A 55,799-nucleotide genomic window follows, 5' to 3' on the forward strand; every position below is an offset into this window, starting at 1 on the left:
TGTAGATACTCTGTTGGCGGTCAAGCTTTTCTAAGGTGTTCAGAGCTGAAAAGCTTGGCCGTATCAAATGGTTCATCGCCGCGCATGCATGCCCATATGCCTGTCAGGTACTTGCGCATGACAGCGGCGATCGCTTGCATTTTTTTCTTCCCCCTGCTGACCAGCGATTCATAAAAGGCCTTCGCGTAAGGATCGCAGCGCACCGCCGTCAGCGCCGGCATGTACATGGCCGCCCGTAAATAGGCATTCCCGCTTTTGCCGAGCCGACCAGGTTTATCAATGCTTGTCCCCGACTGTGTCTGTCGAACATCTAGACCAGCATGACGAGCGACCTGAGAGGACTTGAGCATTTGAGGAAGGGTGGTCAGCTCAGCCAAGGCAGCAAGTGCCGAGACTTCTCCCATTCCCGGGCCCGCTAGTAACTGCTTGTACTGCCGGTTAAGCGTCGGACACTGAGCGATCAACTCACGTCCGGCTTTGCGGAAACGCTCAATGCGATTGTCCAAAGTGGCAATCGCTTCCTCTTGATCTTCGATCAGCATCGACACGGTCGTAGCGGTCGCCTGCAATGCATGCAGCTCATTCTTCGCCCTGGTGCGGTGCCCGACCAGACGATTGATGTGCCGGCCAAGAGCCCTCAGCTCAAGCTGTACGGAGCTTGGCGGTGTCCACAAGCGCGGTGTCATACGTTCACCGTACTCGGACAGCAACTGAGCATCTATCGAGTCAGTTTTACTGTTCACCAGCATCAGCTTGGCGAAATTATGGAAGCTCTTGGGGTTGATCACCGAAACAGGAAGGTCCGCAGCATGCAGCTCAAGGGCCAGGTCCAGGTAATAGATTCCGGTCGCCTCCATCACGATCGACTTGGGCTTGAGCGCCTGCAGCTTTTTCACCGCTGCCTTACGACCAGCAGGGGTTTGAGCGATATCCCACTGTCCAGCGGGACGCCCATCTTTACGCACCCCAACGATCGACGTACGAGAACCAATATCCAGGCCCACACAGACATTCATTCTTCCCACTCCCAAGCGAGTTAGGTAACAATGGCCTCCGGTTCCCCGACCTCGAACTTCATGCCGCTGCAACCTTGTAATGCGAAGTCCGACTTGTCGGCTTCTCGATACTCTTCGTAGTGGGCAATGAGGCGGGGGGCCTCTCTACAGACAAGGTCAGGGGCAAACCCTGCCTTCAGGAGCGATCGGCCTCCCCGGAAGTGCTTCTATAGCCTGACGAGAATAACCTCTCTCATCAGGCTAGGCACAACATACAAGGAGCAGCCTTGCGTCGCGAAAGGGGCGCGAAGCGCCCCCAGAGGTCTTTCAGAACTGCGCCGCCTCCAGCCCATAAAGGCTGCCGCTGCCCGCCCTGATACTGGCTTCCAGCCCCAGACCACGCGGCAGCACACGCTGGAAGAAGAACGCCGCACATGCAAGCTTGGCCCCATGAAACGCGTCATCTTCCTCACGCCTGGCCAAGGCCACTGCCGCCATCCGCGCCCACATGTAGGCATATGCCGTCAGCCCGAACAGCTGCAGGTACTCCACCGCCACCGCACTGACCAGGTTGGCATCCTCGCCTGCCCGTGCCCGCAGCCAGGCGCTGGTAGCCTCCAGCCGCGCCAGGCTCGCCTGCAAGGCCTCGCGGTGCAGCGGTGCATCTACACTGAAAGCACGTACTTCGGCGGCGAAGCTGGCCAGTGCCTGGCCACCGTCCCCCAGTACCTTGCGCCCCAGCAGGTCGAGCGCCTGGATACCGTTGGTACCTTCATAGATTTGCGCAATGCGCACATCGCGCACCCGCTGCTCCTGTCCCCATTCGCGGATGTAACCATGGCCACCGTATACCTGCTGGCCGAGCACGCAGCTTTCCAGGCCGTTGTCGGTGAAGAAGGCCTTGGCCACTGGGGTCAATAGTGCCACCAGGCGCTGAGCGTGCTCACGTTCACCGGCGTCTTCGGCGTAACGCGCCAGGTCCAGTTGCTGGCCGACATAGGCGGCAAACGCCCTGCCACCTTCGGTTAGGGTGCGCATGGTCAGCAGCATGCGCCGTACATCACCGTGGTGGATGATCGGGTCAGCAGCCTTGTCCTGCGCCTGCGGGCCAGTGGCGGCGCGGCTTTGCAGGCGCTCGTTGGCGTACCGGGCGGCGCTCTGGTAGGACGCTTCGGCACAACCGATGCCCTGGATGCCGATGGACAGGCGCTCGTAGTTCATCATGGTGAACATGGCCGCCAGGCCCTTGTTCGGCTCGCCCACCAGGTAACCCTCGGCATCATCGAAGTTCATCACGCAGGTGGCCGAAGCCTTGATGCCCATCTTGTGCTCGATCGAACCGCAGTGGGCGGCATTGCGCGCGCCCAGTCGGCCATCGGCCTCGACCCGGTATTTCGGCACAAGGAACAGCGAGATGCCTTTGGCGCCGGCGGGCGCATCCGGCAGCTTTGCCAGCACCAGGTGGATGATGTTCTCGGTCAGGTCCTGCTCGCCGCCGGTGATGAAAATCTTGCTGCCGCTGATGCGATAGCTGCCGTCGGCCTGGGGTTCGGCGCGGCTGCGGATCAGCCCCAGGTCGGTGCCGGCGTGAGGCTCGGTCAGGCACATGGTGCCGGCCCAGCGGCCTTCGTACAGAGGCGGCAAGTAAGTTGCCTTGAGCGTTTCGCTGGCGTGGGCATCGATTGCCAGGCAACTGCCCGCGCTCAACGCCGAATACAGGCTGAAGCTGCAGTCGGCGGCGTAGAGCATTTCTTCGAACAGCACCCCTAGCATTTTCGGCATGCCCATGCCGCCAAATGCCGGGTTGCCGCCCAGGCCGACCCAGCCGCCTTCGCGGTAGGTCTGCCAGGCTTCGCGAAAACCGTCTGGCGTGGTGACCTGGCCGGCGTCGAAGCGCACACCTTGCTCGTCGCCGTTACGGCTGAGCGGGGCGATCAGCTGGCCAGTCACTTTGGCTGCTTCTTCCAGGATCGCGTCGGCGGTGTCGGCATCGATGCGCTCGGCCAGGGCGGGCAGGCGGGCCCACAGGGCCGGGGCGTTGAACACGTCATGCAGGACGAAGCGCATGTCGCGCAGGGGGGCGGAGTAAGTGGTCATCAGGGGCTCTTGAAGTGAAGAGGATATCTGTGAAGGTTGCGCCGTACCCGTGTAGGAGCAGCCTTGTGCTGCGAAGGGCCGGCAGGGCTGAAGGTCGTCTTCGCCGGTGAGGGCCTCTTCGCAGCACAAGGCTGCTCCTACAGAGAAACGTCGAGGCCGTTACGGCTTCAGAGGGCTTTGGCCCGGTCGCGCAGGACGTACTTCTGGATCTTGCCGGTGGAGGTCTTGGGCAACTCGCCAAACACCACGGTCTTCGGCACCTTGAAACCGGCCAGGTGCTCGCGGCACCAGCCGGTGATGTCGGCTTCGCGGGTGTCCTCCCGGCCTGGCTTCAGGGCAATGAACGCGCACGGGGTTTCTCCCCACTTTTCATCCGGGCGCGCCACCACGGCGGCTTCAAGCACTGCCGGGTGTTTGTACAGGGCGTCCTCGACTTCAATGGTGGAGATGTTCTCGCCACCGGAAATGATGATGTCCTTGAGGCGGTCCTTGATCTCGACATAGCCGTCGGCATGCCACACGGCCAGGTCACCGGTGTGGAACCAGCCGCCACGGAACGCTTCGGCGGTGGCTTCGGGGTTTTTCAGGTAGCCCTTCATCACGGTGTTGCCGCGCATGAAGATCTCGCCCAGCGTGTTGCCATCGCGTGCCACCGGCTCGAGTGTCTGCGGGTCGGCCACCATCAACCCGTCCAGGGTCGGGTAGCGCACGCCCTGACGTGACTTGATTCGCGCACGCTCTTCCAGCGACAGTTCGTTCCACTCGTCATGCCAGGCACACACGGTCACCGGGCCATAGACTTCGGTCAGGCCGTAGGTGTGGGTGACGTGGATGCCCATCTCTTCCACGGCGCCAATGACCTTGGCCGGTGGTGCGGCGCCGGCGACCATGGCCTGTACCGGGTGCTCGATGGCGGCTTTGGCTGCCTCGGGCATGTTGACCAGGGCGTTGAGCACAATCGGGGCGCCGCACAGGTGGGTGACCCGGTGTTCGCGGATCAGGGTCAGGATCTTCTGCGGGTCGACCCGGCGCAGGAACACGTGCGTGCCGGCCAGGGCGGTGATGGTCCAGGGGTAGCACCAGCCGTTGCAGTGGAACATGGGCAAGGTCCACAGGTACACCGGGCGGTGGCCCATGGCCCAGGTCATCTGGTTGCCCAGCGCGTTAAGGTAGGCGCCGCGGTGGTGGTAGACCACGCCCTTGGGGTTGCCGGTGGTGCCGGAGGTGTAGTTGAGCGAAATGGCCTGCCACTCGTCATCCGGCCATTCCCAGGCAAATTCCGGGTCGCCTTCGGCGAGCAGGGCTTCATAGTCCAGCGCGCTGACCGCACGGCCTTCGCCGTACTCCGGGTCATCCACATCCACCACCAGGGGCGGGTGCTCGAGCAACGCCAGGGCGGCCTCGATCACCGCATGGAACTCGCGGTCGGTAATCAGCACCTTGGCTTCACCATGCTGCAGCATGAAGGCGATGGCCTCGGCGTCCAGGCGCACGTTCAGGGTGTTGAGCACGGCGCCGGTCATGGGCACACCGAAGTGCGCTTCGAGCATCGCCGGGGTGTTGGGCAGCATCACCGCCACCGTGTCGCCACGCCCTATGCCACGGCCTGCAAGGGCGCTGGCCAGGCGCCTGCAGCGTTGGTAGGTTTCTTGCCAGTTGCGGCGGATGGCACCGTGGATCACCGCCGGGTAGTTGCCGTACACGGCGGCGGTGCGTTCGATGAAACTTAGCGGGGTGAGGGCGACATGGTTGACGGCAGCGGGCATCAGGCCCTGGGCATAGATCGACATGCGGTAATCCTGTAAGGGAGGCAGGCGCTGCTTATGCGCTTGGCCCCCGATGGCTGATTGTTAGCTCTGTTCAGGGTGCAGGGAGGCGGACGGTGGGTCGCTCCCTCTGTCGCAGTTTTACGCGAGTCGCTATGGTAGTAGGAATATCGACTATAGCAATATAGTAAAACTACTATAACAACGAGCCGCCTACCGTGGACGAGACTGCTTACCCCTTGCTTGCCAAAGACCCACAACCCAGCCTTATGCTGGCAGCCGACGCCAAGCCACTGGTACTCAACGCGGCGCTGCAAGCGTGGATTGACGAAGGCCCGGCGCTGACCAGCTGGCTGCCGGCCAACTGTGCCGCCCTGGTGCGTGCGTGCTTGCGCCAGAACCGGGCGATTGCCGACGTCGAGGTGCAAGTGGGGGAGCGCACCGTGCTGTGGTCTTTCATTCCGGATGACCAGGGCCAGCAGGTGCTCGGGCGCTGTCGCGACGCCAGCGAAGAACGCCGTGGTGCACGCGAGGCCAGCCGCGCCCGGCGCCTGTACCGGCTGATCATTGAAAACACCACCGACCTGATCTCCCGGCACAGCCCGGATGGCCGTTTCCTGGATGCCTCGCCAGCAGCGTTTCGCCTGCTCGGCCTGTGGCCCGAGCAATTGCGTGGCATAGCCGTGCATACCCTGCTGCACCCGCGTGAGCGCCGCCAGGTGCTGCGCCAGGCGGCCGCTGCCCTGGACCACGATGGCTATCACACAATGACCTGCCGGGTGCGCCAGGCCTGTGGCGGCTATCGCTGGTTTGAAATTGCCAGCCGGGCCATCCGCGAAACCTACACCGGCTCGGTGGTGGAGGTGGTCAGCGTGTCCCGCGACATCACCTTGCGCATCGAAGCCCAGGAAAGCCTGGCGCACAGTGCACGGTTGGCCACCCTCGGCGAGCTGGCTTCAGGCATTGCCCACGAGATCAACCAGCCACTGGCGGCGGTGGTCAACTACGCCAACGCCAGCCAGCGTTACCTGCAGGGCCTGGAGGGTGATCCCCAGGCCCGCGAGCGGGTAGGGCAGGGCCTGCTGCGTATCCGCGAGCAGGCCACCCACGCCGCTGAAGTGATCCGCCGCCTGCGCGCCTTCCTGCGCAAAGGGCCACGGCGGCTGCAGGCGCTGGACGTGGCCGAAGTGGCCGGCGAAGCCATGCGGCTGTGCGCCTGGGAGGCCGCGCGCGACCAGGTGCTGGTCGAGCTGCGCGTGAGTGCGCAGCTGCCTTCGGTGTATGCCGACCGGGTATTGCTGGAACAGGTGCTGCTTAACCTGTTGCGCAATGCCATCGATGCCAACCGTGAGCTGCACGGCGACCAGCCGTCACGTATCCTGCTCGGCGCCGCGCGGGACGGCGATGGTGTGCTGGTCGAGGTGGCCGACCAGGGCCCGGGTGTAGCGCCGGAGCGCCTGGATGAAATCTTCACGCCGTTCACCACCAGCAAGGCTGACGGCCTGGGCCTGGGTTTAAGCATGAGCCGCAGCCTGATCGAAGGCTTTGGCGGCAGCCTGTGGGCGCGCGCGGGTGATAACGGCGGTTTGGTACTGTGCTGCCGGCTGGCAGTCAGCAGGGCGTAAAGGGGGGCGGTGGTGCAAGCAAAAGTGTATGTGGTTGATGACGACCAGGGTATGCGCGATTCGACAGTCTGGCTGTTACAGTCGGTGGGCCTGCAAGCCTTGCCGTTCGCCAGCGGGCAAGCGTTTCTCGATGCCTGCGTCGACGATGGGCCCGCCTGTGTGCTGCTGGATGTGCGTATGCCGGGGCTGGGCGGGTTGGCCGTCCAGCAGGCGATGCGCGAGCGTGGCCTGGCGCTGCCGGTGATCTTCGTCAGCGGCCATGCCGATGTGCCGATCGTGGTGCGGGCATTCAAGGCTGGCGCCTGTGATTTCATCGAAAAGCCCTATAACGACCAGTTGCTGCTCGACAGCGTGCAGGCGGCGCTGGAGCACGCCGGGCGGGCGCGGCAGGGCGATCAGGCGCTGGCCTTGGTGCAAGTGCGCATCGACAGCCTGACGCCGCGTGAGCGCGACGTTTTCGTGCCGTTGGCCCAAGGGTTGAGCAACCGCGAGATTGCTGAGCAACTGGGCATCAGTGTGAAGACCGTCGACCTTTACCGCGGCCGGGTGATGAAGCGGCTGCAGGCGGGCAGCCTGGCAGAGCTGGTAGGCATGGCGATTGCCTGCGGAGCGGTTGAGGCGCTGGGCCTGCGGGCGCATTAACCGCCCTGACGCAGGCCCTTGTAGGAGCGGCCTTGTGCCGCGATGGGCGGCAAAGCGGCCCCAAAAATTGCTGCCCTGGCACAAAACTGGGGCCGCTTCGCGCCCCATCGCGGCACAAGGCCGCTCCTACAAGGGCCGTATTTCAGGCTCAAAGCATGAAATTTTCCATAGCTAGCTAATCAAGGCTTTGACATTCACTGCCTAGGCAGTAATATTTTCACACAATTGCCCGAGCAGCCTCCGATGGCCCACTTCTCCCCCGAAAACTTCCAGACCTGCGCCATCGGCATGCTGCTTGGCCGCGCGGCAATCCTGAAGGACCGCATTCTCGACTGGCACCTCGAATCAGAGGGCGTCACCGCAGCGCAGTTCAAGGTGCTGATCATCGTCACCCAGTACCAGGTGGATACCCCGGCCGAGCTGTGCCGCTACCTGGGCCTGGACAGCGGTTCGATGACCCGCATGCTGGACCGGCTAGAGCAGAAGGAGCTGATTGTGCGCAACCGCTGCGCCGACGACCGCCGCCTGGTGCGCCTGGCGCTCACCGCCGATGGCCAGCGCCTGGCCGACCGCCTCCCGGAAATTGGCGCTGCCGCCATGAACGAGTTGTGCGGCGTGCTGGCGCCCGATGAGCTCAAGGCCCTGGAAGGCCTGCTGGCCAAGGTCCTGCTCGGTGCTGGCGACCCGTTGACGATCCGCCGCTTTGGCGACCGTTGAACCCTGTCACGAATTATCCAAGGTATTGTCATGGCTACTCCCGCAGATACCCCGACTCCCTCCGCCGCGCCCGAGCCGTCGCGCAAGCGCAAGGCCTGGCTGCTTGGCCTGCTGCTGTTGCTGGTACTTGCCGGTGCATGCACCTGGGCCTGGTACAGCCTGGTGGGGCGCTGGCACGAAAGCACCGACGATGCCTACGTCAACGGCAACGTGGTGGAGATCACCCCGCTAGTCACCGGCACCGTCACCAGCATCGGTGCCGATGACGGCGACCTGGTCCATGCCGGCCAGGTGTTGCTGCAATTCGACCCGGCCGACAGCGAGGTGGCCCTGCAGTCTGCCGAAGCCAAGCTGGCACGCAGCGTGCGTCAGGTGCGCGGGCTGTACAGCAATGTCGACTCGCTCAAGGCCCAGCTGGAAACCCGCCAGGCCGAACTGCGCAAAGCCCAGCAGGACTTCAACCGGCGCAAGGTGCTGGCAGATAGCGGGGCGATTGCTGCAGAAGAGCTGTCCCACGCCCGCGACGACCTGAGTGTCGCCCAGGCCGCTGTCAACAGCGCACGTCAGCAGCTCAGCACCAGCAGCGCGCTGGTCGACGACACCGTGGTTTCCTCGCACCCCGAGGTAATGGCCGCCGCCGCCGACCTGCGCCAGGCTTACCTCGACCACGCTCGCACCACCCTGGTGGCACCGGTTACCGGTTACGTTGCCAAGCGTACTGTGCAACTGGGCCAGCGCCTGCAGCCAGGCACCGCGACCATGGCGGTGATCCCGCTGGACCAGGTGTGGATCGACGCCAACTTCAAGGAAACCCAGCTGCGTGAGATGCGCATCGGCCAGCCGGTGCAGATCAGCGCCGACCTCTACGGCAGCGAGGTCAAGTACAGCGGCACGGTCGACAGCCTTGGCGCCGGTACCGGCAGTGCCTTCGCCCTGTTGCCGGCACAGAACGCCACCGGCAACTGGATCAAGATTGTCCAGCGCGTCCCCGTGCGTATTCACCTGAGCCCCGATCAGCTCAAGGACCACCCACTGCGCATTGGCCTGTCCACCGTAGTAGAAGTCGACCTGCATGACCAAAGCGGCCCGGCCCTGGCCCAGCAGCCCCCACAGCAGGCCAGCTACACCACCCAGGTGTATGACCGTCAGTTGGTCGAAGCCGACAACCTGATCGCCCGGTTGATCCACGACAACAGCGCAACCGGCAAGACGGCCCAGCGATGAGCAACAACGCCGCTGCCCAGTTCACGCCGCCGAGCCTGCTGCTGACCACCATCGGGCTGTCGCTGGCGACGTTCATGCAGGTGCTCGACACCACCATCGCCAACGTGGCATTGCCGACCATTTCCGGCAACCTGGGGGTGAGTTACGAGCAGGGCACCTGGGTCATTACCTCGTTCGCGGTGAGCAATGCCATCGCCTTGCCGTTGACTGGCTGGCTCAGCCGGCGGTTTGGCGAAGTGAAACTGTTCATCTGGGCCACGTTGTTGTTCGTGCTGGCGTCGTTCCTGTGCGGTATCGCCCAGTCGATGCCCGAGCTGGTCGGTTTCCGCATATTGCAGGGCGTGGTCGCCGGGCCGTTGTACCCGATGACCCAGACCTTGCTGATTGCCGTCTACCCCCCGGCCAAGCGGGGGATGGCCCTGGCGCTGCTGGCGATGGTCACGGTGGTGGCGCCCATTGCCGGGCCGATCCTGGGGGGCTGGATCACCGACAGTTACAGCTGGCCGTGGATCTTCTTCATCAACGTGCCCATTGGCCTGTTTGCCGCCGCTGTGGTGCGCCAGCAGATGCGTGCCCGGCCTGTGGTCACCAGCCGCCAGCCGATGGACTACATCGGCTTGCTGACGCTGATTGTCGGTGTCGGGGCGTTGCAGGTCGTGCTCGACAAAGGCAACGACCTGGACTGGTTCGAGTCGTCGTTCATCATTATCGGTAGCCTGATTTCGGTGGTGTTCCTGGCGGTGTTCGTGATCTGGGAACTGACCGACCGCCACCCGGTGGTCAACCTGCGCCTGTTCGTGCACCGCAACTTCCGCGTCGGCACCATCGTGCTGGTCGGCGGTTATGCGGGGTTCTTCGGTATCAACCTCATCCTGCCGCAATGGTTGCAGACGCAGATGGGCTACACCGCCACCTGGGCGGGCTTGGCGGTGGCGCCGATCGGCTTGCTGCCGGTGATCATGTCGCCGTTCGTGGGCAAGTACGCGCACCGCTTCGATCTGCGTGTGCTGGCGGGGCTGGCGTTCCTGGCGATCGGCACCAGTTGCTACATGCGTGCCGGGTTCACCAGCGAGGTGGACTTCCAGCATGTGGCCTTGGTGCAGCTGTTCATGGGCATTGGCGTGGCGTTGTTCTTCATGCCGACCTTGAGCATCCTGCTATCCGACCTGCCGCCGCACCAGATTGCCGACGGTTCGGGGCTTGCGACCTTCCTGCGTACCTTGGGCGGGAGTTTTGCGGCGTCGTTGACGACGTGGATCTGGATTCGCCGGGCGGACCAGCATCATGCTTATCTCAGCGAAAACATCAGCCAGTTCGACCCGGCGACGCGGCATACGCTTGAGCAGTTGGGTGGGGCCAGCCCGCAGAGTTATGCGCAGCTGGAGCAGATACTCAACGGGCAGGCTTACATGATGTCGACAGTGGACTACTTCACCCTGATGACCTGGGTGTTTGCCGGGTTGATCCTGCTGGTGTGGTTCGCCAAGCCACCGTTCACTGCCAAGGCCGGGCCGGCATCGGCGGGGCATTGAGCTAAATCACACGGCCACGGTTGTGTGAGCTGACCTCGGTCATTCCCATCTGTAGCCTTTTCGCCTATTGTCGATCCTCCCTTTCCCAAGCGATTGGCATAATCATGGAGAACGTCATCGTCATCACCGGCGGCAGCCGCGGTATCGGTGCCGCCACGGCGCTGTTGGCGGCACGCCAGGGCTACCGCATCTGCATCAACTACCACGCCGACGACCAGGCCGCCGAAACCCTCCTCGGCCAGGTCCGCGCCCTGGGCGCCGAGGCTATCGCCGTGCGCGCCGACGTCAGCGTCGAGGATGAGATCATCCACCTGTTTCAGCGCGTCGACGAAGAGCTCGGCCCGGTCACCGCACTGGTCAACAACGCCGGCACCATCGGCCAGCAGAGCCGTGTCGAGGAAATGTCCGAGTTCCGCCTGCTGAAGATCATGAAAACCAACGTCGTCGGCCCCATGCTCTGCGCCAAGCACGCCTTGTTGCGCATGGCGCATCGGCATGGTGGGCACGGCGGGGCCATTGTCAACGTGTCATCGATGGCTGCGCGCCTGGGCTCGCCCAACGAATATGTCGACTATGCCGCCTCCAAGGGCGCGCTCGACACCTTCACCATCGGCCTGGCAAAAGAAGTGGCAGGCGAGGGCGTGCGGGTCAATGGCGTTCGCCCAGGCTACATCCACACAGGGTTCCATGCCTTGTCCGGCGACCCCGACCGGGTCAGCAAGCTTGAGCCCGGTTTGCCCATGGGGCGCGGCGGGCGCCCCGAGGAAGTGGCCGAAGCCATTCTCTGGCTGCTCTCGGACAAAGCGTCCTATTCCACCGGCAGTTTCATCGACCTGAGCGGCGGGCGCTGAGCGCGCCCGTCAATCCCCCAGCAGCTCGCGTACCCGCTCGGCGAGTGTGTCCAGCTCGAACGGCTTGGTCAGCACCGAGGTACCCTGCAACAGCTGGCCGTCGCTGAGCGCCGCGCTCTCATCGTAACCGGTGATGAACAGCACCTTGAGGTCTGGGTAGCGCACACGGCAGCGCTCGGCCACCTGGCGGCCATTTAGGCCACCCGGCAGCCCGATATCGCTCAGCAGCAGGTCTGGCCGTTCGCCGCTTTGCAGGTGGGCGAGGGCGGTCGGGCCATTCTCGAAGGCGTCCACCCGATAGCCCAGCTCTTCCAGCACTTCGCCCACCACCAGGCGCAAGGCGGTCTGGTCTTCGATCAACAGAATGCGCTTCGCAGCCGCGCTGCTTCTTTGCAAAGGCGTGCGCTGCGGTTTGCCGGCAGGGGCCTTGGGTTGCTCGTCGTGGCGGGGTAGCAGCAGCTCGATGCGGGTGCCTTCGCCAAGCACCGACAGCACGCGTAATTGCCCACCCGACTGACGCACGAAGCCGTAAGTCATGGACAGACCCAGCCCGGTTCCCTGGCCCATCGGTTTGGTGGTGAAGAACGGGTCGACTGCGCGCTCGGCCACTTCAGCCGACATGCCCTTGCCGTTGTCGAGGATACTCAGCCGCACATACTCGCCGCCTGGCAGCTCCACTGCCTGGGCCTGCTCGTCGTCAAGCATCAGGTTATCGCCAATGATCTCGATCACACCACCCGCAGGCATGGCATCGCGGGCGTTGATGCAGATGTTGAGCAGGGCGCTTTCCAGTTGAGGCGGGTCGATGAAGGTTGGCCACAGCTGGCTGGCGAAGCGGCTGCTCAGGCTAACGGCAGGGCCGATGGTGCGCCGCAGAAGGTCCTCCATGCCGGCAACCAACGTGGCCACTTGTGTGGAGCAGGGCTGCAGAGTCTGCTGGCGAGAGAACGCCAGCAGCCGGTGCACCAGCGAAGAGGCCCGCCGCGCCGAGCCGCTGGACAGCTCCAGCAAGGGCTCCAGGGCGTCGAAGCGTGACTGGTCCAGGCGTTGACGCATCAGTTCCTGGGCGCCAAGGATGCCACCCAGCAGATTATTGAAGTCGTGGGCAATGCCGCCACTGAGCTGGCCTACGGCCTCCATCTTCTGTGCCTGGCGCAGTGCTTCTTCGGCCTTGGCCAGGCGTTCCTGCTCTTGCACCCGTTCACTGATGTCATAAGCAAACAGGAACGCGCCTTGTATCTCGCCTTTTGGGTCGCGCAAGGCGTTGAAGCGCAATTCGTAATGGCGCAGCATGGGAGGCTTGCCGAAGGTGCCAATTTCGATGAACTGCTCGCCAGCCAGGGCGCGCTGCCACATTGGCAGAATAGGTGTCTGGCCAGCGCCTCCGTCTTCGAACAGCCCGGGCAGGTAGTCGCCGATTTCTGGTGTCCTTCCGTACAGCAGGTGGAAGTCATCCTTGGCCTGGCGGTTCACAGCCAGCCAGCGCAGGCCCTTGTCCACCACATGCACATTGACCACGCTGTGATCGACCAATTCGGCAAACAAGCGTCGCTCCGCCAGTGCGGCATTCACCCGCTGTTCCAGTTCTTCGTTGAGGCGCTGCAGGGCCTGCTCTGCACGCCGGCGTTCGGTGACATCCTTGAACAGCACGGCTACCTGGCGTCTCTCTGCAGGCTCTACGCGAAACGTGGTCACCGACAGCACATGGCCGGTGGCGACCAGCTCCTGCTCGAAGTGCAGCGGTTCGCCTGTGCGAAGCACTGCGCCATAGCGGGCCACCCAGTCATCGGCCTCATCAGGCACCATCTCGCGCAGTTTCTGCCCGACCACGTCGGGGATGCCGGCGTGCTTGGCATAGGCCGCATTGGCTAGCACATGCACATAGTCACTCAGCGGGCCATGTGGGCCGTCAAAGAACTCGATGATGCAAAAGCCTTCGTCCATGGTGTCGAACAACGACCGGTAAAAGTCCTGATCCTGGTCTTGAAAGCTGGCGAGCTGTGCTTCCAGCAGCGCGTTGCGCCGTTGCAGGGCTTCGACTTGTTGACGCAGTGTGAGCAGGTCACGGGATGGCATGCCGACGTCCGACGAAAAAGGATGCGCAGACTTTAACGCGTTCACCCGCAGGCGGATAGGCGGATAGGCGGTCAGCGTCGCGGCGTGGCAATCCCCAACAGGTGGTCAATTCGCTGGCCAAGGCTTTGCAGGTTGAACGGTTTGCACAGCACCTCGGTGCGCCTGTCCGGCCGGCTACTGATCGGGATCTCGGCAGGGTCATAGCCGGTAATCAGCAGAACGGGCGCTTTGGCTACAAGCGTTTGAAACGCTTCTGCCAGCTGATATCCGTCGATTCCACCGGGCAGGCCGACATCCGTGATCAGCAAGTCCGGAGGTACGCCCGCATGCATAGCCTCAAGCGCCGGGCGCCCACGGTCGAAAGCCTGTACTTCATGGCCTAGTTCAGTCAGTACTTCGACAAGCACCAGGCGCATGGCTGGCTGGTCTTCCACTAGCATGATTCGCTGCACGCGGGGGGCAGAAAGCTCGACGCCGGTGGTGAGTGGCACAGGCTGGCTGCAGGCAGCGATGCTTGCCTCCAGGGGGAAGTACAGATGAACGCAGGTGCTTTGCCCAGGCGCGCTTTCGATCTGCAACTGCCCGCCGGACTGGCGGACAAAGCCATAGACCATGGACAACCCCAAGCCGGTACCTTGACCGAGTGGCTTGGTGCTGAAGAAAGGGTCCAGGGCGCGCTGGCGCACCGTGCTGGACATACCCATGCCGTTATCGGCAACGCGAATGTGCAAGTAGCGCCCGGCAGGCAGGTCCAAGTGACCGGCCTCAGCCACGGCGAGGTCGCTGTTTGCACAAGCGATGCTGAGCGTACCGCCCAGGGGCATGGCATCGTGGGCATTGATGCACAGGTTCAGCAGAGCATTTTCCAGCTGCTGCGGATCGACGTGAATTGACCATTGCCCGGCCAGTGTTCGGTCGTGAAAGTCAATGTGCTGGCCAATAGCGCTGACGATCAGGTCTTGCATGCCCGCTACCAGGCATTGCACATCAACCGGTTGCGGCACCAGCGTCTGCTGCCGCGAGAAGGCCAGCAGACGCTTTACCAGCGCAGCGGCGCGCAAGGCAGTACTGCGGCAGAGTTCGAGCATGCGGGCGGTGTCGGCACGGCGTTGTTGGTCCAGGCGCCGTTCGGCCATTTCCACTGCGCCGAGCAGGCTGCCCAGCAGGTTGTTGAAGTCGTGGGCAATGCCGCCGGTCAACTGACCGACCGCTTCCATTTTCTGCGACTGGCGCAGAGCCTCCTCGGCCTGGCGCAGGCGTTGCTGTTCGGCGAAGCGCTCGGTGATGTCATAGGCAAACATGTATCCGCCCTGGATCCGCTGCTGCGCATCGCGCATCGGGTGGTAGCGGATTTCGTAATGGCGCGGCGCATCAGGTGGACCGAAGGTGACGGTATCGACAAACGCTTCGCCGGCCAGCACACGCGGCCAAACCGGGGCCAACCGATTCATGATATCGGGCTGATTGGTCAGGAACTGCGGCACGTAATCGCCGATCTGCGGCAAGAAGCCGCGGTGGCGCTGGAAGGTTTCGCGAGCCGTTCGGTTGATGGCCACCAGACGCATCGTACGATCGGCGGCAAACACGTTGGCCAGGCTGTTGTCGAGCAGTTCACCGAGCAGCTTGTTGTGTGCATGGGCGCTGTCTTCGCGTTCTGCCAAGCATGCTTCCAGTTCTGCGACACGCGCCTGCAGTTGGGTGATCGATGGAAGCGAATCTGGCTGCATGACCCAAGCCCCATGAACGGATCGGGCAACTATAGTCCCCCTTCAGGCTTGTAGCGATCAGAACGAGCGAATGATTCGCCCGAGCGTCTCCATGGCCCGTTCGGCACCGTCATGCCAGGGGCTGCCGTAGTTGAGGCGGATGCAGTTGCCGAAGCGGCGGGTGGGCGAAAAAATCGGCCCCGGGGCGATGCTGATGCCCTGGGCCAGGGCCATGTGGAACAGCTTGAGGGCATCCATCTGCTCGGGCAGTTCCAGCCACAGGAAGTAGCCACCCGAGGGCTGGCTGACCCGTGTCTGCGCCGGGAAGTGGCGGGCGATGGCGGCCAGCATGTTGGCCTGTTGGCCTTCAAGGGCGTAGCGTAGCTTGCGCAGGTGGCGGTCATAGCCACCGTGTTGCAGGTAGTCGGCTATCGCTGCCTGGGCCGGCATCGAGGCACACAGCGAAGTCATCAGTTTCAGCCGCTCGATCTTCTGCGCAAAGCGCCCGGCCGCCACCCAGCCAATGCGGTAACCGGGCGCCAGGCTTTTGGCGAACGAGCCGCAGTGCATGACCAGGCCTTGGGTGTCGAAGGCCTTGGCCGGTTTGGGCGCCTGCTGCGAGTAGTACAGCTCGGCGTACACGTCGTCTTCGATCAGCGGCACCTGGTGACGCGCCAGCAGTTCCACCAGCGCCTGCTTCTTGGCCTCCGGCATGCTGGCGCCTACCGGGTTCTGGAAGTTGGTCATGCACCACACGGCCTTTACCGGGTGCTTTTCCAGCGTCTGTGCCAGTACCCCCAGGTCCATGCCTTCGCGCGGGTGCACGGGGATTTCCACAGCCTTGAGCTTCAGCCGCTCCAGCACTTGCAGGCAGGCATAGAAGGCGGGGGCCTCGATGGCCACCAGGTCGCCCGGTTGGGTAACTGCCTGCAGGCACAGGTTCAACGCTTCCAGTGCACCGTTGGTGATCAGTAGCTCTTCCATCGGCAGCATCAGCCCACCGACCATGTAGCGCAGGGCAATCTGCCGGCGCAGCTGCGGGTTACCGGGCGACAGGTCGGTGACCACCATGCGAGGGTCCATGCTGCGGCTGGCGCTGGCCAGCGAGCGCGACAGGCGCTGCAGCGGAAACAGTTCGGGGCTGGGGAAGGCTGAGCCGAACGGTATGGTGTTGGGGTCCTTGATCGAGTCGAGGATCGAGAACACCAGGCCGCTGACGTCCACGTCCGTCGACTCGCTGACCGGCTGCAATGCCTGCGGCTCGCTGAACTGGCGCGGGGCGTGGGCGTTGACGAAATAACCCGAGCGCGGCCGGGCACGGATCAGCCCGCGCCGCTCCAGCAGGTAGTAGGCCTGGAACACGGTGGACGGGCTGACCCCGTGGGTCTGGCTGGCGTAGCGTACCGAAGGCACGCGTTGGCCGGGGCCCAGGACCCCGGAGCGGATCAGTTCGGCAATGTCGTCGGCGAAGCGTTCGTAGCGTTTCATTCTGGCCTTCTGTCGAAGCCTGGCAGGCAAGGTGGAGTCAGTGTAAGGGATCAGCGGTTCATCGGTGCGACGAAGCGGCTTTGGGCCACGCTGCGGATGGCAGGGTCGTCGCGCTCGCTGATTTCGAAGCTCAGCGTTTGCGAGCTGCTGGCCGGGCGCTCAGCCAGCATCGCCACCGATACCGGCAGTTCGCTCATTTCGCCAGCCGGGATCACCAATGCGGTGGTGCCCTGCAAGGTGAAACCGTCAGCGTCCAGCAGGCGCAGCGCATAGTGCTGGGTGCGCTCGGTCTTGTTGATGACCTTGAGCAGGTAAATGTTCTCGATCTGGCCCTGGGCGTTTTCCCGGAACAGGCCGCGGTCCTTGATCACGTCCAGCGAAACCATCGGGCGCATCTGCAAGGCCACCACCAGTGCTGCGATCATCACCCCGAGCGCAGCGACGTAGCCCAGCAGGCGCGGGCGCAGCCAGTGGGTGGTGCCGCCCTGCAAACTGTGTTCGGACTTGTAACCGATCAACCCGCGGGCGTAACCCATCTTGTCCATCACCCCGTCGCAGGCGTCGATGCACGCCGCGCATCCGATGCAGGCCATTTGCAAACCATCGCGGATATCGATGCCGGTAGGGCACACTTGCACGCATAGCGTGCAGTCGATGCAGTCGCCGAGGCCTTGTGCGCCAACGTCACTGCCTTTCTTGCGCGGGCCACGGGCTTCACCACGGCGCGGGTCGTAGGCAACCGCCAGGGTGTCCTTGTCGAACATCACCGCCTGGAAGCGCGCATACGGGCACATGTGCAGGCACACCGCTTCGCGCAGCAGGCCTGCGTTTATGTAGGTGGCAGCGGTAAAGAACAGCACCCAGAACAGCGCCACGCCGCCCAGTTGCAACGTGAACAGTTCTGCGGCCAGTGGGCGGATTGGGGTGAAGTAGCCGACGAAGGTCAGCCCGGTGACTACACCGATGGCCAGCCACAGGCTGTGTTTCAGGGTGCGGCGCGCCAGTTTGTTCAGGCTCCACGGCGCGGTGGCAAGCTTGATGCGCTGGTTGCGGTCACCTTCTATGACCTTTTCGCACCACATGAACAGCCAGGTCCAGGTGCTTTGTGGGCAGCTGTAGCCGCACCACACGCGGCCGGCGTACACGGTGATGGCGAACAGGCCGAATGCGCAGATGATCAGCAGCGCCGACAGCAGGATGAAATCCTGTGGCCAGAAGGTGGCGCCAAAGATGTGGAATTTGCTTTCACCCAAGTCCCACAGCACGGCTTGGCGGCCATTCCAGTTCAGCCAGGCAGTGCCAAAAAACAGCACGAACAAGGCCCCGGCAAAGCCGATGCGCAGGCTACGGTACAGCCCGGTAAAACTGCGGGTGTGAATGCCGCTGTCGATGCGTCGCGGTTGTTGGCTGGCTGGGGCGGCGGCGATCTCTGTAAAAGGGATTCTGTTATTCATGGTTCGGTGCTCATCAGGCCTCGATCAGGCATGAGCACTATGGCCCTGAGGCTGTTATCAGCACAGGCTCAGATTTTGCGATAAAAACCGTATCAGATTAACCGCTCGGCCCCGTCAGGCCTTAGATCACCGAGCCTGGCACGCTGGTCTTCAGATGCCTGCGGCTATCCACCGCACCCGCCACGGTCAGTGCATCGGCCTCGGATTCGGTGATGGGCACGCGTTGGCCTGCGAGCAAGGCCACAGACATGCGCAGTTGTTCGTCGGTGATGATTTCGATATCGGGGCCATCACCCTCGATGCGCAGGTCTTCGCCGATCAAGGTGCAGCGTTGGGTGGCTTCGTCGATTTCAATGGGCATGGTGACGTGCTCCTGCTGGTGGTTACAGGGTGGACCACAGTGAGGGGCTGGTTGCTGCATCGACAGGCTGAGCGGCACTTTGCCCTGTGTACAGAGGTCAACCCTTGCATAGGGCTGGCCGGCCGCTTCGCGGGCACGCCCGCTCCCACAGGTCACCACACATATCAAGAACTGTGCATTACTTGTGGCAGCGGGCATGCCCGCGAAAAGGCTGGACCTGGCCACACAATGCTCAGCATGGGGACAACTGTAATGGACGTCATCTGGCAAGCTATCCAGGCCGAATTCGCGGATGTCACCGATGAGCGCGAGGTCACTCGCATTCTCGTGCGCCTGCTGATGGCAGCCATACTTGGCGCGGTGCTGGGCTTCGAGCGCGAACACAAGGGCAAATCCGCCGGGGTACGCACCCACATGCTGGTCTCGCTGGGCGCCGCGCTGTTCGTGCTGGCACCCAGCATGGCCGGGGCTGATGAGCAGGCGCTAAGCCGGGTGATCCAGGGTATCGTCGCCGGTATCGGCTTTCTGGGTGCAGGCACCATCCTCAAGGGAAACGGCCAGGACACCAGCCATGTGAAAGGCCTGACTACCGCCGCAGGGCTATGGATGACCGCTGCCATCGGTACGGCTGCGGGCATGGGCCGCGAAGCCACGGCGTTGATCAGCACGGTACTGGCCCTGCTGGTACTGGGCACGATGCCGTTGCTGGTGGAGAAGGTCGAAGGACAGAACGAGGAGAAGCAGAAGGAGGAGGAGGGCAGGAAGCACTAAGGCAGGAAGCACTAAGGGGAGCCGAAGCTCCCCCCAAAGCGTTGCTGCTTGCTCTTTTTTTATTATTGAGACCGGCTTTTTGTTGTTTTTGTCAGCCTGCCTTGGTGTTGCGAGCGACCCCCATGCGGGGTCAAGAGCAAACGTATTTTTTTGAGCGCTGACCTGCTTTCATCATTGATCCGAACCTGGCTGTAGCTACCTTGAGGTAGTTTTATTGTTCTGTGCCAGACCGCGGGGCGTACCCCTGAAAAGCGTGTCGACTCCAAAAAGATCTGCTTGCTACGCCTCTGCCGTGTTGTTCTTGTTATGTCAGAGCCGTTACCTGTTGTTTTTATTGGGTGTCACATTTTTTTTGTTCTTGTACCAAAGATATAGCAGGGTGCGTGCCAACTTTTTAAAGTCCTTTAAAATCAAGCACCTAGCGATTTCGTCGAAATCGCCGGGCCTGAAATTTTGTCGATTTGTTTCCCTGTTACCCGATTTTTTGCTGTGGAGCGTGGGGCCGGTAACACTTCACCCACATGTATGTGACACCCGTGTGACTTACTGCGCGTTGCGCGCCCGCGCTACCCGCGACCCATTGCCGCGGCCGAGCACATCGCTGATGCGTTGGCCGGCGGCGATCAGCCGGTCCAGGTCGATACCGGTAGCAATGCCCAGCCCCTGCAGCAGGTACACCACATCTTCCGTGGCGATGTTGCCGGTAGCGCCTTTGGCATAAGGGCAGCCACCCAGCCCTGCCACCGAGCTGTCGAACACATTGATACCTTCGAGGAGGCTGGCATAGACGTTGGCCAATGCCTGGCCATAGGTATCATGGAAGTGCCCGGCCAGTTGCTCGCGCGGTACCAGGGCCGAAACCACCTCGAAGAGGCGCCGGGTATCGCCGGCGGTACCTGTGCCAATGGTGTCGCCCAGCGACACCTCGTAACAGCCCATGTCATGCAGGGCGCGGGCCACCGGGGCCACCTGTTCGGCGCTGACCTTGCCTTCATAGGGGCAGCCGAGTACGCACGACACATAGCCGCGCACGCGTACACCATGGCTGCGCGCGGCCTCCATGATCGGTTCGAAGCGCTTGAGGCTGTCGCTGATCGAGCAGTTGATGTTGCGCTGGGAGAACGCTTCAGAGGCCGCTGCGAACACCGCCACTTCCTTCACCCCTGCAGCCAGGGCGTCCTCGAAGCCGCGCAGGTTTGGCGCCAGCGCCGCATATGTCACACCGGGGCGCTGCTGGATACCGGCGAACACCTCGGCGGAACCGGCCATCTGTGGCACCCACTTGGGCGAGACGAAGCTGCCCACCTCGATATAGGCCAGGCCCGCTGCGGTGAGGTCGTCCACCAGGCGCACCTTGTCGGCAACGCTGATGGGCTGGGCTTCGTTCTGCAAACCGTCGCGGGGGCCTACTTCGACCAGACGGACTTCTTTGGGCAAGGACATGGCGGGTTTCCTGTGGCGTTCAGCGGTTGTCTTTGTTGTTCAGGGTGGCGGCCAGGGCTTGTTCACAGCGCTCCTGGGCGGTGTCCAGTTCCAGTTGCATCTGGTGGATGTCAAGCATCTGCTGTTCCAGCTGGGCGCGCCGTTCGGCGATTTTCGCCAGCATGCTGTTGAGCTGTTTGAGGTTGCCGCTGGTGGGGTCGTACAGCTCGATAAGCTCGCGGCACTCGGCCAGCGAAAAGCCGATGCGCTTGCCGCGCAGGATGAGCTTCAGGCTGACCTTGTCGCGCGCCGTGTAGATACGTTCCAGGCCTCGGCGTTCGGGGCTCAGCAGGCCCTGCTCCTCATAGAAACGGATGGCACGGGTGGTGATGTCCAGCTCGCGGGACAGGTCGGAGATGCTGTAGGTCTGGGTGCTCATGCTGGGGCTCGGCGTGGGGTATGCGGTTATCCTGACTGCAGGTTGACGTATACGTCAAGCAGGGCCTGAAGATGCGTGTTGCCTGCACCGGCCTCTTCGCGGGCCTGACGCAATCCCTGTGGGAGCGGGCAGGCCCGCGAAGAGGCCGATGCAGGTAACCACATTTCATTCCGGCTGCACCGACCGACGATAGCCATTGGGCGTCTGCCCACTCAAGCGCTTGAACCAGCGGGCAAAGTACGTCGGGTCGGTGAACCCCAGGCTGTCCGACAGCTGCCCGATGCTCATCCGCGTGTAAATCAGGTTGCGACGCGCCTCCAGCAACAAACGCTGGTGCAGCACCTGCAGCGCAGTCTGCCCACTCAGCGCCCGGCACAGCTGGTTCAGTTGCAGGCTCGGAATATTCAGTCGCGCGGCGAAGTCCTCCATCGACAGGTGCTCGCGGTAATGCGCTTCGACCAGTCGCAGGTACTGCCCCAACAACTGGCGGTCACGCTCATCCCGATTTCGCGGCGCTTGACCCAGCTGCTGGCGGCGGCTGATCCACACCATCAGCGCGGTGACCAGCGCTTCGAGCATGGCCGCCCGCGCGGGGGCATTGCCCTGGTATTCCTGCTGCAAGGTGCTGATCAGGCTGCGCAGGTGCACGCGGTCCTGGCCCAGCGGGTAACACGCCGGTTTCGCAAGCACCGTCAGGGGCGCGCCCAGGCGCTGTTCCAGGTTCGCCACCAGTGCCGTGCCAAAGGTCAGCACATACCCCTGGATATCGGCACTGAAGCGAAAGCCATGCACGGTCATCGGCGGCACCACCTGGATCGCCGCCTCGCCGATGGCACTGCGCACGCCTTCGACCTCAACCTGGGCCTGGCCGCGCTGTACGTAAAGCAGCTGGAACAGTTCGGCATGCTGATGCGGCTTGATTTCCCAGTGGTGCAAACGGCTACGTGCCGGGATGGACTCGCAGTGCAACAGGTCGGTGCCGGGCCAGGCCGTGTTTTCACCATACAGCTTGAACAACGGGACGCCGGGGAGGGTGGATTTCATGCGGGCAAGCCTGTCCGTTAATCGAACGATTTTTGTAAAAGTGCAGGTTATTCATGGAATAGCACACTTAATGGGCATTTTTTGCCAGTAAAAATGCAAGGGCAAACCCTAACAGCAGATGCCGCCCCACTGCCAGTCCAGGGCCGGCATCGTCCGAACAGAGACAACAACAATGAAAACTCAGGTTGCAATTATTGGCGCAGGCCCGTCTGGCCTGCTGCTAGGCCAACTGCTGCACAAGGCCGGTATCGATAACGTCATCGTAGAGCGCCAGACGCCCGAGTATGTACTTGGCCGCATCCGCGCTGGTGTGCTGGAGCAAGGCACGGTCGATCTGCTGCGCGAAGCCGGTGTGGCCGAGCGCATGGACCGTGAAGGCCTGGTGCACGAAGGTGTCGAGCTGCTGGTTGGCGGGCGCCGTCAACGCCTGGATCTCAAAGCCCTGACAGGTGGCAAGACGGTGATGGTGTACGGCCAGACCGAAGTCACCCGTGACCTGATGCAGGCCCGTGAAGCCACAGGTGCACCGATCATCTATGCCGCCAGCAATGTCCAGCCGCATGAGCTTAAGGGCGAGAAGCCATATCTGACCTTCGAAAAAGATGGCCGGGTGCACCGGGTGGACTGCGACTATATCGCTGGCTGTGACGGCTTCCATGGCGTTTCGCGACAGAGCATCCCCGAGGGCGTGCTGAAGCAGTACGAGCGGGTTTATCCATTTGGCTGGCTGGGCCTGCTGTCGGACACACCGCCGGTCAATCACGAGCTGATCTATGCGCACCACGAACGTGGCTTCGCGTTGTGCAGCCAACGTTCGCAGACACGCAGCCGCTACTACCTGCAGGTACCTTTGCAGGACCGTGTCGAGGCGTGGTCTGACGAGCGTTTCTGGGACGAACTCAAAGCCCGTTTGCCCGCCGACGTAGCAGCTGATCTGGTGACTGGCCCAGCGCTGGAAAAAAGCATCGCGCCGCTGCGCAGCCTGGTAGTCGAACCCATGCAGTATGGCCACCTGTTCCTGGTAGGTGACGCCGCGCACATCGTCCCACCCACCGGTGCCAAAGGCCTGAACCTGGCAGCCTCGGACGTCAACTACCTCTACCGCATTTTGGTCAAGGTATACCGCGAAGGTCGTACCGACCTGCTTGAGCAGTATTCGCCGCTGGCCCTGCGCCGGGTATGGAAAGGCGAGCGTTTCAGCTGGTTCATGACCCAGCTGCTGCATGACTTCGGCAGCCACAAGGATGCCTGGGACCAGAAGATGCAGGAGGCTGACCGCGAGTACTTCCTGAACTCCCCGGCGGGCTTGCTGAACATTGCCGAGAACTATGTGGGGCTGCCGTACGAAGAAGTAGTCTGAGGTTCTGTGCTGCCTGTGCTGGCCCCATCGCCGGCAAGCCAGCTCCCACAGGTACTGCACATGACTTGAATACGATGCGGTCAACGTGGGAGCTGGCTTGCCGGCGATCACGGGCGAAGCCCGTGCCATGCAAACCTTGCCTACTGGGCCAGCAACGCCTCCATCTCCCGGTACCCTCGCTGGCGCGCATGCTCCAGCGCGGTGACCCCATCCTTGTCGGCAATCTGCCGGTCCGCCCCCGCCGCCAGCAGCCGGCGCACGATCTCCACATGCCGCGGTCCGCCATCCCCCAGGATCACTGCCTCCATAAGCGCGGTCCAGTGCAGGCGGTTCAGGTGGTTCACGTCCACCCCGGCATCGATCAGCATCTGCACCGTCTCGACATGGCCGCGCTCGGCCGCAGGGATCAACGCAGTCCCCCCGTAGCGGTTGGTACTCTTGAGGTTGGCACCGTGGCTCAGGGTCAGCCGCAGGATATCGTTCAGGCCTCGGGCGCCGGCATACAGATAAGGGCTGTCATTGATGTTGTCTTTGGCGTTCACGTCGGCACCGGCCTGGATCAGTGCTTGCGCCGCCGCCACCTGGTTGCCGTGGGTGGCCACCAGCAGGGCAGTGCGCCCCTGCTCATCACGGCTTTCCAGCCGGGCACCTTCTGTCAGCAACTGTTGCAGGGTGCGCACGTCGTCCTGGCGGGCGGCGTTGTGCAGGCGGTTGTCCATGGTGGTGTTCTCGGCGTGGGCGGCAAGGCTGGTGAGCAGGGCGAACAGCATGGTTGTGAGTGATCTACGCATGGAGTGGCTCCTGATTGACCTGCCTGCATCCTAGAAAAATCGCACAAAGTCTTGAAGTTAAGTTTGCGCATGACCGACAGTGGTCTGCTGAATAGACAAAGCAGGAAGCAAAACGATGAAGTTCTCCTCACCGCTGATGAGCGCGCTGTGCCTGGCGATCGCGAGTGGGTGGGCCTGTGCCGAGCAAGTGTTGCCCGCGCCACCCGAACTGGCCTCCGGCTACCGCACTGGCTTGCAGCCGGTGCACGCCAGCCGGCATATGGCCGCCGCTGCCAACCCGCTGGCCACCGAAGCGGGGCGGGCGATGCTGCGTGCCGGTGGCAGCGCCATCGACGCGGCCATCGCCATGCAGATGGTGTTGACCTTGGTCGAGCCGCAATCCAGCGGCATTGGCGGTGGAGCCTTTATCCTCTACTGGGACGGCACGCGCGTGCAGGCTTTCGACGGCCGCGAGGCAGCCCCGTCGCAGGTCACGGAAAAGCTGTTCTTGCAAGCCGATGGTTCACCGATGCCGTTCCGGTCGGCACAGATCGGCGGGCGTTCAGTGGGTGTGCCTGGGGTTCTGCGCGCGCTGAAGCTGGCCCACGAGCAGCACGGCAAGCTGCCTTGGCAGCAGCTCTTTGCCCCGGCCATTGCGTTGGCACGTAACGGCTTCGCGGTTTCCGAACGCCTTCACACACTGGTGGCGGGCGACCCGTATATTGCCCGTTCACCGGCCATGGCTCGCTACTTCCTGGATAAAAACGGCAAGCCGCTGGCGGTGGGCACGACGTTGCGCAACCCCGAACTTGCGCAAACGTTCGAGCAGATTGCCGCGCACGGTCCGCAGGCGTTCTACACGGGTGAGATCGCCCGGGCCATCGTGGCCAAGGTGCGCAGCCATGCCAATGCCGGGTACCTGTCGTTGCAGGACCTTGAGCAGTACACCGCCAAAGAGCGCGAGCCGGTGTGCGGCACCTACAAGGCCTGGCGCGTCTGCGGCATGCCGCCGCCATCGTCGGGTGGGGTAACTGTGTTGCAGACGCTGGGTATGCTTGAAGCCGTGCAGCGCGCCACGCCAGAGCGCGATCTCGCGGATTTGCGGCCCCTGACGAACACGTCCCCGTCAGGCCTGGAGGCCTCGCCGCTGGCCGTGCACCTGATCGCCGAGGCAGAGCGCCTGGCCTACGCCGACCGCGCTCAGTACCTGGCCGACAGTGATTACGTGCCGGTCCCGGTCAAGGCCCTGACCGACCCCACCTACCTGGCCAGCCGAGCAGCGCAGATCGGCGAGCACAGCATGAAGCGTGCTCGGCCGGGCCAACCGCAAGGCGCCGACCTGGCCCTGGCTCCCGACCGCTCGCCATTGCGCATTTCTACTTCGCACCTCAGCGCAGTGGATGACAGTGGTCAGGCACTGGCCATGACCACCTCGGTGGAGGCCGCGTTCGGTTCGCACCTGATGGTCAAGGGCTTCCTGCTCAACAATCATCTGACGGACTTCTCGTTCATCCCCCGGGAACACGGCAAGCCCGTGGCCAATCGGGTGCAGCCGGGCAAGCGGCCACTGTCAGCGATGGCGCCGACGCTGGTGTTTTCGCGGGCCTCTGGCGAGCTTGTGGCCAGCCTTGGTTCGCCAGGGGGCTCGCAGATCATTGGCTACGTGAACAAGGCGCTGATCGGCTTGCTGGATTGGCAGCTCGACCCGCAGCAGGCGGCCGGCCTGCCCAACTTCGGCAGCCGCAATGCCGGCACTGAAGTGGAAGCCGGGCTGGCCAGCCAATCGCTGATCCGCCAATTGGCAGCCTGGGGCCATGAGGTCACGCCGATGACCATGACCAGCGGCATGCAGATCATCCAGCGCAGCGGCGATGGCTGGTCCGGTGGCGCCGACCCTCGGCGGGAAGGTGTGGCCCTTGGCGACTAGCCGTGATAGAACGCAGTCTTGCCATTCAGCAGTTGAATACCAAGATGTCTATCAGCGTGAAATCGAATAGAGCCCTGTTCGACCTCGACCTGCTACGCGCCATTGTGGTGGTGGCCGATTGCGGTAGCTTCACCACGGCGGCGGCGCGCCTGCACTCGACCCAATCGACCATCAGCCAGAAGGTGCGCCGCCTGGAAGACATGGTCGGCCATCGCCTGTTGGTGCGGGGTAACCGCGATGTGCTACCAACCGACGCCGGGCAGACCTTGCTGGGCTACGCGCGGCACATGCTGGCGCTGAATGACCAGATGCTCGAAGCCCTGGCCGGGGCGATGGTCGGCACCACCGTACGCCTGGGCGTGCCCGAGGACTTCGTTGGCGGGCGCACCACCAATGCGCTGTCGGCCTTCAGCCGGCTGCACCCGCAAGTGAAACTGGAAGTGACCAGCGGCCTGTGCCGCGACCTCAGCCAGGCCTACGACAACGGTGAACTCGACCTGGTGCTGCTCAAGCAGCGGCGCAACACCCGGGAGGGCGTGGCTTGCTGGCCCGAGCGCCTGCAATGGATCGACAGTGCGCGCACCCCCGCCTTCGAGCTGGACCCGATCCCGCTGGTTACCTTCCCGCCGCGCGGCTTGTACCGCGAGGACATGATCAACGCTATCGAAAGCATGGGCCGGCGCTGGCGCATCAGTTTCACCAGTTCCAGCCTCAGCGGTATCCAGGCGGCAGTTGCCGATGGCATGGGCATCAGCCTGCTGCCACCAAGGGCAGCCACGGGTGAGCACCGGGTGCTGGGAGCAGGGCAGGGGCTACCGGAGGTCGACAGCTATGAAATCGTCATCGTCCACCGGCCGACAGCGGATGTGATGGTCAAGGCGTTGGCCGAGGTCATGACGCAACTGCTGGCGGGCGGCGGGATCTGACACGGCCTTACGAACTGACGCGTTCTTTGTGGGGGCGCCCCGGCAGGGCCGCTCCCACAGGAGATCGAGTCGGCCGAGGGTGGATGGGTCAGGCGCAAGCCGCCGCCAGGCGTGGCGACAGGTGAATGCCGGCAATCATGCAGCGCACCGAGCCGCCGGCCATCTCAATGGTCGGCACGTCCAGTGGCACCAGCCGCGCCGAGCGCTCGATGCGCCGGCGTTGCTCGCTGGTCAGGCTGTCGAAGGCCTTGCGTGACAGCGCCAGAATACGCCCGTCACGCCCGGACAGTTCGATGGCATTGCCGGCAAACTGGCCGATCTGCTGGTTGCTCAAGTCAATCACATCGCGGCCCGATTCGATCAGCCGCATGCGCACTTCCTCGGCCCGCGCCTTGTTGGTGAACGTGCCAAAACCCACCAGTGCAAACTCGGTCGCCACGCACATCAGTACGTTGGTGTGGTAGATCGGCGTGCCTTGCTCGTCGGCAGTGTCGAATACCATCGGCTCGAAGTTGAAGTGCGTGCTGAAGCGCTCCAGGGCAATCGGGTCGGCACGGTTGGAGCGTGCGGTGTAAGCCACCCGCGACAGGTGGTCGAATACCATGGCGCCGGTCCCTTCGAGGAACAGCTCGTCCTGCTCCAGCCCTGAATAATCGATTACATCCTGCACGCGGTACTCATGCTTGAGCATCTCGATCACATCGGCGCGCCGCTCGCGGCGGCGGTTGCGCGAGTACATCGAGTAGATCGCGATATGTCCACCGGGGTGGGTCGAGAACCAGTTGTTGGGGAACACCGAGTCCGGGGTGTTGTGCTCGCCAAAATCGTCGAACAGGTGTACGCGAACGCCTTCGGCCTCGAGGCGGCCGACGGCCTGGGTGACTTCATCACGGGCAACCTCGGCGAGCGCCTGTGCGGCGAGGCTGGGGTTGCTGCGCTGGAATGAGTTGTCGGCTGCGGTTTCCGGGTTGGGGGTGAACGCATGTGGCCTGACCATGACCACTGCTGCAGGTGCTTGAATCGAACGCGTCGGGAATGCCATCTGGAAGTACCGGGTAGGAAGCGGGGTTAGGCAACGCGTCGGATGCGGCTTTTGGCAGCGCGGCCGCGGGTGTGGCTGAACAGGTCTTTCGGGTCGTCTTCCACCCATGGCACCAGGTCGATCTTCGTGCCCATGCCGCGCTTTTCGGCCTGCTGTAGTACGTAACGTAGTACGGTGTAGTCCTCCAGGGCGAAGCCCACCGAGTCGAATACGGTGACCTGGCTGTCGCTCTGGCGCCCCTCGGTCTCGCCGCGCAGCACACGCCACAGGTCAACCACCGGGAAGTCAGCGGGCAGCTGCTGGATGTCACCTTCGATACGGGTTTGCGGCTCGTACTCGACGAACACCCGGGCGTTGCGCAGCACATCGGCGTGCAGTTCGGTCTTGCCCGGGCAGTCTCCCCCCACGGCATTCAGGTGCATGCCGGGTTCGAGCATGTCAGGGGTGATGATGGTGGCGTAGGCCTTGTCGGCAGTGACCGTGGTGATGATGTCCACGCCTTTCACCGCCTCGGCCACCGAGCCGGCCCGGCGAATGGTGAGGCCGCTGTATTCCTTGAGGTTGGCAATCAGCTTGGCGGTGGCCAGCGGGTCGGTGTCGTAGGCGACGATTTCTTCGATGCCCAGGTGCTTGTGGAAGGCCAGCGCCTGGAATTCGCTTTGCGCGCCGTTGCCGATCAGCGCCATCTTGCGCGAGTTCGGTCGGGCCAGTGCCTGGGCTGCCATCAGCGAGGTAGCCGCAGTGCGCAGGGCGGTGGCAATGGTCAGTTCGGACAGCAACACCGGGTAGCCGGTTTCGACATCGGCCAATACGCCGAAGGCCATCACGGTATGCAGGTCACGCGCGGTGTTGGCCGGGTGGCCGTTGACGTATTTGAAGGCGTAGCGGCTGTTGTCGGCGACCGGCATCAGTTCGATCACACCCACTTCCGAATGGCTGGCAACCCGTGCGGATTTATCAAACTCCTGCCAGCGTTTGAAGTCTTTACGAATGGCCGCAGCCAGCTCGCCTATGAACGGCGCTACGCCAATGTCGTGCACCAAGTCCGACATGGTTGGAACATCAATGAAATACGTCATGCTCTTGCACCTTGTTATTGTGCGCTGCCCTCTGGATATTGCAGGGTGAGCGCTTAGGGTTATCGAAGTGTCGCCGGCTCGAATATTTTGATGAAAGGTTGCGTCAACAGGAAGAATGCAGGTTGCCAGTTTCGCCAACTTTCTAGACAATCTGCCACCCCAAAGTAGCAATATGATTATTTGGCAGGCATATGGACACTATCGATCGGGAACTGATTGCGCTGTTGCGGGACAATGCACGTACCCCCGTGCTGACCTTGGCAAAAAAACTCAAGGTGGCCAGGGCAACGGTGCAAAACCGCATCACCCGCCTCGAAGAGCAGGGCGTGATCATCGGCTACACGGTACGCTTGCGCTCCGATGCGCTGGACCAGGGCGTGCGGGCGATCACCAGCATCGGCATCAGCGGCCACCACGCCGCAGAGGTCAAGCACGCGCTGCGTGGGCACCCCAACGTGGTGGCCATTCACACCACCAATGGCCGCTGGGACCTTATGGCAGAGCTGCGCGCAGACACCCTTGAAGCGTTCGACCGGGCGCTGAACACCATTCGCTCCATCCCGCACATCGAGAATACCGAGACCAGCATCCTGCTCTCCACCTACAAGATGTGACCGCTGGGTTAGGCCATTTGACAGGCACATTGCGCAAACTGTCACCCAGGCTTCCCACAGTGCAAAAAATCCCTTTGGCTGTGTGCATTCTGTAGCGTTCCGCTTGGCCCGGGCCACTGGCAGAATGAAACTGTTTTCGTGCAACGGTACAAGGCGCACCACCCAGGGTGCGTTTCAAACAATAAAAAAGCCCGCAGCGAAGTTGCGTCGGGCGTGAGTGTACGTTTTCGTTATTACCTGCGCTTTTATCATTTTCAATGACAGTGAACTTGCACCTTGGTGCCAATTAAATGGTGCGGCGCGGGGCGCTGAAGTTTTACCAAAAAAGAATAAGAGGTCGACTATGCATCAAACGTGCAATGCGCAAAGCGCAGCTCCGCAAGAGGGCCGAGTGCTCAAGCGACGGCTGGAAAACCGACACATACAGCTTATTTCGATCAGTGGCGCCATTGGTACCGGTTTGTTCATGGGCTCGGGCAAGATCATTGCGCTGTCTGGCACTTCAATCATCCTCGTCTACGCCATCATCGGTTTTTTTGTGTTCTGCATCATGCGCGCCATGGGCGAGATGCTGCTGGCCAACCTGCAGATGGAATCGTTCGCCGACCTAGTGCACAACTACCTGGGGCCACGGGCCGGTTACATTCTCAGCTGGTCGTACTGGCTCAGCTGGGTGGTGGCGGCGGTGGGCGACGTGGTGGTGGTCGCAGGGTTCGTGCAGTACTGGTACCCCGATGTGCCTACCTGGCTACCGGCTTTTGGCACCATGTTCCTGTTGCTGGGCCTGAACATGCTGGCGGTGAAGGCCTTTGGTGAAGTGGAGTTCTGGTTCGGCCTGATCAAGATCGTCGCCATCGTGCTGCTGGTGGTAACCGGCCTGGTGATGGTCGCCACCTCCTATACCTCGCCGGGCGGGGTGACGGCGTCGTTCAGCCACCTGGTGGCGCCTGGCGTGGTCATGCCGCATGGCATCCTTGGCTTCCTCGCCGGGTTCCAGATCGCTATCTTCTCTTTCGTCGGCACCGAGCTTATCGGCACCGCAGCGGCCGAGGCTAAAGACCCCGAGAAGACCCTGCCGAAGGCAATCAATACCATCCCCGTACGTATCCTGCTTTTCTACATCTGTTCGCTGGTGTGCATCATCAGTGTGGTGTCCTGGGCCAATGTGCCGGCCAACCGCAGCCCGTTCGTTGAATTGTTCCTGCTTGGCGGGTTGCCCGCTGCTGCTGGCATCATCAACTTCGTGGTGCTGACCTCTGCGGCCTCGTCGGCCAACAGTGGCGTCTACTCGGGCTCGCGCATGCTCTACGGCCTGTCGCACCAACAACAGGCGCCGACGGCGTTCGGGCGCCTGTCCGGCTCGGGTACGCCGGTGCGGGCGCTGGTGTTTTCCGGGGTGTGCATGGCGATTGCGCTGACGCTGCTGTTCGTGATCCCGGAAGTGATGACCGTGTTTACCCTGGTGTCGACCATTTCCGCGGTGATGATCATCGTTACCTGGTCGCTGATCCTGCTGTCCTATTTCGCTTACCGCCGACAGAATCCGCAGGCGCATGAGCAGTCCAGGTTCAAGCTGCCCGGCGGCAAGGTCACCGCCGCGCTGGCGCAGCTGTTCTTGATTTTCGTGCTGTGCCTGCTGGCGCTGGAGCCGGACACCCGCACGGCGTTGTACGTGATGCCGTTGTGGTATGCGGGCCTGTTGCTGGCCTATCGACGCAGGACCAAGGCCTCTGCGCAACCGCAGACAGCGACTGCTACATAGCACCATGGGGCTGTTGCGCAGCCCATCGTTGGCAAGCCAGCTCCCACCTGAACTGCGCGAGTCGCAAGATTCGCGCTGTACCTGTGGGCGCTGGCTTGCCGGCGAGACACCTCAAGGCTGGCGTTCAGCAACCGCCCGCAACGTCCGCAACGTCACCACCGGTGCATCCACCACGAACCGGTTGGCCAGCCAGCCGGGCACATCGCCGGCAGGGTCGGCCTGCAACTGGTAGGTCACCTCCGTCTCGCGCTCGCCCAGTGGTTTCATCCGCCACTCACCGCTCAGATGCTGCACCCGGATCAGGCCATCCACCTCGGGGATCCTGTCGGGCTCGGCACTCAGGCGCCGCAGCAGGGTGCCGTCATCCAGGCGTTCGCTGGTCACTTTCAGCACAATGTCCCGCGGCATCGTCGGCCACGGCAGGTTGGTGGTCAGGTACACCCAGGTATTGGCGCCCTCTACTTCCAGCAAACGCATCTGGTCACAGGCGTATAGCCATTTGCAGGCTACCCGCAGGTTCTCTTGTAGGTCGGTGAGGGTGCGCACGCTGGCTTTCATGGTGCTCACACCACGAAACTGCTGGTAGGACGAGTCAGCCGCCCCACTGAGGTAAACGCGGATGCCTTCGCGGTCGTAGGCCAGGTTCCAGTCATCGGCGGCCGGGGCAGGGGTACACAGCATCAGTGCAGTGAGCAGCAGGCAGCGGTTCATGGCCGGTACCGCGCGGGGGGTGGGTGTTTGAGTATGCGCGGCAAACAGAAAGCCCGCCAGGTTGGCGGGCTTGCGGGCATCAGCCTGGGCTTAGCGCTTAGGGTTCAGCGTCAGGTGCACGTGACGGTTCACGTCTTTGTACAGCAGGTAGCTGAAGTTGCCTGGGCCGCCGGCGTAGCAGGCTTGCGGGCAGAAGGCGCGCAGCCACATGAAGTCGCCGGCTTCCACTTCGACCCAGTCCTGGTTCAGGCGGTACACCGCCTTGCCTTCCAGTACGTACAGGCCGTGTTCCATCACGTGGGTTTCAGCGAACGGGATCACGCCGCCCGGCTGGAAGGTGACGATGTTCACGTGCATGTCGTGGCGCATGTCGGCCATGTCGACGAAACGGGTGGTTTTCCAGCGGCCTTCGGTGCCCGGCATCTCGATGACGGTGGCGTTGTCGCGGTGGGTGACGAACGACTCCGGTACGTCCAGGCCTTCAACTTTCTGGTAGTGCTTGCGCAGCCAGTGGAAGGTGACGTTGGACTTGCTGTTGTTGCGCAGGCTCCACTCGGCGCCCGGGGCCAGGAAGGCGTAGCCGCCTGGTACCAGGGTGTGGTGTTTGCCTTCAACGGTGATGTCCAGCTCGCCTTCGACAATGAACACCACGGCTTCGGCGTTAGGGTCCAGCTCAGGGCGCTCGCTGCCGCCTTCCGGGGCCAGCTCGACGATGTACTGGGAGAAGGTTTCGGCAAAACCGGTCAGCGGGCGGGCGATGACCCACATGCGCATCTTGTCCCAGAACGGCAGGTGGCTGGTGACGATGTCACGCATCACGCCCTTGGGGATGACCGCATAGGCTTCGGTGAACATGGCACGGTCAGTCAGCAGCTCGGTTTGAGCCGGGTGCCCACCGTGGGGGGCGAAGTACGAATGGTTCGACATGGACAATCTCGACTTGTTGTTCTCTCCCCGTGCCGTGAACCGCACCGGCCGGTGCGGCGCAGGGGATGTGGCAACAGAATAGGGTCGAGCGCGCGCCATCCACAAATTAAATGTTGGAATACCCGGTATTTGATCGCTGAATGTCGACCTGGCGTCCGGCGTGCTGTTCCGGCAGCCGATCGCCTTGGCCGAACAGTTTGTGGCGCAGGGTGCCTTCGGCGTAGTTCGACGGGTAGCGGCCGCGGCGTTGCAGCTCGGGCACCAGCAACTCGACCACGTTGGCCAGGTCGTCAGGCTGCACGGCGTAGGTCAGGTTGAAACCGTCGATGCCGGTCTGGTCCAGCCAGCTTTCCAGCTGGTCGGCGACTTCGCTGGCGGCGCCTGTCAGTACCGGGCCGCGACCACCCAGGCCAACGAACTCGGCGGCCTCGCGTACGGTCCAGCGGCGGTTCGGGTCGGCGGCGGTAAACGCGGCCAGGGCGGCGCGGCCGGCGTCGTTTTCGACGTATTCGATCGGCGCATCGGGGTCGAGGCCGGCAAAGTCGATGCCGGTCCAGCCCGACAGCAGCGCCAGGGCGGCATCCAGGTCGACATAGCGACGGTATTCGGCGAAGCGGGCCTCGGCCTCTTCCTTTGTAGGGGCGACGATCAACAACGCCTGGGCATAGATCAACACCTCATCACGACCCCGCCCCGCGGCCTCGCTGGCCTGGCGAATGCCGTCGGCGTAGCGGCGCAACACGGTGGGGGTCGGGCCGCTGATGAACACGCATTCGGCGTGGCGTGCGGCAAACTGCTGGCCGCGTGCCGAAGCACCGGCCTGGAACAGCACCGGCGTGCGCTGCGGCGACGGTTGGCACAGGTGCATGCCGGGTACCTGGAAGTGCTCGCCCACATGGTTGATAGGGTGCACCCGGGTTGGCTCGATGTAGCGCCCGCTGTCACGCTCCAGCAGCACCGCGTCATCGTCCCAGCTCTTCTCCCACAGCTTGTACAGCACCTGCAGGTATTCCTCGGCCAGGTCGTAGCGCTGGTCGTGGCCCAGCTGGCGCGCCAGGCCGAGGTTGCGCGCGGCGCTGTCGAGGTAGCCGGTGACGATGTTCCAGCCGACCCGGCCATTGCTCAGGTGGTCGAGTGTGGACATGCGCCGGGCGAACGGGTAGGGGTGCTCGTAGGTGAGCGAAAAGGTGACGCCAAACCCCAGGTGCTCAGTGACGCCGGCCATGGCTGGCACCAGCAGCAGCGGGTCGTTGACCGGTACCTGCACGCCACCGCGCAGGGCGGCTTCAGGGCCGCCCTGGTAGACGTCGTAGATGCCCAGCACATCGGCAATGAACAGAGCGTCAAACAGGCCGCGTTCCAGCAGGCGGGCCAGGTCGGTCCAGTAGCTCAGGCGGTTGAAGGCCACACTGGTATTGCGTGGGTGGCGCCACAGGCCGGGGGACTGATGGCTGGCGGCGTTCATGCTGAACGCGTTGAAGCGGATCGGGCGGGGCATGTCAGGTGCGCTCCGCTCAAGGCAACACGGAAGCCGGGTAGACCGCGTCGGCCACCTGCAACTTGTGGGGAATCAGGCCCAGGCCCTGGAAGGTGTCAGCCAGTTTCTGTTGTTCGGCGACGATCTGCGGGGTGATGGCCACGGCGTTGTAGTTACGGCGTTCGCTGGCCACTTCAAGCACGTTGGCGTTGATGCCCAGCTGCGGGGCCAGCAGTGCGGCGACCTCTGCAGGCTTGGCGTTGGCCCACTGGCTGACTTTGCCCAGTTCGGTAAAGAAGGTTTTCAGCAGCGCACGGTGCTGGTCGGCATAGCTGGCGGTGGACAGGTAGAAGGTGCGGTTGTTGGACAGGCCGCTGCCGTCACGCAGGTTTTTCAGGCCTGGCTGGCTTTCTGCTGCGGCGAGGAACGGGTCCCACAGGGTCACGGCCTGCACGCTACCCGACTGCAAGGCGGCCACGGCATCGGCGGCATTGTTCACGTAGGCGGGGGTGATGTCCTGGTAACTCAGGCCGGCCTGTTCCAGCGCGACGGCCAGCAGGTACTGGGCATTCCAGCCGCGACCGGTGGCGACGCGTTTGCCTTTCAGGTCCTGCACGCCGGCCACACGGTCCTGCTCGCGTACCACCAGGCCGATGCCGCGTGGATAAGGCTGCTCGGCGGCCAGGTACACCACCGGTTTGCCGGCCGCCTGGGCGAACACCGAAGGTGCGTCGGCGGCGTGGCCGAGGTCGATGGCGCCGGTGCTCAGGGCTTCGAGCAACTGCGGGCCGGCGGCAAATTCGTGCCAGCTGACCTTCACGCCTTGCGGGGCCAGGGCCTTTTCCAGCGCGCCGCTGCCTTTGAGGATGTTGATGCTGTTGAACTTCTGGTAACCGATGCGCAGGGTCTTGGCGTCGTTGGCCAAGGCTTCGGACCAGGGCAGCAGGGCACTGGCGACACTGGCCAGCAGGCCGCCGATCAGCAGGCGACGAAGCGGGGAGAAGGCACGGATTGGCATGGGTTTGCTCCTTGAAACCGGGTGGGAAGCGATGCGCCCAGACTAAGGAGATGGCGTTTGGCTTTCAATTTTTATATTCCGTTTCGTTAGATTGTTTTGTTATTTTTATATCCTTTTGTTTTGTAACGCTTTGCATTCTTCGACATTTTTTTCACATTCGCTTGCTAGCATCGCCGGCATTCCCAAGGAGCCCTACATGCCGCAATTCCTGCGCAAGCGCAGCACCCGCATCGCCCTGACCGCCACTACCGGCGTGCTCACCGCCACCTTGGGTTTCTTTGCATGGCAGAGCTTCTACCCGGTCCAGGCCGCCTCCGGCTGGGATGTCGAGGTGCTGCATCGTGATGTGGCCAAGGCCGCATCGCTTTTGCCGCAAGCGGATGGCAGCCTGCTGGTCAGCCGCGAGCTGGATGATGGCCGCGGCAGCATCCTCAAGATCACCGCGACCGGCGACCGTGTCGTGGTGGTCGACAATCTTTCCAAGCCCGATGGCATGGTCGCGGCACAAGGCGGATGGGTGTTCAGCCAGGAAGGCGGTCAGGCGCCTGTGAGCCTGGCCCGCGATGGCCAGGTTACCCACCTGTTCGACGGTGAAAGCGTGCAGGGCCTGTGGAATGACGGCAACCACCTGTATGCCATCGAAGACCGCAAGGGCAATGGCCGCCTGATGCGTTATGACTGGGCCAGCGGCCAGCTTGATGTGCTGCGTTCCGGCCTGACCGAAACCGAAGGCCTCACCCGCTGCAACGATGGCCGCTTGCTGTACACCGAAAAAGCCAATGGCAAGGTTCGCGCCCTGTCTGACGATGGCAAGGACCCGGTGGTGGTCGATGGGCTGCGCAACCCCACCTTCCTGTTCTGTGACCAGCGTGGCCTGTGGGTCAGCGAAGACAACACCCACCGCGCACGCTTGTTGCTCATCGACGCTGACGGCGTCCAGCACGCCATGCTGACCTTCCTGAAGGCGCCGCAGTCGATCGTGGCGGACGGCAAGGGCGGCTACCTGTTGGCCGAAGGCGGGCGTAACCGCGTGCTGCACCTGACCCCGCCACCCGCGCACGACACCGCCCAGCGTTAGCTGGGCAGGCGCCGCTTGCGCGCCGGCAGCAGGCCCAGCACCAGCATGCAGCCGAGCAGAATCACCAGGCCACCCGCCGCCTGTAACAGGCTGAGCGCTTCATTGAGAAACAAGGCGCCCACCAGTACCGCTACCAGCGTGACCACGAATTCCACGCTAATGGCGCGGGTGGCGCCGATCCGTGCCACCAGGCCGAAGTACAACACGTAGGTGGTGGCGCTCATCACTGCGCCGCTAATCAACAGGTAAAGCCAGTCGCCTGCTTGTGGCATGCTGGGCACCGGTACTACCAGCAATAGCGGCAGGGTCAGCAGCCCGCCAGCCAGGAACGCGCCGCAGGTGACCGTCCACGGGTCCTGGCCGCGCAGGTGCAGGCTGGCGTAGTTGCTGCCATAGGCGGCGCTGATGGCGCCAAGCAGCGAGGCGATGCAGCCGTGGATGAAGTTGTCATCGACCGCGCGGGCCGGAAAACCGACCAACATAGCGATGCCGGCAATGCCCAGCAGCAGCCCGGCCAGGCCTTGCGGGGTTATTTTCTCCAGCCCCCAGACCCGCCCGATCAGCATCGAGAACAGCGGAATGGTGGCGACAAAAATCGCCGCCATCGCCGTACCGATGCGTGGGGTGGCGTACGACATGCCGATCAGTTGCCCGGCCACCGTGGTCGCGCCTACCACCAGCAAGGGCAACAGCAGCGGGCGCAGGCGCAGCGGGTGGCCCAGCAGGGCTGCGAGGGCCGCCAGGGTGCCGCTGGCAATCAGTGCCCGCAGGCTGACCGCGCCCACCCAGCCAAAGGCATGCACCACCTTGAGCAACACCAGGAACGAAAAGCCCCAGGCGATGGCCAGGAACATATAGGCGGCGAGGTCGCGCGGTTGCATGAGGCAGGGTCCATCCAGGGCAGGGGCAGGGGCAGGGGCAGGGGCAGGGGCAGGGGCAGGGGCAGGCTAGCGGGTTGCACGGCGCGATAGCAAGGCCGGCCACCCGCAATGCATTATGGCTACCCGACCAACAGCGTGCTTCCCTGCATGGCTGCGCTCGCGGATAATCCCCCGTATTCCAATAAATAGCCTGTGAGTGGGTATGAGTGATTCCGTAGTCAGCCTTGGCCAGCCTGAAACTGAAGGGGGGCGCAAAACGCGCAAGAACAACCCCGAGAAAACACGCGAGGACATCCTCCAGGCAGCCATCAACGAGTTCGTCCAGCAAGGGCTGGCCGGCGCGCGCGTCGACGCGATCGCCGAGCGCACCGCTACCTCCAAGCGCATGATCTACTACTACTTCGGCAGCAAGGAGCAGCTGTACTGCGAATGCCTGGTGAAGTTGTACGGCGATATCCGCAAGACCGAGCAAAGCCTGGACCTGGAGTCGTTACCGGCTGAACAGGCGATCCGCCGGCTGGTCGAGTTCACCTTCGATCACCATGACCGCAACGTCGATTTCGTGCGGATCATCTGTACCGAAAACATCCATTATGGCGAGTACGTCAAGCAGTCGCCGGCGATCCGCGAAATGAGCAGCCTGGTGCTCGAAGCCCTGGGCAACACCCTGCGCCGTGGCGTGCAGGAAGGCGTGTTCCGCGCCGGCATCGAGGTGATCGACCTGCACATGCTGATGAGCTCGTTCTGCTTCTACCGGGTGTCGAACCGCCACACCTTTGGCGAGATCTTCCAGATCGACCTGTCTGATGACCAGGTCAAACTGCGCCACAAAGCCATGATCTGTGACGCCGTATTGCGCTATATCTGCGCCTGAACCCCGCTTACTCGCCCAGCCGTTGCTCGCGTGACGGCGGGTAGCCGAAGTACGCCGCATAGCACTTGCTGAAGTGCGACACCGAAACAAACCCGCAGGCCACTGCCACTTCCATCACTGACAAGTCCGAATACTGCAGCAGCCGGCGGCTTTTGGTGATGCGCAGCTCCATGTAGTAGCGCCGTGGCGAGGTGCCCAGCTGAGCCTGGAACAGGCGGTCGATCTGCCGGCGCGAGCGCCCGCTGTAGGCGGCCAGCTGGTCGAGGCTGAGGGTTTCCTCCAGGTTGTTCTCCATCAGCTCGACGATGGTGCGCAGGTGCAGGCTCATGGACTTCTTCGCCCCTGGGCCAACCTGGCGGTAGCGGGCCCCGGAGAACGACAGGATTTCCTCCACGCCTTCGGCCAGCCCGTCGCCATACAGCCGGCGTACCAGGCCCAGCATCAGCTCCATGGCACCATTGGGGCTGGCGGCGCTGAGGCGGTCGCGGTCGAGGGTGAAGCTGGCCGGGGTGATGCGGGTTTGCGGGCTGCGCTCGGACAGGCTGGCGCGCTGCTCGGGGTGGATACTGCAGCCATAGTCGTCCAGCACCCCGGCGCGGCCAAGGAACCAGGCACCGTTCCACAGGCCGCCCAAGGCCATGCCGTGGGCGGCGCAGTCGTCCAGCAGGCGGTCGAGTTCAGGGTACTTCAGTGGGGTGCGCAAGCCGCCGCAGATCACCAGCAGGTCCAGTTCTTTCAGCGCCCCGGCGGACAGCTCGGTGGCCACCAGTTCCAAACCCAGGTCGCTGGTCACCCGGTCGCCATCCATCGACAGCGGGGTGAACTGGAAACTGTCGGCGCGCAGCAGGTTGGCCGTGACCAGCACGTCCATGGCCACGGTGAAGCTGGCCATCGAGAAATGTTCGAGCAGGACGAAATCAACCCGATAGGGGGCCTGGGCATTGGCGCTGGTGGATTTCAGCCGCAGCATGTTGCTGGTGCTGGTCTTCTTGCTGAACTGACGTGGCGTGGGCACTCTGGACTCCGCTTCCTGGCTGGCTCGCAGAGTGTGGCGGGTGGCCGGGCGAAAGACAATGTTCCGGGTGGGTGTGTCGTATTTCAGGTCGTGTTCAGGCAACCTGTCTGGCTTGGCCTATTGCCGCCATGTTCCCCCCTGTCACTGAGGACGCCCTTGATGAAGTACGCCATTGCCCTGTTGTTCAGCCTGCTGCCGCTGCTGGCCAATGCCCTGGAACCGGGTGAGAAGCTGGCCCCGTGGACGCTGCTCGACCAGCACGACCAGGCCTACAGCCTCGATACCCGCACGCACATCCTGCTGGTAGCCCGCGACATGGACGGTGCCAAGCTGGTCAAAGCTGCGCTGGGCGAGCAGCCCCGGGGCTACCTTGAAGCGCGTGATGCGGTGTTCGTTGCCGACATCCAGCGCATGCCGGCGCTGATCAGCAAGCTATTCGCCATTCCGGCCATGCGCGATTACAACTACCGGGTGCTGCTCGACCGCGAAGGGCGCGTGGCCAGCCGTTATTCCGGGCAGGATGGCCAGGTGCAGTGGTTGCAACTGCGGGAGGGTGTACTGGTGGGCCAGCATTCTTTTGCCGATGCCGCGGCGTTGAAGGCGGCGCTGGAGAACGCGCCGCAGCATTGAGGCCGCTCCTACAACTGTTCGCAGTGCCATACTGGTAGCCAAATCAATCTGAACCCTCAACGCTGTCGGTAACCCAATGCATTACATGCCAAACGGGAGAGCGCTCATGGAAATAGGAACGATCTGGATCATCATCGCAGCCTTGGTCATCCTGCTGGAAATCTGGGCCATCTGGCACATCATCGGCAGTGACCGGCGCGCCGAGCGCAAGATGCTGTGGATTGTGTTTGTCGTCTACGCACCATTCCCGGGGCTGTTATTCTGGGCCTGGCGCGGGCCGCGGGCGGTGAAGGGCAGGGCGGTCCTGCAGGAGAAATGAGGGCTTCCGGCATCAGGCGTGGGGGCGCCTGATGCCGTCGATGTTCACTTGGGCAGGATCTGGAAGCGAATGGCTGGGCCCAGCCCATCAACCATCAGGCAGCCGTAGAACTTCACGGTCGACAATACCTGCAGCTGTTTGAGCGCTTCGTGGATGTAATCGTGCAGCAGTTTTTCAGCTTCGCGCTTGCGGTCTGCGAGGGTGGTGCTTTTAAGCGTGATCATGCCGAGCAGGGTGGTTTCGATTTGCTCGACGGTGTCCAGGCCGAGCTTCTCGCGCAGGTGCAGGCGTGCCTGCGCGGCATCGGCTTCATCGTGGGCAGGGTGGTGCGGCTTGAGGGTATAGGCCAGCTGAAAATCATATTTGCTCATACGCTTTTCCTTGTGACGTACAGGCCTCCATGCCGGGTCTTGCAATCTACTGCCTGACGGCCGCGGCGCAAACATACGCGTGGTTCAAGCATCGCAATGGACTGTGCGAAATGTCCTACCCCGCGCTTGACCTCGAGTTAACTTAAGGTCCGATACTGCGCCACTCTTCCAACCGAGTGAGGGCTTGTCGTGACCCAATCAACCGCATTCCAGTTGAGCAACCCTGAAGGCCTGTACGACCCCAGTGGCAATGCCTATTCCCATGTCGCCGAAGTGCGCGCGGACAGCCGCTTGCTGTTCATCGCCGGCCAGGGCGGGGAAGACAGCAACGGCCAGTTGCCCCCACTGTTCGCCGAACAGGCCCGCCAGGCGCTGGGCAACCTTGAACTGGCACTGGCGTCCAAAGGCGCCAGCCTGGCCCAGGTGTTCAAGCTGACACTGCTGGTTGTCGAGCACTCCGAAACGCGCCTGCGCCAATGGGTGGCTGAGGCCGACAGGGCCTGGGGCCCGCACACGAAACCGGCCTGCACGCTGATCCCGGTACCCCGGCTGGCGCTGGATGGCATGCTGGTGGAAATCGAAGCGGTGGCAGCGCTTTAGCGCTGAGTGATGCGGTGGTGGCGCCTTGGAAACACTTTGTTGTATATCGGTACACGCATGGCCGCTATACCAACAATGTTGCCTCGGAGGTGACCACACCATGAGCACCGGCACCACCACACTGACCGACCGTAAGGCCAAGGCCTGGTTCTGGGCGGCGCTCTTCAGCCTCATGGCCTTCGCCGCCAACTCGGTGTTCTGCCGGCTGGCGCTGAAGGACGGGGCCATCGACCCGGCTTTGTTTACCGTGGTGCGCCTGGCCAGTGGGGCGTTGTTTCTGCTGCTGTTGATCCGCCTGCGTAAACCTGCGCTGAGCATTGGCGGCAGTTGGCGCGGTGGCTTGGCCCTGTTCCTCTATGCCTTTCTTTTTTCTGCGGCATACCTGCAGCTGGGTGCAGGTGCGGGGGCATTGCTGCTGTTCGGCGCAGTGCAGATCACCATGTTCGGCTTTGCCTGGTTCAAAGGTGAGCGCATCACCGCACGTATGCTGCTGGGCATGTTGATTGCTTTTGCCGGCCTGTTGGTGCTGTTGTTGCCCGGTGCAGCGGCGCCACCCTTGTCCAGTGCCTTGCTGATGGCCCTGTCTGGTATGGCCTGGGGCGTATACACGTTGCTGGGCAGGGGCTCGCCCAGGCCGCTGGCCGATACTGCAGGCAATTTTGCCCGCAGCCTGCCTTGCCTGGCGCTGCTGCTACCGGTGCTGTTGCTGGGCGCCGGCCCGCACCTCACGCCGCCGGGTTTGTTGTATGCCTTGGGCTCCGGCGTGCTGGCCTCAGGTGCGGGCTACGCCGTGTGGTACGGCGTGGTCAGGCAGGTGAGTGCGCAGCAAGCAGCGACCATGCAGCTTAGTGTGCCTGTGATTGCCGCACTGGGCGGTGTTGTCCTGATTGGCGAAACGCTGTCGTTGCGCTTGCTGATCGCGTGTGTGGTGGTGCTGGGCGGTATAGCCCTGGCGCTGGCACCACGGCGTTAGAAGAAACTGCGCTGCGCCTTGAGCGTGACCACACTGTCGCAATAAGTGTTGATGCCCGAATAGGCATCGCAACCGCCGCCACTGAGATTGGAGTTGCTGTAGATCAGGTTAAGGTCGATGCCCAGCCAGGGCCGCGACAGCTCCAGCGACCAGTCGGAAAAGGCATTTACCTGGCTGCCGTCGCCAATGGTGAACGGCGTGCCCAGGCGATGATGGGCCAGCTTGACGGTGAGGTCGACATCGAACAGGGGCAGTTGGCCGAAGTCGGCGAACAGGGTGCCGGTGCGGTTATCCGGGTTGTCGCGCAGCGCGCCACCGAAGCGATTGCCCAACAGCGAGATGCCACCGTACAGGGCATAGCTGTCGGGGCCTGCGATAGTCGGCTGGCTGTAATGGATCAACCCCACTTCATAGCCCAGGCTGCTGTCGAATTGGTGCTTGTAGCCCAGGTAGCTGTCCAGTCGCAGGGTCGAGTTGGGGGTGACGCCCATGCTCGGGGCGTACTGGCCCAGGTACCAGCCACTGGGGTGGCTGAAGTCGAGACCACCGTGGAATGCGCCGACGGCACTGGGTGAGATAAGGCCTTGGGCCATGCTGCGCGAGGGTGTGGTGCCGAGTGTGAAGTCGAAGTCGCCCAGTTCGCGTTTTATCTGCTGGGCCATCAACACTGGGCTGATCAGCAGTGCAGCACTCAGCAACAGAAAGGGCCTGGTCATGGTCTCCGTCCTGGAAGGCTTGCGGTTGAGCGGTAGAGGATACCTGCGCAGGTGAAAGGAGGGAACCTTTGCCTGGCCCGCTCAGCCTTTGGTCGAAGGGGCTGCGTCGGCGGCTTCGGTCACCACGGGCAGGTTGTCGGCACGTTGTATCACCCGGCGTTGCTGCTCGTAGTCGTCCAGGGACAGGCCGCGGCGCTGCAACGCTTCCAGTTGCAATTGGCGGGTTTCTTCGGCGCTGTACGCACGCAGTTCAGGGTGGCTGGCGCAACCGGCCAGTACAGCAATGCTGGCAGCGGCCAGGGCAGTGAGGAGGAGGCGGGCCTTGGTGTTCATCGAGCAGCTCCGGAATGCAGGGGATTAGCCAGGTTCGAATCGATGGAGCTAGGTTATTAAGCCGGGCCGCTCAGTAGAAATTGCCTTGTTCGATAGTCACTATTGACGCAAGCATCAGTGCTAAAAGTTTGCGCCCCCGCATCTGGCCAAACGCATCGCCATTGCTACCCTTAACCCACGCAATCTGACCTGTTGGGGATAAGCGATGCGCATGCCATTGTTTGCTTTGCTGTCGGCGCTGATGTGCCTGAACGCGGCGCCCGGCCTGGTGCTGGCGCAAGACGTACCAGCCCCCGACCCAGCCCCGCAAGCCGACACGGTCGCGGCCAAGACCCCGGTATTCACGCAAGAGCAACTCGACCAGATGCTCGCGCCGGTTGCGTTATACCCCGATCCGCTGCTGGCCCAGGTATTGATGGCGGCCACTTACCCGGGGCAGGTGAGCGAAGCGGTGGCCTGGTCCAAGGCCAACCCCAAGGCGTCGGGCGATGCTGCAGTCAAACAGGTAGCGAAGCAGCCGTGGGACCCCAGCGTGCAAGCGCTGGTGGCCTTCCCGCAGTTGCTGGCGACCCTGGGCCAGGACCCGGTGTGGGTGCAGCGACTGGGTGATGCGTTCCTGGCGCAGCCCGACGATGTCATGGGCGCGGTGCAGCGCTTGCGTCACCAGGCACAGGCGGCCGGCAACCTGCAAAGCAACCAGTACCAGAACGTGACCGTGCAAGCCGCACCGGCGACACAGGCTGCCAGCAGCCCGCCCTCCACCATCATCATCCAGCCGGCCGACCCGCAAGTGGTGTACGTGCCCAGCTACAACCCGACCACCACCTATGGTACCTGGGCTTACCCGGCTTCACCGCCCGTGTACTACCCGCCGCCGCCCATGTACTACCCCGGTTCCGCGCTGGTGGCGGGCCTGGCCTTTGGTACCGGCGTGGCGGTTGTCGCCTCGTTGTGGGGCGACTGCGACTGGGGCCACAACGACATAGACATCGACGTCAACCGTTACAACAACATCAACGCCAACAACCGCATCACCAACAATCAGAACAAATGGCAGCACAATGCCGTCAACCGTGAAGGCGTGCCTTACCGCGATGCCCGCAGCCGCCAGCAGTATGGCCGCCAACTGGACGGCGCCACCCAACGCACTGCTTTCCGCGGCGACGACGCGCAGCGGGCGCAGGCGCGGGACAAGGCCCGGGCCTCGATGGACCGCGCGGGGATGGAACGGCCGGCCACCGACAACCGCCAGGCACGCCAGCAAATGCGCGAGGCGCAGGCGGGTAATTCGGTGGGCAACCGCATGCAATCCCGTGGCGACACTGCCAGAGCAACCGACCGTCGCCAGGAAACACGCAATAGCCAAGCCCGGCAGGTGGCACAGAACCGGCCGGCCAACAGCGCCGGCCGGGCGCGTAACAATGCCTTTGATGGCGTGCGTTCGCCGTCACGCACCAATCTGCAGGCCAACCGCGGTCGTACCAGCCAGTCGTTTGCCCAGCGGCCCAATGCATCCCGTGCTGCCGGCCACCAGATCTCCCGGCCCAGTGCGCCAGTGCGTCGTGGCGGAGGAGGCCGTCGATGAACCGTCCAGTATTTGCAGCAATGCTGCTTGCGACAGGCTTGGCATGGGCTTCCCTGGCGGCGGCACAGGAGGCATTCCCGACGCCGGAGAAGGCCGTGGAGTCCTTCATTACGGCGCTGGGCACGGAAAAGGCCGATGAAGCCCGCCTGGCCGAGTTGCTGGGTGATGACTGGCGCACCTACATACCGCGTGGTGGTGTGCAGCGCAGCGACGTGGACACCTTTCTGAAGCAGTATCGCGCGCAGCACAGTATCGACATGGCAGGCGAGGGCAAGGCCATCCTGGCGGTGGGCAGTGATCACTGGACGTTGCCCATACCGTTGACCAGAAGCAGCCAGGGCTGGCGCTTCGACCTCAAGGCCGGTAGCACGGAAATCCGCGCCCGGCGCATCGGCCGCAACGAACTGGGTGCCATGCAGGCGTTGCTGGCTTACCACGACGCGCAGATGGACTATGCCAGCCAGGACCGCAACGGCAACGGTGCGCTGGAGTACGCGCAGAAGATTTTCAGCGAACCCGGCAAGCATGACGGGCTGTATTGGGATGACGACGGCGATGGCCAGGTCAGCCCGCTGGGGCCGCTATTTGGCCAGGATGTGGTGGGTGATGACTGGTATGGCTACCACTTCCGCATCCTCGACGCACAAGGCCCGTCCGCGCCCGGTGGCGCCTACAGCTACCTGATCGGCAACCAGATGAGCCGTGGCTTCGCCATGGTGGCCTGGCCGGCCAGGTACGACGACACCGGGGTGATGAGCTTCATGATCAGCCATGACGGCCAGGTGTTCGAAAAAGACCTCGGGCCGCACGGCGACAGGCTGGCCAAGGAGATGAAGCGCTTCGACCCGGATGACAGCTGGAAGGTGGTGGAGGTGGCAGCGGGGGATTGAGCCCGCAAATCACTGCAATCGCGCAGCCCTGACTTCTCGCGCCGTGCACCCGTAGTGCTGGCGAAACGCCCGGGTGAATTGCGCCTGGTCGGTAAAACCCCAACGGAATGCCAACTCGCCGATGGCCAGGTGGCAATGCGGGTCGCACAGTTGGCGGTGCACGGCTTCCAGCCGCTGTTGGCGCACCCACTCGCCAAGGGTGTAGGGCGTGATCGCGAAAAGCTTGTGCAGGTAGCGCAACGACAGCCCGCAGGCACTGGCGATGGTTTTTGGCGACAGTTCGGGGTCGCCCAGATGTTGCTGCACATACTGCTCGACCCGTGTCAGGTGCAGGGTGCTGAGGTTATTGCCTTCACTGCCCAGTACTCGCTCATCCTGCTGCAGGGCCAGCAGCAGCGTGGCCGAAGCCTGTTCCAGCAGTAAATGCCGGGCAGCGGCCGGGCTGGCGTCGAAATGGCGGGCACACAGGTCCAGTTGCTCTACAAAGATGCGCCCCAGGCCCTGGCTGGCATCGAAGCAATGCCGGGTGTAGCGCTTGTGCCCGAGCAGGTTGGCCTTGAGTGCCCGCTCGGGCAGCTTGAGCACCCACAGGTCGTTCTGCGTGCCGTAATGGAAGCGGTAAGGCGCATCGCCGCGCTCGACGATGAACCCGCCTGGGCTGCAACTGAGCGGGTGGCCTTCCTGTTCGAAGTGCACTTCGCTGCTGCGCGGCACGGTCACCAGGTAGAACGCCTCATGGTCCTGGCCAACGTGCGCCTTGCTGCGCGAGTAGCCCAGCGGGCTGGAGCGCAGGCGGGAAAGGCTGAGTGGCGTGCTGGGCGTGCTCCAGCGCTGCAGGTGGCCATCGAATGGCTGCTCGCTGGCAAACTCCAGGCTCAACGGGAAATAGGTTTCACTGATGGCTTCGGCCCAGCGCGCCTGGCGTTCCGGCTGTGCCCAGCCGTGGGTCGAGATTTCTGTGGGCATGGTGGGTCCTTTTTCAAAGAGGGCAGCATTGAAAAAAGGAACTGCAGGCAAGCTACTCAAGCAGCTCTTGTTGTTGTGCAAACCGCCCGGCAGCGCAAGGCTGCCGGGCGGCTTCAGGCCCATGATCGGCGCACGCCGACGGTTTGATCAAGCCCCGCGTGTCACCCGGTAGGTGGCCGAAGGCTCCAGGCGCGCCTGCCAGCCGGGGGGCAGGACGATGTTGGTGGTGTCTTCTTCGATGACGCACGGGCCATGCACGGTCTGCCCCGGCAGCAGGCGGTTGCCGTTAAACACCGGCGTCGGCTGCCATTCGCCCTCGGCACTGAACAGCATCGGGCGGACACCTTCCGGGGCAGGCGCGGGTGGTTGGGCCGGGCCCTGCAACTCGGGCTGTGGCGGACGCGGCAGGTGACCAATTACCGAACACTCCAGGTTCACCAGCTCCACCGGGCTGTCGGGCTCGCTGTACGAGTACAGGGTCTGGTGGCGGCTGTGGAAGCGGCTGATCAGTGCGGCCAGGCCCGCGTCATCCAGTGCATGATGCTGCAGCTCCACACTGCATTCATGGATCTGCCCCAGATAGCGCATTTCCAGGGTGTAGTGGCAGCTGCTGGCCTGGTCGCCAAAACCGTCTTCGCGCAAGTTTGCCAGGCCTTGTTGACGCAGCTCGGCAAGGGCCTGGTTGAGCTGCGCCAGGTTCACGTGCCCGGCGTCCAGCCGCATCGACAGGCTGGTGAGCTGGTCGTAGCGCACGTCGGACAGGATCTGGCCGAACGCGCACAGGCCTGAGGCCACCTTGGGGATCAACACGGTCTGCATGCCGATTTCCTCGGCCAGGCGCACCACGTGCATGCCCGCTGCGCCACCAGCGCCGATCAGGGCGAAGTCGCGCGGGTCGTGGCCGCGTTCGATGGACACGCGGCGAATGCCGTTGACCATGTTCAGGTTGACCAGGGTGGTGATGCCGAATGCTGCGCGTTCCACGCTGATACCTAACGGTTCGGCGATCTTGCTGCGGATAGCGTCCAGTGCGGCCTGGCGGTTCAGGCGGATGCTGCCGCCCAGTAGTGCGCCGTCGGGCAGGTAGCCCAGGGCCAGGTTGGCGTCGGTTACCGTGGGTTCGCTACCGCCTTTGCCATAGCACACCGGGCCAGGCATGGCACCGGCGCTGCGTGGGCCGACTTGAAGCATGCCGAACTCGTCCAGGTGGGCGATAGACCCGCCGCCAGCACCCAGGGTTTCCACCTGGATCATCGGCACGCCGATGCGTTGGCGCAGGAAGTCAACGTCCTTGCTGAAGTTGGTACGGCCGGCGTTGGTCAGGGTGATATCGAACGAGGTGCCGCCCATGTCCACGGTGATGACGTTATCGATACCGAACGGTCTCGCCACCGCCAGGCCCGCCTGTGGCGCCGAGGCGGGGCCGGAGTTGATCGCATTGACGGCGCGCTCGCGCATCAGGTGCCCGGGCGCCAGGCCACCGTTGGACTGGAAATAGCGCACTGGCTGCTGCGCGCCAAGCTCCTGGAACAGGCTGTCGATGCGCGCCACATAGCGCGCCATCACGGGGCTGAGGTAGGCGTTGACCACGGTGGTGGAGGTGCGGGTGTACTCGCGAATCTGTGGGAACACCTCGCAGCCGGTGCAGACGAACACCCCGGGCAGGCCGGCCCGTACCAGCTCGGCGGCCCGCTGCTCGTGGCTGGGGTTGCGCACCGACCACAGGAAGGAAATGGCCACGGCTTGCACGCCTTCGGCACGGAAGTAGTCGATGGCGTCATGAATGGCGCGCTCGTCCAGCGGGCTGTGCTCACGTCCATCTCCGAGGATGCGGCCACCTACCGGGCGGCGCAGATGGCGCGGGGCAAGCATGTGTGCCGGCGGATAATGAGCGTCGTAGCGGTGGCCTTCCTCCTTGTGACCCAGGCGGATTTCCAGGCTGTCCTCGTGCCCCTCGGTGCACAGCAGGCCCACTTTGACCCCGGTGCGCTCGATCAGCGCGTTGAGGGCTACCGTGGTGCCGTTGATGCACAGGTCGCAGTTGGCGATCAGCTCGGCCGGGCTGCGCCCGGTGGCGTCGGCGATCTGCGCCAGGCCGGCGCGAATGGCCAAGGTGCCATCCTGGGGCGTGGACGGGGCCTTGAACAGCTGCACGCCGCCGTCGCGGTCGGCCAGGATGAAATCGGTGAAGGTGCCGCCGGCATCGATGCCCAGGCGATATTGATTACGCATGATGGTTCTCCGGGCAGTGCGGGGCGCGGGCAAGGCGGGTTGCGGTTTCGTCGAGGCGGCCATCGTCATCGAGGACCACGCCATACTCCAGGGCTGCCCCTTGTGGCGAGACCAGGCCGTTGCGCACATCCTCCAGTACGGCGGTGACCGGGCGGCGCAGCGGGTCGCCGTAGCCACCGCCCCCCGGGTTGATGTTGATGATGCGTTCACCGGGTTGCAGGGTGAGCATCGGGTTTTGCGTATAGTGGTCTTCGCTACCGTCGACGTGGCGGTGGATCAGCCGGCCCAGCTTGGGTTCGAGCAGGGCATTGCGTGCCCCGGCGGCACCGGCGGTGGGCAGCTGGCGGCCCTCGCCGAAGCCGACCACAGTCATGGCGTGGTCAAGCGGTTCGATCTCCAGGCGGGTGCCCGAACCACCGCGCAATTCACCGGCGCCACCACTGTCGGCCATCAGGCTGTAACGGTGGATCAGCACCGGATAGGCGTGCTCGAGCAGTTCGATGTCGCCGCTCATCAGCGCCCCGAAGCAGCACAGCGGGCCGCAGGCATGCCAGCCATCCATCACCTGGTTGGCACCGGCACCGGAAATGATCGAGGCCAGCACCATCGTCACGTACTCGCTGTTGCCGTTGCGCGGGTCGTGGCCGGCGATGTTGATGCCGCTGGTGTGCCCCCAGGAGGCCGTTACCCGCTGTGGTGAGGCTTGCTCCAGCGCGGTGCGCACGGCATCGGCCAGTGTTTCCATCGGCGTGGTGGTGCAGTTGACATGGGGCGCCGGTTCTTCGGCGTTGCACAGGGTACCCCTGGGCCCAACATCGACCGTGACGCAGCGGTACAGGCCTTCGTTGTAGGGCGGTGCCACCTGGGCGAACATCATCAGCCCGAGGTACACGCCCGACACCGAATTGCCCTCGTAGGAGTTGATGAAGTACGGCACTTGCGGCGGGCTGTCGATACGCACGTGGGCCTGGTCACCACGTATCTGCACATGGGCGGTGATGGCCAGTTCGCCAAGGCCGTGGCCGGTATCTTCAAGAACGGCGGTGCCGCTGTAGTCACCGTCCGGCACATCGCGCAACAGCGCGCGCATGTGCCGGTCGGCCATGTTCTTCAGCTCGGCAATGCAGGCACGCACTTGGGCCGCGCCGTACTTGTCCAGCAGCTCCAGCAAGTGCCGCTCGCCGACCTTGCAGGCGCCGTACTGGGCATTAAGGTCGCCTTCCTGATAGGGGCGGGCGCGCATGTTGGTGAGCATGAAATTGATCACGTCTTCGCGGCGCTTGCCCTTTTCCCACAGCTTGACCGGTGGAATGCGCAGCCCTTCGGCGTAGATTTCCTTGGCGTCGGGGTTGTAACCGGCGGGTACAGGGCCGCCGATGTCGGTCAGGTGGCCTTTGCACACGGTCCAGAACACCAGTTCGCCCTGGTAGTACACCGGCTTGTACATGCAGCAGTCGAGAATATGGCTGCCCTTGTAGGCGGGGTCGTTGTGGTAGATCACGTCGCCTTCGGCGATGTCGTCGCCGAAGAAGCCGGCCACGCATTTCATGGCCGGGATCAGCGAGCCCAGGTGGATGGGGATGTCCTGGCCTTGCAGGATCATTTCCGGCAGGTGGTCGAACAGCGAGTTGGAGTAATCGTGGGCCAGGTTGAACACACTGGAGCGCCCGGTCTTTTCCAGGGTCAGGGTCATTTCGCGTTGCGCTGTCTCCAGCGCACCCCGGACAACCGCAAGGGTGATCGGATCTACTGTCTGCATAGGTCACCAACGTTTGTTCTTGTGCTTTAGGTGCGTGCCGCGGCGGGGCGGCGCGTGGTGACAGGCTAAGGGGCAGGGCGGGGGGAAGGCTTGTCGCTGGGTGTACTGGTTGTTGTGTTCTGGCGCACTACGGGGGCGCTCCCACAAGAGAACGCGACCCCCTGCAGGAGCGGCCTTGTGCCGCGATGGGCTACGCGGCAGCCCCAGATTCTGGCAGGTTAAGACCTACTGCCCCAGCATCTGCCGCACCAGCCATTGCCCCGCCGGCCCAAGCGCCCGCCGGCTCGACCAGGCCACATCCATATCCACCCGGCGCGGGTAACCCGCTATCTGCAATTCCACCAGCTCGTTGCCAAACCGCGCCACCAGCGCCCTGGGCAGTTCGGCCCAGCCAAACCCGCGCACGGCAAATTCCAGCAGGGTGAGGTAATCCGGTGCCGACCAGGCTTGGCCGCGGCCGCGGTGCAGGCTGGGGGCGTAGGTCTTGATGTACAGCTGCCGCGCGTTTTCAAGGTGTTGCGTTTGCACCGTTTTCAGCCCCGCCAACGGATGCTCGCTGGCCACATACACACCGAACTCCGCCTGCTCGGGCAAGCGCGCCACGGCAACGTCGGCGGGGTAGCTGGGCTGTGTGGCCAAAATGCCGACGTGGGCCAGGCCCTGCTGGATCATATCGATCACATCAGCGTCTTCCGCCGGGCCGCAGCGCAATTCGGTGTGCGGGTACTGCTGGGCGAAGCGGGCCATCACGGCGCCCTGGAAGGTGACGCTGTAGCTGTCCGACATCACCACCGAGACCAGCGCCTCGACGTTTTGCGCCAGCCTGACCGACAGGGCATCGAGCTGGGCGCTGGCGTCCAGGATCGCGTCGACATGGCTTAGCACCTGTCGGCCCGCTTCGTTCAGCGTGGGGTGGCGGCCACCGCGATCAAACAGCGGGCAGCCGATATCGGCCTCGAAATTGGCGATGGCGATGCTGATCGTGGACTGGCTTTTGCGCAATTTGCGTGCCGCCGCAGAAAATGAACCCAGCGATGCGGCTTCGACAAAGGCGACCAGAGCTTCGGGTGAGTAGCGCATGGTATTGATAAAACCGATGGTAGCTATGTCGCGAGTATCAGTTCTATCAAAGAAAATAGGAAGCACGACTCACGCAATGGATGGATTTTGCAATGAAAACGGTCTCTTTCACCGAACGCCTGGTACACGCCGTGGGCTACGAAGTATTCGCGGTGCTGCTGTGCGCACCACTGTTGTCCTGGGTGATGGGCAAATCGCTGGCGACGGCGGGTGCGTTGGCAATAATCTTATCGGTGATCGCCATGTTGTGGAACATGGTCTACAACGCGCTGGTCGATCGCTGGGTGCAGACTGAACGCATCCACTGGAAGGCCAGTGCACGCTTTGTGCACGGCCTGGGCTTCGAGGCCGGGCTGGTGGTGTGGTGCCTGCCGGTGGCGGCGTGGATGCTGGATATTTCGCTGCTGCAGGCGTTCATGGTGGAGCTGGGTTTCTTCGTGATCATCCTGCCCTACACCGTGCTGTACAACTGGGCGTTCGACAAAGCCCGGCATCTGCTGATGCAGCGTCGCCTAGCGCGTTCCCTGTAGGGGCGGCTTTAGCCGCGAACACCGGCATAGCCGGTGCCAACCACTGCGGCGCCTGCTTCGCGGTGTAAACCCGCTCCCACAGGGACCGTGAATCCCCAAAAAAACGGGGCATGCCATTGCTGGCATGCCCCGTTTTCATACAGCTGATGCGCCTCAGGCGACCTTGACGATCCAGCCTGCCGGTGCTTCAACATCACCGCTCTGGATGCCGGTCAGCTCGTTGTAGAGCTTCTGGGTAACCGGGCCAACCTTTTCCAGGTCGTGGAACACGTGCAGCTTGCCGTTGTACTCGATACCGCCGATCGGGGTGATCACCGCGGCAGTACCGCAAGCGCCGGCTTCGATGAAGCGGTCCAGCTTGCTGATTTCGACATCGCCTTCGATCACGGTCAGGCCCAGACGCGATTGCGCCAGTTCCATCAGCGACAGACGGGTGATGCCCGGCAGCACCGAGGCCGATTTCGGGGTAACGAACTCGTTGTTGGCGGTGATGCCGAAGAAGTTGGCCGAACCGACTTCCTCGATCTTGGTATGGGTCAGCGGATCGAGGTAGATGGCGTCGGCGAAGTTGGCCTTCTTGGCTTCAGCGCCTGGCTGCAGGCTGGCGGCGTAGTTGCCACCGACCTTGGCTGCGCCGGTGCCTTGTGGGGCGGCGCGGTCGAAGCTGGAGATCTGGAAGTTGTGCGGCTTCATGCCGCCCTTGAAGTACGAGCCAACCGGAATGGCGAAGACCGAGAAGATGAACTCGGGGGCGGTGCGCACGCCAATGTTGTCACCGGTGCCGATCACGAACGGGCGCAGGTACAGGGCGCCTTTGCCGTGCGGTGGCACGAACTTTTCGTTGGCCTTGACCACTTGCTTGCACGCTTCGATGAACACATCGGTCGGCACGTGCGGCATCAGCAGGCGGGCGCAGCTGCGCTGCATGCGGGCGGCGTTCTGGTCGGGGCGGAACAGGTTGATCGAGCCGTCCTTGCAACGGTAGGCCTTGAGGCCTTCGAAGCATTGCTGGCCGTAGTGCAGGGCCGTGGAGCCTTCACTGATGTGCAGCACGTTGTCGTCGGTCAGGGTGCCCTTGTCCCACTCGCCATTGCGCCATACGGACAGGTAGCGTTTGTCGGTTTTGATGTAGTCGAAACCCAGCTTGTCCCAGTTAATGCTTTCGTTGCTCATGACACCCTCATTGTCTTGCAAGTGCCCGATCGCTCGGGCTGCTGTTATATGCGCACCACGCCACCATAATACATCCGTCGCGGATCGGGAACGGCCAGTCACGAATTGATAGCCTGCGATGCTTTTTTTTCGGTTCCTACAACTGCAGGTACTCATCCAGTTCAAGGTTTTCCAGCAAAACCGCATCATGGGACGCCACTATCAGCGCCCCGCGAAACTGCCGGAGCATGCGCTCCAGGGCTGCCAGTGACGGCAGGTCAAGGTGGTTGCCGGGCTCATCCAGCAGCAACAGGTCAAGGGGGCGCTCGCGGTATAGGACGGCGGCCAGCGCTGCCTTCATCCGTTCGCCGCCGCTGAGCAGGCTGCTGGGCAGCTCGATACGGGCCGCATCCAGGCCCAGTTGTGCCAGGCGGCTGCGCAATTCGCCCTGGGCCAGCACCGGGTTGGCTTGCCGCAGGTGTTCAAGCACGCTGCTGTGGCCTGTCAGCGTGCTGCAGTGCTGGTCGAGCAGGGCAGTTTCGCCACTGCGGCGCAAATTGTCGGGTGATGCCGGTAATTCCCCGTTCAGCAGCCTCAGCAGCGTGGACTTGCCACTGCCATTGGCGCCGACCAGCCCCAGCCGCTGGCCCAGGCACAAGCGCAGGTCAAGCGGTTTGCGGGTGCCATGGGGCAAGCGAAGTGCCTGCAGGGCCAACACTTCGCGGCCGACATGACGCTGGGGCGTGGGGGCATGCAAGGTAATTGCAGTGGCTTGCTCGACCTCGCGGGCGGCGTCATGCACTTTGCCCAGCAGTGCTTGCCGGGCATCACGATGATCACGCCGCTGCTTGCCCGCCGTGGCCTGGCTGCGTTCCTGCTGGCGGTCGACCAGGATCTTGGCCTGGTTGGCATGCCTGGCTTGACGCCCGGCCCGGGCCTGATGGCGTTCCAGGTCTTCGCGCTGGCGCTGCAGTTCACGGGCCTGGCGTTGTTGCTCTTGCTTCAGCCGGGCAAGTTGCTGCTGGGCTTGCGCCACCTGGCTGGCTTTTTGTGCTGCATAGAAGCTGTAGTTGCCGCCATAGGCCTGCAACCCCAGGCTGGACAGTTCGACAATGCGTGCCATGTGCGCCAGCAGGCTGCGGTCGTGACTGATTACCAGCAAACCTCGGTCCCAGCCCTCGATCATGCTCAGCAGCTGGGCACGGGCGTCGCTGTCCAGGTGGTTGCTTGGTTCGTCGAGGATCATGTAGTCGGCACCGCTGAGCCATGCGCCTGCCAGCGCCACGCGCATGGCCTGGCCGCCGCTCAGGCTGCGTGCGGGCTGGTGCCAGTCAAGGTGACCCAGGCCGCTTCGCTGCAGGTGCATCTGCAATTGCTCGCGGATATCCCAGCGCTCGCCAACGGTGTCGAAATCCTGGGGGTTGATGCTGCCTTGCTCGATGCGCTCGAGCGCCGCAACCACCGCCCCCACCTGCGCCAGGTCGGCAAGTGTGGCGCTGCGCTCGATTACCTGCTGGTTCAGCAGATGGACAGGCCCACGGCGCCTGCACTGGCCGCTGCTCGGTGCACGCTGGCCGGCAAGAACCTGCCCTAGCAGGCTCTTGCCCACGCCATTGCGCCCGACCAGGCCGGTGCGCCGTTGGTCGAAGGTTTCGTTGAGGTCGGTAAACAGTACCCGGCCATCAGGCAAGGCCAAGGAGACGCTGTCCAGCGTCAGGATCGACGTGTTCGTCATGCACAACTCCACAAATGCCGCGACATCTCCGGAGCAAACCGGAGGCTGAAGACTGGCCGTCGAATGGACGGCGGCATTAATGGCGCATTGGACGAATACCTCGTACTGGCGGAGTGCGTAGCCTAACGGCCCGTTGGGGGCGGGTAAAGTACCGCCCGCCCTGTATGGGTTTTCTGCACTGGCCTCATCGCCGGCAAGCCAGCCCTCACAGGAACTGCGCTGCCTTCAGGCCGGCGCGGTCAAGGTGGGAACTGCGC

Annotated in this window: 50 protein-coding genes; 21 read left to right on the forward strand and 29 right to left on the reverse strand. The window is 63.3% G+C overall.

Annotated features, from left to right (window positions below; genetic code table 11):
* Nucleotides 1-20: 20 nt before the first annotated feature.
* The 3 genes from E8E78_RS05135 to E8E78_RS05145 form a co-directional block, all read right to left on the reverse strand.
* Complete coding sequence (locus E8E78_RS05135; protein ID WP_016497900.1) at nt 21-1,016, reverse strand: IS110 family transposase; 996 nt, start codon at nt 1,014-1,016, stop codon at nt 21-23.
* Between the two features lie 306 nt (nt 1,017-1,322).
* Nucleotides 1,323-3,092, reverse strand: coding sequence for an acyl-CoA dehydrogenase C-terminal domain-containing protein (locus E8E78_RS05140; protein WP_049274491.1), 1,770 nt, complete (start codon nt 3,090-3,092; stop codon nt 1,323-1,325).
* Nucleotides 3,093-3,259: 167 nt separating this feature from the next.
* The gene (locus E8E78_RS05145) at nt 3,260-4,882 is read right to left on the reverse strand and encodes an acyl-CoA synthetase (RefSeq protein ID WP_049274490.1); all 1,623 of its coding nucleotides are present in this window, start codon (nt 4,880-4,882) and stop codon (nt 3,260-3,262) included.
* Nucleotides 4,883-5,076: 194 nt separating this feature from the next.
* Between E8E78_RS05145 and E8E78_RS05150 the strand changes: the two genes are divergently transcribed.
* The 6 genes from E8E78_RS05150 to E8E78_RS05175 all read left to right on the forward strand — a co-directional run bounded on the left by E8E78_RS05150 (nt 5,077) and on the right by E8E78_RS05175 (nt 11,449).
* Nucleotides 5,077-6,483, forward strand: coding sequence for an ATP-binding protein (locus E8E78_RS05150; protein ID WP_049274489.1), 1,407 nt, complete (start codon nt 5,077-5,079; stop codon nt 6,481-6,483).
* 9 nt (nt 6,484-6,492) lie between these two features.
* Nucleotides 6,493-7,125 (forward strand): response regulator, encoded by a 633-nt coding sequence (locus E8E78_RS05155; protein WP_049274488.1) that lies wholly within the window; start codon nt 6,493-6,495, stop codon nt 7,123-7,125.
* Between the two features lie 243 nt (nt 7,126-7,368).
* The gene (locus tag E8E78_RS05160) at nt 7,369-7,842 is read left to right on the forward strand and encodes a MarR family transcriptional regulator (protein ID WP_016499362.1); all 474 of its coding nucleotides are present in this window, start codon (nt 7,369-7,371) and stop codon (nt 7,840-7,842) included.
* A gap of 30 nt (nt 7,843-7,872) precedes the next feature.
* Nucleotides 7,873-9,066: an HlyD family efflux transporter periplasmic adaptor subunit gene (locus E8E78_RS05165; RefSeq protein ID WP_016499363.1), complete on the forward strand. Its 1,194-nt coding sequence runs from the start codon at nt 7,873-7,875 to the stop codon at nt 9,064-9,066.
* Nucleotides 9,063-10,598, forward strand: a complete 1,536-nt coding sequence (locus tag E8E78_RS05170; RefSeq protein WP_049274487.1) for a DHA2 family efflux MFS transporter permease subunit — start codon at nt 9,063-9,065, stop codon at nt 10,596-10,598. Before E8E78_RS05165 ends, E8E78_RS05170 begins: the two co-directional genes overlap by 4 nt.
* 104 nt (nt 10,599-10,702) lie before the next feature.
* Nucleotides 10,703-11,449, forward strand: a complete 747-nt coding sequence (locus E8E78_RS05175; RefSeq protein ID WP_059395385.1) for an SDR family oxidoreductase — start codon at nt 10,703-10,705, stop codon at nt 11,447-11,449.
* A 9-nt stretch (nt 11,450-11,458) separates the two neighbouring features.
* Here E8E78_RS05175 and E8E78_RS05180 read toward each other — a convergent pair whose 3' ends face one another.
* From E8E78_RS05180 to E8E78_RS05200, 5 genes are all read right to left on the reverse strand, one after another.
* Nucleotides 11,459-13,525, reverse strand: coding sequence for a PAS domain-containing protein (locus E8E78_RS05180; RefSeq protein ID WP_049276612.1), 2,067 nt, complete (start codon nt 13,523-13,525; stop codon nt 11,459-11,461).
* 71 nt (nt 13,526-13,596) lie between these two features.
* Entirely contained in the window at nt 13,597-15,252 is a 1,656-nt protein-coding gene (locus E8E78_RS05185) for a PAS domain-containing sensor histidine kinase (protein WP_280313725.1), read from the reverse strand.
* A 57-nt stretch (nt 15,253-15,309) separates the two neighbouring features.
* Nucleotides 15,310-16,719, reverse strand: a complete 1,410-nt coding sequence (gene mapR / locus E8E78_RS05190; RefSeq protein WP_016499368.1) for a GntR family transcriptional regulator MpaR — start codon at nt 16,717-16,719, stop codon at nt 15,310-15,312.
* A 50-nt stretch (nt 16,720-16,769) separates the two neighbouring features.
* Nucleotides 16,770-18,173 (reverse strand): cytochrome c oxidase accessory protein CcoG, encoded by a 1,404-nt coding sequence (gene ccoG, locus E8E78_RS05195; RefSeq protein WP_049276614.1) that lies wholly within the window; start codon nt 18,171-18,173, stop codon nt 16,770-16,772.
* Between the two features lie 121 nt (nt 18,174-18,294).
* Nucleotides 18,295-18,534: a DUF3203 family protein gene (locus tag E8E78_RS05200; RefSeq protein ID WP_016499370.1), complete on the reverse strand. Its 240-nt coding sequence runs from the start codon at nt 18,532-18,534 to the stop codon at nt 18,295-18,297.
* A 252-nt stretch (nt 18,535-18,786) separates the two neighbouring features.
* Here E8E78_RS05200 and E8E78_RS05205 point away from each other — a divergent pair, with 252 nt between their 5' ends.
* Complete coding sequence (locus E8E78_RS05205) at nt 18,787-19,305, forward strand: MgtC/SapB family protein (RefSeq protein ID WP_280313722.1); 519 nt, start codon at nt 18,787-18,789, stop codon at nt 19,303-19,305.
* 543 nt (nt 19,306-19,848) lie between these two features.
* Here the strand turns inward: E8E78_RS05205 and E8E78_RS05210 are convergent.
* The 3 genes from E8E78_RS05210 to E8E78_RS05220 all read right to left on the reverse strand — a co-directional run bounded on the left by E8E78_RS05210 (nt 19,849) and on the right by E8E78_RS05220 (nt 22,210).
* On the reverse strand, nt 19,849-20,748 hold the full coding sequence (locus E8E78_RS05210) for a hydroxymethylglutaryl-CoA lyase (protein ID WP_049276616.1): 900 nt from the start codon (nt 20,746-20,748) through the stop codon (nt 19,849-19,851).
* A gap of 19 nt (nt 20,749-20,767) precedes the next feature.
* Entirely contained in the window at nt 20,768-21,166 is a 399-nt protein-coding gene (locus tag E8E78_RS05215) for a MerR family DNA-binding transcriptional regulator (protein WP_016487404.1), read from the reverse strand.
* Between the two features lie 165 nt (nt 21,167-21,331).
* Nucleotides 21,332-22,210: a helix-turn-helix domain-containing protein gene (locus tag E8E78_RS05220; RefSeq protein ID WP_049276617.1), complete on the reverse strand. Its 879-nt coding sequence runs from the start codon at nt 22,208-22,210 to the stop codon at nt 21,332-21,334.
* A 172-nt stretch (nt 22,211-22,382) separates the two neighbouring features.
* Here E8E78_RS05220 and pobA point away from each other — a divergent pair, with 172 nt between their 5' ends.
* Nucleotides 22,383-23,570 carry a 4-hydroxybenzoate 3-monooxygenase gene (pobA, locus tag E8E78_RS05225; RefSeq protein ID WP_016499374.1) on the forward strand — a complete coding sequence of 396 codons (1,188 nt, stop codon included), beginning with the start codon at nt 22,383-22,385 and terminating at the stop codon, nt 23,568-23,570.
* Nucleotides 23,571-23,710: 140 nt separating this feature from the next.
* On the opposite strand, the gene E8E78_RS05230 is transcribed toward pobA, so the two are convergent.
* Entirely contained in the window at nt 23,711-24,361 is a 651-nt protein-coding gene (locus tag E8E78_RS05230) for an ankyrin repeat domain-containing protein (RefSeq protein ID WP_053092297.1), read from the reverse strand.
* A gap of 115 nt (nt 24,362-24,476) precedes the next feature.
* On the opposite strand from E8E78_RS05230, the gene ggt reads away from it, so the two are divergent.
* Together ggt and E8E78_RS05240 are read left to right on the forward strand one after the other, a co-directional pair.
* Complete coding sequence (ggt, locus tag E8E78_RS05235) at nt 24,477-26,267, forward strand: gamma-glutamyltransferase (RefSeq protein ID WP_049276619.1); 1,791 nt, start codon at nt 24,477-24,479, stop codon at nt 26,265-26,267.
* Nucleotides 26,268-26,311: 44 nt separating this feature from the next.
* A complete protein-coding gene (locus E8E78_RS05240; RefSeq protein WP_016487399.1) occupies nt 26,312-27,193 on the forward strand; it encodes a LysR substrate-binding domain-containing protein in 882 nt (293 codons plus the stop codon).
* 88 nt (nt 27,194-27,281) lie between these two features.
* Here the strand turns inward: E8E78_RS05240 and E8E78_RS05245 are convergent, their stop codons facing one another.
* Together E8E78_RS05245 and E8E78_RS05250 are read right to left on the reverse strand one after the other, a co-directional pair.
* Nucleotides 27,282-28,190 (reverse strand): arginine deiminase-related protein, encoded by a 909-nt coding sequence (locus E8E78_RS05245; RefSeq protein WP_059395382.1) that lies wholly within the window; start codon nt 28,188-28,190, stop codon nt 27,282-27,284.
* Nucleotides 28,191-28,261: 71 nt separating this feature from the next.
* Entirely contained in the window at nt 28,262-29,314 is a 1,053-nt protein-coding gene (locus tag E8E78_RS05250; protein ID WP_232876462.1) for an ornithine cyclodeaminase, read from the reverse strand.
* Nucleotides 29,315-29,505: 191 nt separating this feature from the next.
* Here E8E78_RS05250 and E8E78_RS05255 point away from each other — a divergent pair, with 191 nt between their 5' ends.
* Nucleotides 29,506-29,928: an Lrp/AsnC family transcriptional regulator gene (locus E8E78_RS05255; protein ID WP_016499380.1), complete on the forward strand. Its 423-nt coding sequence runs from the start codon at nt 29,506-29,508 to the stop codon at nt 29,926-29,928.
* A gap of 343 nt (nt 29,929-30,271) precedes the next feature.
* Complete coding sequence (locus E8E78_RS05260; protein WP_041167696.1) at nt 30,272-31,690, forward strand: amino acid permease; 1,419 nt, start codon at nt 30,272-30,274, stop codon at nt 31,688-31,690.
* Between the two features lie 111 nt (nt 31,691-31,801).
* Here E8E78_RS05260 and E8E78_RS05265 read toward each other — a convergent pair whose 3' ends face one another.
* From E8E78_RS05265 to E8E78_RS05280, 4 genes are all read right to left on the reverse strand, one after another.
* Nucleotides 31,802-32,401 (reverse strand): START domain-containing protein, encoded by a 600-nt coding sequence (locus tag E8E78_RS05265; RefSeq protein WP_061204125.1) that lies wholly within the window; start codon nt 32,399-32,401, stop codon nt 31,802-31,804.
* A gap of 90 nt (nt 32,402-32,491) precedes the next feature.
* On the reverse strand, nt 32,492-33,328 hold the full coding sequence (locus tag E8E78_RS05270; RefSeq protein WP_016499386.1) for a bifunctional allantoicase/(S)-ureidoglycine aminohydrolase: 837 nt from the start codon (nt 33,326-33,328) through the stop codon (nt 32,492-32,494).
* A gap of 106 nt (nt 33,329-33,434) precedes the next feature.
* Nucleotides 33,435-34,826 carry an LLM class flavin-dependent oxidoreductase gene (locus E8E78_RS05275; protein ID WP_197863816.1) on the reverse strand — a complete coding sequence of 464 codons (1,392 nt, stop codon included), beginning with the start codon at nt 34,824-34,826 and terminating at the stop codon, nt 33,435-33,437.
* A gap of 16 nt (nt 34,827-34,842) precedes the next feature.
* Nucleotides 34,843-35,823: an aliphatic sulfonate ABC transporter substrate-binding protein gene (locus tag E8E78_RS05280; protein ID WP_049277488.1), complete on the reverse strand. Its 981-nt coding sequence runs from the start codon at nt 35,821-35,823 to the stop codon at nt 34,843-34,845.
* A 196-nt stretch (nt 35,824-36,019) separates the two neighbouring features.
* Between E8E78_RS05280 and E8E78_RS05285 the strand changes: the two genes are divergently transcribed.
* Nucleotides 36,020-36,901 (forward strand): hypothetical protein, encoded by an 882-nt coding sequence (locus E8E78_RS05285; RefSeq protein WP_016499389.1) that lies wholly within the window; start codon nt 36,020-36,022, stop codon nt 36,899-36,901.
* Here the strand turns inward: E8E78_RS05285 and E8E78_RS05290 are convergent.
* A complete protein-coding gene (locus E8E78_RS05290; RefSeq protein WP_280337094.1) occupies nt 36,898-37,782 on the reverse strand; it encodes a DMT family transporter in 885 nt (294 codons plus the stop codon). The genes E8E78_RS05285 and E8E78_RS05290 overlap by 4 nt on opposite strands.
* A gap of 202 nt (nt 37,783-37,984) precedes the next feature.
* On the opposite strand from E8E78_RS05290, the gene E8E78_RS05295 reads away from it, so the two are divergent.
* Nucleotides 37,985-38,656 (forward strand): TetR/AcrR family transcriptional regulator, encoded by a 672-nt coding sequence (locus E8E78_RS05295; protein WP_016499391.1) that lies wholly within the window; start codon nt 37,985-37,987, stop codon nt 38,654-38,656.
* A gap of 7 nt (nt 38,657-38,663) precedes the next feature.
* Here the strand turns inward: E8E78_RS05295 and E8E78_RS05300 are convergent, their stop codons facing one another.
* A complete protein-coding gene (locus tag E8E78_RS05300) occupies nt 38,664-39,671 on the reverse strand; it encodes a GlxA family transcriptional regulator (protein ID WP_049277485.1) in 1,008 nt (335 codons plus the stop codon).
* 159 nt (nt 39,672-39,830) lie between these two features.
* Here E8E78_RS05300 and E8E78_RS05305 point away from each other — a divergent pair, with 159 nt between their 5' ends.
* Together E8E78_RS05305 and E8E78_RS05310 are read left to right on the forward strand one after the other, a co-directional pair.
* Nucleotides 39,831-40,301: a hypothetical protein gene (locus E8E78_RS05305; RefSeq protein ID WP_016499393.1), complete on the forward strand. Its 471-nt coding sequence runs from the start codon at nt 39,831-39,833 to the stop codon at nt 40,299-40,301.
* A 106-nt stretch (nt 40,302-40,407) separates the two neighbouring features.
* Nucleotides 40,408-40,620: a PLDc N-terminal domain-containing protein gene (locus tag E8E78_RS05310; RefSeq protein ID WP_016499394.1), complete on the forward strand. Its 213-nt coding sequence runs from the start codon at nt 40,408-40,410 to the stop codon at nt 40,618-40,620.
* A gap of 44 nt (nt 40,621-40,664) precedes the next feature.
* Here E8E78_RS05310 and E8E78_RS05315 read toward each other — a convergent pair whose 3' ends face one another.
* Nucleotides 40,665-40,991 (reverse strand): hypothetical protein, encoded by a 327-nt coding sequence (locus E8E78_RS05315; protein WP_280313308.1) that lies wholly within the window; start codon nt 40,989-40,991, stop codon nt 40,665-40,667.
* A gap of 189 nt (nt 40,992-41,180) precedes the next feature.
* On the opposite strand from E8E78_RS05315, the gene E8E78_RS05320 reads away from it, so the two are divergent.
* Nucleotides 41,181-41,591 carry a RidA family protein gene (locus E8E78_RS05320; protein ID WP_280313310.1) on the forward strand — a complete coding sequence of 137 codons (411 nt, stop codon included), beginning with the start codon at nt 41,181-41,183 and terminating at the stop codon, nt 41,589-41,591.
* A gap of 100 nt (nt 41,592-41,691) precedes the next feature.
* Complete coding sequence (locus E8E78_RS05325; protein WP_197863898.1) at nt 41,692-42,564, forward strand: DMT family transporter; 873 nt, start codon at nt 41,692-41,694, stop codon at nt 42,562-42,564.
* Here E8E78_RS05325 and E8E78_RS05330 read toward each other — a convergent pair.
* Both E8E78_RS05330 and E8E78_RS05335 read right to left on the reverse strand, forming a co-directional pair.
* Nucleotides 42,561-43,280 carry a TorF family putative porin gene (locus E8E78_RS05330; protein WP_197863897.1) on the reverse strand — a complete coding sequence of 240 codons (720 nt, stop codon included), beginning with the start codon at nt 43,278-43,280 and terminating at the stop codon, nt 42,561-42,563. The two genes, E8E78_RS05325 and E8E78_RS05330, sit on opposite strands and share 4 nt — an antisense overlap.
* 81 nt (nt 43,281-43,361) lie before the next feature.
* Complete coding sequence (locus E8E78_RS05335) at nt 43,362-43,613, reverse strand: hypothetical protein (protein WP_280313314.1); 252 nt, start codon at nt 43,611-43,613, stop codon at nt 43,362-43,364.
* A gap of 205 nt (nt 43,614-43,818) precedes the next feature.
* Between E8E78_RS05335 and E8E78_RS05340 the strand changes: the two genes are divergently transcribed.
* A complete protein-coding gene (locus tag E8E78_RS05340) occupies nt 43,819-45,198 on the forward strand; it encodes a DUF3300 domain-containing protein (protein WP_280313315.1) in 1,380 nt (459 codons plus the stop codon).
* A complete protein-coding gene (locus tag E8E78_RS05345; RefSeq protein WP_280313317.1) occupies nt 45,195-46,088 on the forward strand; it encodes a DUF2950 domain-containing protein in 894 nt (297 codons plus the stop codon). The genes E8E78_RS05340 and E8E78_RS05345 overlap by 4 nt, the downstream gene beginning before the upstream one ends.
* A 9-nt stretch (nt 46,089-46,097) precedes the next feature.
* Here E8E78_RS05345 and E8E78_RS05350 read toward each other — a convergent pair whose 3' ends face one another.
* The 4 genes from E8E78_RS05350 to E8E78_RS05365 all read right to left on the reverse strand — a co-directional run bounded on the left by E8E78_RS05350 (nt 46,098) and on the right by E8E78_RS05365 (nt 52,125).
* A complete protein-coding gene (locus tag E8E78_RS05350; RefSeq protein ID WP_280313319.1) occupies nt 46,098-47,054 on the reverse strand; it encodes a helix-turn-helix domain-containing protein in 957 nt (318 codons plus the stop codon).
* A 147-nt stretch (nt 47,055-47,201) separates the two neighbouring features.
* Nucleotides 47,202-49,286 (reverse strand): hydantoinase/oxoprolinase family protein, encoded by a 2,085-nt coding sequence (locus E8E78_RS05355; RefSeq protein ID WP_084967031.1) that lies wholly within the window; start codon nt 49,284-49,286, stop codon nt 47,202-47,204.
* On the reverse strand, nt 49,279-51,045 hold the full coding sequence (locus E8E78_RS05360) for a hydantoinase B/oxoprolinase family protein (RefSeq protein ID WP_049277470.1): 1,767 nt from the start codon (nt 51,043-51,045) through the stop codon (nt 49,279-49,281). Before E8E78_RS05360 ends, E8E78_RS05355 begins: the two co-directional genes overlap by 8 nt.
* Nucleotides 51,046-51,270: 225 nt before the next feature.
* Nucleotides 51,271-52,125 (reverse strand): LysR family transcriptional regulator, encoded by an 855-nt coding sequence (locus tag E8E78_RS05365; protein WP_049277469.1) that lies wholly within the window; start codon nt 52,123-52,125, stop codon nt 51,271-51,273.
* Nucleotides 52,126-52,217: 92 nt separating this feature from the next.
* Here E8E78_RS05365 and E8E78_RS05370 point away from each other — a divergent pair, with 92 nt between their 5' ends.
* The gene (locus E8E78_RS05370) at nt 52,218-52,655 is read left to right on the forward strand and encodes a multidrug/biocide efflux PACE transporter (protein ID WP_049277467.1); all 438 of its coding nucleotides are present in this window, start codon (nt 52,218-52,220) and stop codon (nt 52,653-52,655) included.
* Nucleotides 52,656-52,808: 153 nt separating this feature from the next.
* Here E8E78_RS05370 and E8E78_RS05375 read toward each other — a convergent pair whose 3' ends face one another.
* Nucleotides 52,809-53,828, reverse strand: coding sequence for a branched-chain amino acid aminotransferase (locus E8E78_RS05375; protein WP_016487380.1), 1,020 nt, complete (start codon nt 53,826-53,828; stop codon nt 52,809-52,811).
* A 136-nt stretch (nt 53,829-53,964) separates the two neighbouring features.
* Complete coding sequence (locus tag E8E78_RS05380) at nt 53,965-55,542, reverse strand: ATP-binding cassette domain-containing protein (RefSeq protein ID WP_059395375.1); 1,578 nt, start codon at nt 55,540-55,542, stop codon at nt 53,965-53,967.
* Between the last annotated feature and the right edge of the window lie 257 nt (nt 55,543-55,799).

This window comes from Pseudomonas sp. BN505 (assembly GCF_029873175.1).
Classification (GTDB): Bacteria; Pseudomonadota; Gammaproteobacteria; order Pseudomonadales; family Pseudomonadaceae; genus Aquipseudomonas; species Aquipseudomonas putida.

What these genes read in the sequence shown, in the direction of transcription:
- E8E78_RS05135 (WP_016497900.1), bottom strand. Translation starts at nt 1,016, where the DNA reads ATGAATGTCTGTGTGGGCCTGGATATTGGTTCTCGTACGTCGATCGTT.
- E8E78_RS05250 (WP_232876462.1), bottom strand. Translation starts at nt 29,314, where the DNA reads ATGACGTATTTCATTGATGTTCCAACCATGTCGGACTTGGTGCACGAC.
- E8E78_RS05340 (WP_280313315.1), top strand. Translation starts at nt 43,819, where the DNA reads ATGCGCATGCCATTGTTTGCTTTGCTGTCGGCGCTGATGTGCCTGAAC.
- E8E78_RS05170 (WP_049274487.1), top strand. Translation starts at nt 9,063, where the DNA reads ATGAGCAACAACGCCGCTGCCCAGTTCACGCCGCCGAGCCTGCTGCTG.
- E8E78_RS05245 (WP_059395382.1), bottom strand. Translation starts at nt 28,190, where the DNA reads ATGGTCAGGCCACATGCGTTCACCCCCAACCCGGAAACCGCAGCCGAC.
- E8E78_RS05210 (WP_049276616.1), bottom strand. Translation starts at nt 20,748, where the DNA reads ATGTCCTTGCCCAAAGAAGTCCGTCTGGTCGAAGTAGGCCCCCGCGAC.
- E8E78_RS05325 (WP_197863898.1), top strand. Translation starts at nt 41,692, where the DNA reads ATGAGCACCGGCACCACCACACTGACCGACCGTAAGGCCAAGGCCTGG.
- E8E78_RS05180 (WP_049276612.1), bottom strand. Translation starts at nt 13,525, where the DNA reads ATGCCATCCCGTGACCTGCTCACACTGCGTCAACAAGTCGAAGCCCTG.
- E8E78_RS05205 (WP_280313722.1), top strand. Translation starts at nt 18,787, where the DNA reads ATGGACGTCATCTGGCAAGCTATCCAGGCCGAATTCGCGGATGTCACC.
- E8E78_RS05185 (WP_280313725.1), bottom strand. Translation starts at nt 15,252, where the DNA reads ATGCAGCCAGATTCGCTTCCATCGATCACCCAACTGCAGGCGCGTGTC.
- E8E78_RS05165 (WP_016499363.1), top strand. Translation starts at nt 7,873, where the DNA reads ATGGCTACTCCCGCAGATACCCCGACTCCCTCCGCCGCGCCCGAGCCG.
- ggt (WP_049276619.1), top strand. Translation starts at nt 24,477, where the DNA reads ATGAAGTTCTCCTCACCGCTGATGAGCGCGCTGTGCCTGGCGATCGCG.
- E8E78_RS05260 (WP_041167696.1), top strand. Translation starts at nt 30,272, where the DNA reads ATGCATCAAACGTGCAATGCGCAAAGCGCAGCTCCGCAAGAGGGCCGA.
- mapR (WP_016499368.1), bottom strand. Translation starts at nt 16,719, where the DNA reads ATGAAACGCTACGAACGCTTCGCCGACGACATTGCCGAACTGATCCGC.
- E8E78_RS05315 (WP_280313308.1), bottom strand. Translation starts at nt 40,991, where the DNA reads ATGAGCAAATATGATTTTCAGCTGGCCTATACCCTCAAGCCGCACCAC.
- E8E78_RS05335 (WP_280313314.1), bottom strand. Translation starts at nt 43,613, where the DNA reads ATGAACACCAAGGCCCGCCTCCTCCTCACTGCCCTGGCCGCTGCCAGC.
- E8E78_RS05200 (WP_016499370.1), bottom strand. Translation starts at nt 18,534, where the DNA reads ATGCCCATTGAAATCGACGAAGCCACCCAACGCTGCACCTTGATCGGC.
- E8E78_RS05230 (WP_053092297.1), bottom strand. Translation starts at nt 24,361, where the DNA reads ATGCGTAGATCACTCACAACCATGCTGTTCGCCCTGCTCACCAGCCTT.
- E8E78_RS05375 (WP_016487380.1), bottom strand. Translation starts at nt 53,828, where the DNA reads ATGAGCAACGAAAGCATTAACTGGGACAAGCTGGGTTTCGACTACATC.
- E8E78_RS05220 (WP_049276617.1), bottom strand. Translation starts at nt 22,210, where the DNA reads ATGAAATCCACCCTCCCCGGCGTCCCGTTGTTCAAGCTGTATGGTGAA.
- E8E78_RS05295 (WP_016499391.1), top strand. Translation starts at nt 37,985, where the DNA reads ATGAGTGATTCCGTAGTCAGCCTTGGCCAGCCTGAAACTGAAGGGGGG.
- E8E78_RS05310 (WP_016499394.1), top strand. Translation starts at nt 40,408, where the DNA reads ATGGAAATAGGAACGATCTGGATCATCATCGCAGCCTTGGTCATCCTG.
- E8E78_RS05270 (WP_016499386.1), bottom strand. Translation starts at nt 33,328, where the DNA reads ATGTCGAACCATTCGTACTTCGCCCCCCACGGTGGGCACCCGGCTCAA.
- E8E78_RS05265 (WP_061204125.1), bottom strand. Translation starts at nt 32,401, where the DNA reads ATGAACCGCTGCCTGCTGCTCACTGCACTGATGCTGTGTACCCCTGCC.
- E8E78_RS05215 (WP_016487404.1), bottom strand. Translation starts at nt 21,166, where the DNA reads ATGAGCACCCAGACCTACAGCATCTCCGACCTGTCCCGCGAGCTGGAC.
- E8E78_RS05345 (WP_280313317.1), top strand. Translation starts at nt 45,195, where the DNA reads ATGAACCGTCCAGTATTTGCAGCAATGCTGCTTGCGACAGGCTTGGCA.
- E8E78_RS05365 (WP_049277469.1), bottom strand. Translation starts at nt 52,125, where the DNA reads ATGCGCTACTCACCCGAAGCTCTGGTCGCCTTTGTCGAAGCCGCATCG.
- E8E78_RS05370 (WP_049277467.1), top strand. Translation starts at nt 52,218, where the DNA reads ATGAAAACGGTCTCTTTCACCGAACGCCTGGTACACGCCGTGGGCTAC.
- E8E78_RS05305 (WP_016499393.1), top strand. Translation starts at nt 39,831, where the DNA reads ATGAAGTACGCCATTGCCCTGTTGTTCAGCCTGCTGCCGCTGCTGGCC.
- E8E78_RS05360 (WP_049277470.1), bottom strand. Translation starts at nt 51,045, where the DNA reads ATGCAGACAGTAGATCCGATCACCCTTGCGGTTGTCCGGGGTGCGCTG.
- ccoG (WP_049276614.1), bottom strand. Translation starts at nt 18,173, where the DNA reads ATGAATAACAGAATCCCTTTTACAGAGATCGCCGCCGCCCCAGCCAGC.
- E8E78_RS05145 (WP_049274490.1), bottom strand. Translation starts at nt 4,882, where the DNA reads ATGTCGATCTATGCCCAGGGCCTGATGCCCGCTGCCGTCAACCATGTC.
- pobA (WP_016499374.1), top strand. Translation starts at nt 22,383, where the DNA reads ATGAAAACTCAGGTTGCAATTATTGGCGCAGGCCCGTCTGGCCTGCTG.
- E8E78_RS05285 (WP_016499389.1), top strand. Translation starts at nt 36,020, where the DNA reads ATGCCGCAATTCCTGCGCAAGCGCAGCACCCGCATCGCCCTGACCGCC.
- E8E78_RS05240 (WP_016487399.1), top strand. Translation starts at nt 26,312, where the DNA reads ATGTCTATCAGCGTGAAATCGAATAGAGCCCTGTTCGACCTCGACCTG.
- E8E78_RS05140 (WP_049274491.1), bottom strand. Translation starts at nt 3,092, where the DNA reads ATGACCACTTACTCCGCCCCCCTGCGCGACATGCGCTTCGTCCTGCAT.
- E8E78_RS05255 (WP_016499380.1), top strand. Translation starts at nt 29,506, where the DNA reads ATGGACACTATCGATCGGGAACTGATTGCGCTGTTGCGGGACAATGCA.
- E8E78_RS05275 (WP_197863816.1), bottom strand. Translation starts at nt 34,826, where the DNA reads ATGCCCCGCCCGATCCGCTTCAACGCGTTCAGCATGAACGCCGCCAGC.
- E8E78_RS05160 (WP_016499362.1), top strand. Translation starts at nt 7,369, where the DNA reads ATGGCCCACTTCTCCCCCGAAAACTTCCAGACCTGCGCCATCGGCATG.
- E8E78_RS05290 (WP_280337094.1), bottom strand. Translation starts at nt 37,782, where the DNA reads ATGCAACCGCGCGACCTCGCCGCCTATATGTTCCTGGCCATCGCCTGG.
- E8E78_RS05175 (WP_059395385.1), top strand. Translation starts at nt 10,703, where the DNA reads ATGGAGAACGTCATCGTCATCACCGGCGGCAGCCGCGGTATCGGTGCC.
- E8E78_RS05350 (WP_280313319.1), bottom strand. Translation starts at nt 47,054, where the DNA reads ATGCCCACAGAAATCTCGACCCACGGCTGGGCACAGCCGGAACGCCAG.
- E8E78_RS05280 (WP_049277488.1), bottom strand. Translation starts at nt 35,823, where the DNA reads ATGCCAATCCGTGCCTTCTCCCCGCTTCGTCGCCTGCTGATCGGCGGC.
- E8E78_RS05380 (WP_059395375.1), bottom strand. Translation starts at nt 55,542, where the DNA reads ATGACGAACACGTCGATCCTGACGCTGGACAGCGTCTCCTTGGCCTTG.
- E8E78_RS05330 (WP_197863897.1), bottom strand. Translation starts at nt 43,280, where the DNA reads ATGACCAGGCCCTTTCTGTTGCTGAGTGCTGCACTGCTGATCAGCCCA.
- E8E78_RS05355 (WP_084967031.1), bottom strand. Translation starts at nt 49,286, where the DNA reads ATGCGTAATCAATATCGCCTGGGCATCGATGCCGGCGGCACCTTCACC.